This window comes from Metabacillus sp. 22489, from assembly GCF_052044855.1.
Lineage (GTDB): Bacteria > Bacillota > Bacilli > Bacillales > Bacillaceae > Metabacillus > Metabacillus niabensis.
On record NZ_JBQENT010000026.1, the window covers coordinates 1 to 57,671 of the forward strand.

57 protein-coding genes and 1 other annotated feature (1 of these 58 running past the window's edge) are annotated in these 57,671 nt (G+C 35.1%); of the genes, 52 read left to right on the plus strand and 5 right to left on the minus strand.

Translation table 11 applies throughout. The features are described from left to right. Positions 1-190: 190 nt before the first annotated feature. Entirely contained in the window at positions 191-550 is a 360-nt protein-coding gene (locus tag ACTJJ9_RS15275) for a YugN family protein (RefSeq protein ID WP_095298920.1), read from the minus strand. A 583-nt stretch (positions 551-1,133) separates the two neighbouring features. Between ACTJJ9_RS15275 and ACTJJ9_RS15280 the strand changes: the two genes are divergently transcribed. The 6 genes from ACTJJ9_RS15280 (at position 1,134) to ACTJJ9_RS15305 (ending at position 4,541) form a co-directional block, all read left to right on the plus strand. After that, complete coding sequence (locus ACTJJ9_RS15280; protein ID WP_145582232.1) at positions 1,134-2,219, plus strand: CAP domain-containing protein; 1,086 nt, start codon at positions 1,134-1,136, stop codon at positions 2,217-2,219. 194 nt (positions 2,220-2,413) lie between these two features. Further along, positions 2,414-2,812, plus strand: coding sequence for a YlbD family protein (locus ACTJJ9_RS15285; RefSeq protein WP_095298916.1), 399 nt, complete (start codon positions 2,414-2,416; stop codon positions 2,810-2,812). Between the two features lie 30 nt (positions 2,813-2,842). Then, complete coding sequence (locus ACTJJ9_RS15290; protein WP_095298914.1) at positions 2,843-3,082, plus strand: YlbE-like family protein; 240 nt, start codon at positions 2,843-2,845, stop codon at positions 3,080-3,082. A 92-nt stretch (positions 3,083-3,174) separates the two neighbouring features. Then, positions 3,175-3,606 carry a hypothetical protein gene (locus ACTJJ9_RS15295; RefSeq protein WP_145582231.1) on the plus strand — a complete coding sequence of 144 codons (432 nt, stop codon included), beginning with the start codon at positions 3,175-3,177 and terminating at the stop codon, positions 3,604-3,606. A gap of 62 nt (positions 3,607-3,668) precedes the next feature. Further along, complete coding sequence (locus ACTJJ9_RS15300) at positions 3,669-4,118, plus strand: YlbF family regulator (protein ID WP_095298910.1); 450 nt, start codon at positions 3,669-3,671, stop codon at positions 4,116-4,118. Between the two features lie 150 nt (positions 4,119-4,268). Next, positions 4,269-4,541 (plus strand): YlbG family protein, encoded by a 273-nt coding sequence (locus ACTJJ9_RS15305; RefSeq protein ID WP_095298908.1) that lies wholly within the window; start codon positions 4,269-4,271, stop codon positions 4,539-4,541. A gap of 239 nt (positions 4,542-4,780) precedes the next feature. On the opposite strand, the gene ACTJJ9_RS15310 is transcribed toward ACTJJ9_RS15305, so the two are convergent. Continuing rightward, positions 4,781-5,170, minus strand: coding sequence for a DUF7147 family protein (locus ACTJJ9_RS15310; RefSeq protein WP_095298906.1), 390 nt, complete (start codon positions 5,168-5,170; stop codon positions 4,781-4,783). 466 nt (positions 5,171-5,636) lie between these two features. Here ACTJJ9_RS15310 and rsmD point away from each other — a divergent pair, with 466 nt between their 5' ends. After that, a complete protein-coding gene (rsmD, locus tag ACTJJ9_RS15315; protein WP_145582230.1) occupies positions 5,637-6,206 on the plus strand; it encodes a 16S rRNA (guanine(966)-N(2))-methyltransferase RsmD in 570 nt (189 codons plus the stop codon). Between the two features lies 1 nt (position 6,207). Beyond that, a complete protein-coding gene (coaD, locus tag ACTJJ9_RS15320) occupies positions 6,208-6,693 on the plus strand; it encodes a pantetheine-phosphate adenylyltransferase (protein WP_095298902.1) in 486 nt (161 codons plus the stop codon). A 179-nt stretch (positions 6,694-6,872) separates the two neighbouring features. Here coaD and ylbJ read toward each other — a convergent pair whose 3' ends face one another. Further along, positions 6,873-8,093, minus strand: a complete 1,221-nt coding sequence (gene ylbJ, locus ACTJJ9_RS15325; RefSeq protein ID WP_145582229.1) for a sporulation integral membrane protein YlbJ — start codon at positions 8,091-8,093, stop codon at positions 6,873-6,875. Positions 8,094-8,333: 240 nt separating this feature from the next. Here ylbJ and ACTJJ9_RS15330 point away from each other — a divergent pair, with 240 nt between their 5' ends. Together ACTJJ9_RS15330 and ACTJJ9_RS15335 are read left to right on the plus strand one after the other, a co-directional pair. Further along, complete coding sequence (locus ACTJJ9_RS15330) at positions 8,334-9,134, plus strand: patatin-like phospholipase family protein (RefSeq protein ID WP_440768706.1); 801 nt, start codon at positions 8,334-8,336, stop codon at positions 9,132-9,134. Continuing rightward, positions 9,124-10,146, plus strand: coding sequence for a SepM family pheromone-processing serine protease (locus tag ACTJJ9_RS15335; protein ID WP_440768707.1), 1,023 nt, complete (start codon positions 9,124-9,126; stop codon positions 10,144-10,146). The genes ACTJJ9_RS15330 and ACTJJ9_RS15335 overlap by 11 nt, the downstream gene beginning before the upstream one ends. Before the next feature lie 64 nt (positions 10,147-10,210). Here the strand turns inward: ACTJJ9_RS15335 and ACTJJ9_RS15340 are convergent, their stop codons facing one another. Next, on the minus strand, positions 10,211-11,425 hold the full coding sequence (locus tag ACTJJ9_RS15340) for a nucleotidyltransferase (RefSeq protein WP_145582227.1): 1,215 nt from the start codon (positions 11,423-11,425) through the stop codon (positions 10,211-10,213). A gap of 290 nt (positions 11,426-11,715) precedes the next feature. On the opposite strand from ACTJJ9_RS15340, the gene ACTJJ9_RS15345 reads away from it, so the two are divergent. From ACTJJ9_RS15345 to ACTJJ9_RS15355, 3 genes are all read left to right on the plus strand, one after another. Continuing rightward, positions 11,716-12,237, plus strand: a complete 522-nt coding sequence (locus ACTJJ9_RS15345) for a YceD family protein (protein ID WP_145582226.1) — start codon at positions 11,716-11,718, stop codon at positions 12,235-12,237. Between the two features lie 77 nt (positions 12,238-12,314). After that, complete coding sequence (rpmF, locus tag ACTJJ9_RS15350) at positions 12,315-12,488, plus strand: 50S ribosomal protein L32 (RefSeq protein WP_095298890.1); 174 nt, start codon at positions 12,315-12,317, stop codon at positions 12,486-12,488. A 229-nt stretch (positions 12,489-12,717) separates the two neighbouring features. Beyond that, on the plus strand, positions 12,718-13,335 hold the full coding sequence (locus tag ACTJJ9_RS15355) for an RsfA family transcriptional regulator (RefSeq protein WP_095298888.1): 618 nt from the start codon (positions 12,718-12,720) through the stop codon (positions 13,333-13,335). Positions 13,336-13,348: 13 nt separating this feature from the next. Here ACTJJ9_RS15355 and ACTJJ9_RS15360 read toward each other — a convergent pair whose 3' ends face one another. Beyond that, complete coding sequence (locus ACTJJ9_RS15360) at positions 13,349-13,822, minus strand: N-acetyltransferase (RefSeq protein ID WP_145582225.1); 474 nt, start codon at positions 13,820-13,822, stop codon at positions 13,349-13,351. A gap of 223 nt (positions 13,823-14,045) precedes the next feature. On the opposite strand from ACTJJ9_RS15360, the gene ACTJJ9_RS15365 reads away from it, so the two are divergent. From ACTJJ9_RS15365 to carB, 39 genes are all read left to right on the plus strand, one after another. After that, entirely contained in the window at positions 14,046-14,936 is an 891-nt protein-coding gene (locus tag ACTJJ9_RS15365) for a 2-dehydropantoate 2-reductase (protein WP_145582224.1), read from the plus strand. A 313-nt stretch (positions 14,937-15,249) separates the two neighbouring features. Then, positions 15,250-16,878, plus strand: a complete 1,629-nt coding sequence (gene bshC / locus ACTJJ9_RS15370; protein WP_145582223.1) for a bacillithiol biosynthesis cysteine-adding enzyme BshC — start codon at positions 15,250-15,252, stop codon at positions 16,876-16,878. 124 nt (positions 16,879-17,002) lie between these two features. Then, a complete protein-coding gene (gene mraZ / locus ACTJJ9_RS15375) occupies positions 17,003-17,434 on the plus strand; it encodes a division/cell wall cluster transcriptional repressor MraZ (RefSeq protein WP_095298880.1) in 432 nt (143 codons plus the stop codon). Between the two features lie 76 nt (positions 17,435-17,510). Further along, positions 17,511-18,443 (plus strand): 16S rRNA (cytosine(1402)-N(4))-methyltransferase RsmH, encoded by a 933-nt coding sequence (gene rsmH / locus ACTJJ9_RS15380; RefSeq protein WP_145582222.1) that lies wholly within the window; start codon positions 17,511-17,513, stop codon positions 18,441-18,443. Between the two features lie 57 nt (positions 18,444-18,500). Next, the gene (ftsL, locus tag ACTJJ9_RS15385; protein WP_145582221.1) at positions 18,501-18,857 is read left to right on the plus strand and encodes a cell division protein FtsL; all 357 of its coding nucleotides are present in this window, start codon (positions 18,501-18,503) and stop codon (positions 18,855-18,857) included. Positions 18,858-19,083: 226 nt separating this feature from the next. Beyond that, positions 19,084-21,246 (plus strand): penicillin-binding protein, encoded by a 2,163-nt coding sequence (locus ACTJJ9_RS15390; protein ID WP_145582220.1) that lies wholly within the window; start codon positions 19,084-19,086, stop codon positions 21,244-21,246. A 163-nt stretch (positions 21,247-21,409) separates the two neighbouring features. Beyond that, positions 21,410-23,347, plus strand: a complete 1,938-nt coding sequence (locus ACTJJ9_RS15395; protein ID WP_145582219.1) for a stage V sporulation protein D — start codon at positions 21,410-21,412, stop codon at positions 23,345-23,347. A 453-nt stretch (positions 23,348-23,800) separates the two neighbouring features. Then, a complete protein-coding gene (locus ACTJJ9_RS15400) occupies positions 23,801-25,270 on the plus strand; it encodes a UDP-N-acetylmuramoyl-L-alanyl-D-glutamate--2,6-diaminopimelate ligase (RefSeq protein ID WP_145582218.1) in 1,470 nt (489 codons plus the stop codon). Between the two features lie 252 nt (positions 25,271-25,522). Further along, positions 25,523-26,497, plus strand: a complete 975-nt coding sequence (gene mraY / locus ACTJJ9_RS15405; protein ID WP_145582217.1) for a phospho-N-acetylmuramoyl-pentapeptide-transferase — start codon at positions 25,523-25,525, stop codon at positions 26,495-26,497. After that, positions 26,498-27,853 (plus strand): UDP-N-acetylmuramoyl-L-alanine--D-glutamate ligase, encoded by a 1,356-nt coding sequence (murD, locus tag ACTJJ9_RS15410; protein WP_440768708.1) that lies wholly within the window; start codon positions 26,498-26,500, stop codon positions 27,851-27,853. 94 nt (positions 27,854-27,947) lie between these two features. Continuing rightward, positions 27,948-29,048, plus strand: a complete 1,101-nt coding sequence (gene spoVE, locus ACTJJ9_RS15415) for a stage V sporulation protein E (RefSeq protein WP_145582216.1) — start codon at positions 27,948-27,950, stop codon at positions 29,046-29,048. Positions 29,049-29,188: 140 nt separating this feature from the next. Next, a complete protein-coding gene (gene murG / locus ACTJJ9_RS15420) occupies positions 29,189-30,283 on the plus strand; it encodes an undecaprenyldiphospho-muramoylpentapeptide beta-N-acetylglucosaminyltransferase (protein WP_145582215.1) in 1,095 nt (364 codons plus the stop codon). Between the two features lie 21 nt (positions 30,284-30,304). Next, positions 30,305-31,213: a UDP-N-acetylmuramate dehydrogenase gene (gene murB / locus ACTJJ9_RS15425; RefSeq protein ID WP_145582214.1), complete on the plus strand. Its 909-nt coding sequence runs from the start codon at positions 30,305-30,307 to the stop codon at positions 31,211-31,213. A 263-nt stretch (positions 31,214-31,476) separates the two neighbouring features. After that, on the plus strand, positions 31,477-32,265 hold the full coding sequence (locus ACTJJ9_RS15430; RefSeq protein WP_095298860.1) for a cell division protein FtsQ/DivIB: 789 nt from the start codon (positions 31,477-31,479) through the stop codon (positions 32,263-32,265). Continuing rightward, positions 32,255-32,959 (plus strand): DUF881 domain-containing protein, encoded by a 705-nt coding sequence (locus ACTJJ9_RS15435; protein WP_145582233.1) that lies wholly within the window; start codon positions 32,255-32,257, stop codon positions 32,957-32,959. Before ACTJJ9_RS15430 ends, ACTJJ9_RS15435 begins: the two co-directional genes overlap by 11 nt. A gap of 29 nt (positions 32,960-32,988) precedes the next feature. Beyond that, positions 32,989-33,717, plus strand: coding sequence for a DUF881 domain-containing protein (locus ACTJJ9_RS15440; protein WP_145582213.1), 729 nt, complete (start codon positions 32,989-32,991; stop codon positions 33,715-33,717). A gap of 2 nt (positions 33,718-33,719) precedes the next feature. Beyond that, positions 33,720-34,082, plus strand: coding sequence for a small basic family protein (locus tag ACTJJ9_RS15445; protein ID WP_095298856.1), 363 nt, complete (start codon positions 33,720-33,722; stop codon positions 34,080-34,082). Positions 34,083-34,249: 167 nt separating this feature from the next. Continuing rightward, positions 34,250-35,545: a cell division protein FtsA gene (ftsA, locus tag ACTJJ9_RS15450; RefSeq protein ID WP_095298854.1), complete on the plus strand. Its 1,296-nt coding sequence runs from the start codon at positions 34,250-34,252 to the stop codon at positions 35,543-35,545. Positions 35,546-35,589: 44 nt separating this feature from the next. Continuing rightward, entirely contained in the window at positions 35,590-36,738 is a 1,149-nt protein-coding gene (gene ftsZ, locus ACTJJ9_RS15455) for a cell division protein FtsZ (protein ID WP_095298852.1), read from the plus strand. 328 nt (positions 36,739-37,066) lie between these two features. Beyond that, positions 37,067-37,996 (plus strand): sigma-E processing peptidase SpoIIGA, encoded by a 930-nt coding sequence (gene spoIIGA, locus ACTJJ9_RS15460; protein ID WP_174879753.1) that lies wholly within the window; start codon positions 37,067-37,069, stop codon positions 37,994-37,996. 149 nt (positions 37,997-38,145) lie between these two features. Further along, positions 38,146-38,865: an RNA polymerase sporulation sigma factor SigE gene (gene sigE, locus ACTJJ9_RS15465; RefSeq protein ID WP_145582211.1), complete on the plus strand. Its 720-nt coding sequence runs from the start codon at positions 38,146-38,148 to the stop codon at positions 38,863-38,865. A gap of 101 nt (positions 38,866-38,966) precedes the next feature. Further along, a complete protein-coding gene (gene sigG / locus ACTJJ9_RS15470; RefSeq protein ID WP_186324204.1) occupies positions 38,967-39,788 on the plus strand; it encodes an RNA polymerase sporulation sigma factor SigG in 822 nt (273 codons plus the stop codon). Between the two features lie 348 nt (positions 39,789-40,136). Beyond that, positions 40,137-40,391, plus strand: coding sequence for a YlmC/YmxH family sporulation protein (locus ACTJJ9_RS15475; RefSeq protein ID WP_095298843.1), 255 nt, complete (start codon positions 40,137-40,139; stop codon positions 40,389-40,391). A 121-nt stretch (positions 40,392-40,512) separates the two neighbouring features. Continuing rightward, positions 40,513-41,343: a peptidoglycan editing factor PgeF gene (pgeF, locus tag ACTJJ9_RS15480; protein WP_145582209.1), complete on the plus strand. Its 831-nt coding sequence runs from the start codon at positions 40,513-40,515 to the stop codon at positions 41,341-41,343. An 8-nt stretch (positions 41,344-41,351) separates the two neighbouring features. Beyond that, positions 41,352-42,038 (plus strand): YggS family pyridoxal phosphate-dependent enzyme, encoded by a 687-nt coding sequence (locus ACTJJ9_RS15485; protein ID WP_095298841.1) that lies wholly within the window; start codon positions 41,352-41,354, stop codon positions 42,036-42,038. Between the two features lie 2 nt (positions 42,039-42,040). After that, complete coding sequence (locus ACTJJ9_RS15490) at positions 42,041-42,493, plus strand: cell division protein SepF (protein ID WP_095298839.1); 453 nt, start codon at positions 42,041-42,043, stop codon at positions 42,491-42,493. A gap of 7 nt (positions 42,494-42,500) precedes the next feature. Then, positions 42,501-42,767 (plus strand): YggT family protein, encoded by a 267-nt coding sequence (locus tag ACTJJ9_RS15495; RefSeq protein ID WP_095298837.1) that lies wholly within the window; start codon positions 42,501-42,503, stop codon positions 42,765-42,767. A 72-nt stretch (positions 42,768-42,839) separates the two neighbouring features. After that, the gene (locus tag ACTJJ9_RS15500; protein ID WP_145582208.1) at positions 42,840-43,616 is read left to right on the plus strand and encodes an RNA-binding protein; all 777 of its coding nucleotides are present in this window, start codon (positions 42,840-42,842) and stop codon (positions 43,614-43,616) included. 172 nt (positions 43,617-43,788) lie between these two features. Beyond that, positions 43,789-44,295 (plus strand): DivIVA domain-containing protein, encoded by a 507-nt coding sequence (locus ACTJJ9_RS15505; RefSeq protein WP_095298833.1) that lies wholly within the window; start codon positions 43,789-43,791, stop codon positions 44,293-44,295. A 78-nt stretch (positions 44,296-44,373) separates the two neighbouring features. Further along, positions 44,374-44,602, plus strand: a binding site (T-box leader). A 49-nt stretch (positions 44,603-44,651) separates the two neighbouring features. Beyond that, positions 44,652-47,414 carry an isoleucine--tRNA ligase gene (gene ileS, locus ACTJJ9_RS15510; protein ID WP_145582207.1) on the plus strand — a complete coding sequence of 921 codons (2,763 nt, stop codon included), beginning with the start codon at positions 44,652-44,654 and terminating at the stop codon, positions 47,412-47,414. A gap of 335 nt (positions 47,415-47,749) precedes the next feature. Next, on the plus strand, positions 47,750-48,055 hold the full coding sequence (locus tag ACTJJ9_RS15515) for a TraR/DksA family transcriptional regulator (protein ID WP_095299150.1): 306 nt from the start codon (positions 47,750-47,752) through the stop codon (positions 48,053-48,055). A gap of 231 nt (positions 48,056-48,286) precedes the next feature. Further along, positions 48,287-48,757: a signal peptidase II gene (gene lspA, locus ACTJJ9_RS15520; RefSeq protein WP_095298829.1), complete on the plus strand. Its 471-nt coding sequence runs from the start codon at positions 48,287-48,289 to the stop codon at positions 48,755-48,757. Beyond that, positions 48,757-49,677, plus strand: coding sequence for an RluA family pseudouridine synthase (locus tag ACTJJ9_RS15525; protein WP_145582206.1), 921 nt, complete (start codon positions 48,757-48,759; stop codon positions 49,675-49,677). Before lspA ends, ACTJJ9_RS15525 begins: the two co-directional genes overlap by 1 nt. A 277-nt stretch (positions 49,678-49,954) precedes the next feature. Further along, positions 49,955-50,500, plus strand: coding sequence for a bifunctional pyr operon transcriptional regulator/uracil phosphoribosyltransferase PyrR (gene pyrR, locus ACTJJ9_RS15530; RefSeq protein ID WP_095298825.1), 546 nt, complete (start codon positions 49,955-49,957; stop codon positions 50,498-50,500). 175 nt (positions 50,501-50,675) lie between these two features. Next, positions 50,676-51,953: a solute carrier family 23 protein gene (locus ACTJJ9_RS15535; protein WP_145582205.1), complete on the plus strand. Its 1,278-nt coding sequence runs from the start codon at positions 50,676-50,678 to the stop codon at positions 51,951-51,953. Positions 51,954-52,141: 188 nt separating this feature from the next. Then, a complete protein-coding gene (locus tag ACTJJ9_RS15540) occupies positions 52,142-53,059 on the plus strand; it encodes an aspartate carbamoyltransferase catalytic subunit (RefSeq protein WP_145582204.1) in 918 nt (305 codons plus the stop codon). Continuing rightward, positions 53,043-54,329, plus strand: coding sequence for a dihydroorotase (locus ACTJJ9_RS15545; protein ID WP_145582203.1), 1,287 nt, complete (start codon positions 53,043-53,045; stop codon positions 54,327-54,329). The genes ACTJJ9_RS15540 and ACTJJ9_RS15545 overlap by 17 nt, the downstream gene beginning before the upstream one ends. Beyond that, positions 54,326-55,411 carry a carbamoyl phosphate synthase small subunit gene (locus ACTJJ9_RS15550; protein WP_145582202.1) on the plus strand — a complete coding sequence of 362 codons (1,086 nt, stop codon included), beginning with the start codon at positions 54,326-54,328 and terminating at the stop codon, positions 55,409-55,411. Before ACTJJ9_RS15545 ends, ACTJJ9_RS15550 begins: the two co-directional genes overlap by 4 nt. Further along, a protein-coding gene (carB, locus tag ACTJJ9_RS15555; protein ID WP_440768709.1) for a carbamoyl-phosphate synthase large subunit crosses the window boundary here: on the plus strand, positions 55,411-57,671 show its 5' portion. Its footprint extends 952 nt past the window's final position; only the first 2,261 of its 3,213 coding nucleotides appear in the window; its start codon is at positions 55,411-55,413; its stop codon lies off the right edge, out of view. The genes ACTJJ9_RS15550 and carB overlap by 1 nt, the downstream gene beginning before the upstream one ends.

Below are 57,671 nucleotides of genomic sequence, written 5' to 3' on the forward strand. Positions count from 1 at the left end.
GGATGGTGGACGCATCCAGCAATGGGCTATGGTCATGAATCAACTATTAGTTCATGACCACCTAAAGGAACGTGTGAAGAAATATCTAGAATAACTTACACACTTTTCTTGACAAGCCCTTTAAATCTTAGAAGCAGCCTTTTTCTAATACGTTTCTACCAGATCTAATCGCTTACAATTTTACTCTTGTTTAAATACTTACGTTTTTCAATGCCTCTGATAATTGATTCAATAATTTTTTACTTGTATTAATTACTCCGGTAGGAAAATGTTCACCTTCTCCGTATTCAACACCGTGAGGATAGTAATGCTTACCTAGTAATGGAGTTAATAACTTTATTACAGCGTATCTTCCTCCAACATCTCCCTCAACAGCATATCCTTGAACACGTAAATAAAAAACATCGCCTTTTACTTCAATTTTTCTGTCATATGTTACTCGTTCATAGTCCCATTGATCTGCTCTAACGAGTCCGATGTCTTCCATTATTAAATCAAGCCGTGATAATTCGATTGTTAAACCTTCTAAACCAGTATCTTCGATTCTCATAGGTATTTCCCTCCTAAAGCCTTTTCACTCATTATATTATAACTTAAATCATTTCATAAAATAAAGTGAATAAACAATCTGGAATAGACATTTATTTAACAGGACAGATGAAAGCAAATTTTATAAATGATAGACTCCCCAAAATAAATAATAGTATGAAAATTCCTAACTTGCAATGCTATGCAATTTTTTATTTGTTCTCATATTTTTTACTGAGAGAAAAATATGGATAAAATTCTCTTGGTGGTATTAAACCATAGGCTCTATATATTTCGAGACTATATTCAAATGTCAGAGGTAAATAATGAAAGAAACAATAGTAGTATATAGTAGAACAAGCCTACCAAGGTTTTAATTCATGTTTATTTTAAATTTTAAAGATTTACCCTTGACAAAGGAGGACTTCATCCAAACTAAATGATATAATAATATTGAGTTATATTTAATTTTATTAAGCGATAATGTTTAAGTAGATAATTTTTGGGGATAATAGTAATACTACTAAAACTCAGAATAAACTAGAATAACTATGGTTCGTTTTCATATAATAATAGAAACATTCAGGCTGAAGGAGGGGAGTAACATGCGAATCATCTTTCGAACTGTTGTCATTTTTTTAATCATTTTTGTTAGTTATGTATTGTTTATATATTTTGGACAATACACGCCTTCAGAACAACATGAAAATGAAGATGTTCAAATCTCAAATGAAGAATTACCAAATGAAGACAATAAAAAAGAGGGAAGAGATGCTTCACAAAAATTACCTGAAGATGGAATTTTGTCCTTAATGAATAAATCATCAGAGGAAATAACGGCACAACTTGGTGAACCAGATCGAATAGATCCTTCAGCATATGACTATGATTGGTGGATATATCAACAATCTGAAAAACAATATATTCAAATAGGGATTTTGAATCAAAAGGTAGTCACAGTTTATGGGATAGGTGAAGAGGTAAATGTAGAGCCTTTAAAAATAGGACAATCAGTACAAGAAGTTTTCAAGACGGTTCAAATTACTCCAACACTATCTTTAGAACATAATGGGAACACATATCGATTTGAGTTATCTGAGGAAGATATGAATACACGTCCAACAGTTAAAATTGGTGAAGTGTATGTACAACTATATATAGACAAATTTGATGGAATTTTGTCAAGTATAAGAGCGATGGATGCTGAAACCTTTATTAAGCAACGGTCCTACGAGGTTACTTACCGAGGTGAATTGATAGAACCTCAAGATGTAAGTGAGGAAAAATGGGAGAAAATCGAGGAAGGCTCTGAAAAGCAAATTCTTTCTATTACAAATATAATGCGGGTAAGACATCATGTTCCTGCAGTTAAGTGGGACGAAGAGACGTCAAAGGTTGCATTTTTGCATAGTGAGGATATGAAAAAAAATAATTATTTTTCTCACGAAACACCAAGTGGTGAGACACTGGTTGATCGACTTGGTGAGCAAAATATTAAATACGAGATGGCTGGTGAGAATATTGCAGCTCATTACGTAGATGGTATAGCAGCATCTGAAGGCTGGCTTAATAGTAAGGGACATCGTGATACTATGTTAAATGAAGAATTTACACATTTAGGTGTAGGTGTAGATGAATTGTATTATACACAAAACTTTATAAAGACATGGGAACAAGTTAATTTACATTAAGGTTGGTTAAATACCAGCCTTTTTGTTGTTTTATCGATTGTGATGAAGTTATTAAAAGCTAAATGCAATGCATCAAGATCAAAATGTCGTGATGACTAACGTTACGGCTCTTTTTTGTCTTGATAAATGGGCGAACAGAATAAACATCAAATTGATATGATAAAGTAGGCAAATGTATCAATGAGGTGAGGAAAATGTCAACGAAGAAATCACATACTTCAATTCAACAATTTAAGGAATTTGTAAAGAGACACCCGAAGCTTGTTCAAGAGGTAAGGAAAGGACAAAAGGAATGGCAGGAAGTGTTTGAGGATTGGTATTTGTTAGGGGAAAATGATATTATCTGGAATCAATATAAAGAGGAAAAAGCAGAGGAAGCTGGAAATGAAGAGGAAGATAAAGTAGATTTTATGTCACAAATGCTAACTGCAGTAAAAAAAATGGATATGAATCAAGTGAACCACCATATTTCAAATATGAGTAATACAATAACAACGATACAACAATTATTTGACCAATTTGGTCTTACAAAAGGCGGGAACAAACCTTCTTCTGGTGGGAATCAGCATCCTTTTTCCTTCCGAAAAGATTAATGGAATATATAAGATTGGAAGGGGCCTTATATGAGAAAGGAAATTCAAGAATATATCCAGTTAGATAAAGAGCGCCAGAAATTTCTTCGAGAGCAACCATATTGGTATCGAAAACTTGCAAGAAATCCAAATGATCTTGAATCGTTTGAAATTGCAATGATGAATTATTATCAAAAAACGATTCCACATAGAGTTGCGCATTTTTCGAATTCCTTGCAAATGGCGCAAATGATGATCGGGATGTTTCAAGCAATGCGACAATCAGATTGAAGACGACTTAAAAAAGTTTAAGTCGTTTTCTTTTTTTGTATATTATGTTTTTCTATTTGTTTGCAAACAATATCAATAAAGGAGGGAATGTTATGGGACGTACCATCATAATTTTATTGATAATAGGATTACTTGCCACCGGCTGCTCAAAGGACAGGCCAAGAGCCTTAGCGGAATTAGAAATAATTCCTGTATCATACTCAGAAAAGGATTCAAACGTATTAGAGGTTATGAGTCAACAAGAAAGGAAAGCAATTAAAATAAATCATCATATTAAAAACAAGGATATATATGTAGAATGCTACATACCGAATTTTGTATTTAAAGAAAAGGGAGGAAGTAAAAAGAATGGTGAAGGGCATCTTGGAATTTTTGTAGATGGAAAGTTAATTGATGAAATCTACACTGCGGCGTTTATTTTGAAAAATTTCCCCAAAGGAGAACATAGCATAAAGGTGGAAGTATTTCATAATGATTCTTCACGCTATAATTTATCGAAAACTTGGATTGAATCGATTAAATAGTTTTTCACATTTTTCAAATGAGGATAATCGTGGTAAAATATTGTCGGAGGTGCAAATACTCTATGTTTGCTACTATAGAAAGTATAATGTTACTTGATGAAGCGGAAAATTTAGCTAATTTAGTTCTTCAGTCAGAGCCTGCTGAAGAATACCGACTTCGTTATCATATATTAAAGAATGATAAAAATGCGCAAAGGATTATCAGTCAATTTTCTAAAACAAAAGAATTATATGAAGATGTGCAGCGTTTTGGAAAATATCATCCTGATTACAGGAAAATATCTAAAGATATGCGAGAGATAAAAAGAGAACTTGACTTGAATGAGAGTATTGCCAATTTTAAAAAGGCCGAAAATGAACTACAGTCATTACTTGATGAAATTAGTGTTCAAGTTGGTCAAGCAGTATCTGAGCATGTTAAGGTTCCTACAGGTAATCCGTTCTTTGATACAGGATCCAGTTGTGGTGGTGGCTGTGGATCAGGAGGAAGTTGTGGTTGTAAAGTTTCTTAAAAACGAGTCATTTGACTCGTTTTTTTTTAGATAAGTGAAAAGAAGATATATTGTGAGAACAATGAAGATTTGCTAGACTAACAATGTATGGATTTTTTATCGAATATAAATAAATGAAAATAAAAGAGATATATTTAAGGAGAATAAATTATGTTTGAAAAGCGGCAAGGAATCGTTGTTTGGCTTCATTCTTTAAAACATGTAAAAATGTTAAGGAAATTTGGGAATGTACACTATGTATCTAAGCGATTAAAGTATGTCGTGTTATATTGTAATATAGATGTAGTTGAACAAACTTTACAAAAATTATCTACATATTCATTTGTAAAACTCGCTGAACCATCATATAAGCCGTTTCTTAAGCTAGAATTTGAAACAAAAGTAGATAAAGCGAAGGAATATGACTATAAGTTAGGTTTATAAGCAACTGATGTTTTTAAACAACTCTATGTTAAAGATTAATGTAGATTTTAAAGCACTTTGTTAGTTGGAATAAAAACAAGATACTCCTACAAGCTCATTAAGACAGGAGAGCAATTTAAAGTTACAGAAGCAGCAATAAGGAAAACTTTTTGTCATATCATGAGAGAGCCAAACAAAAGTATAAATTCTTATTTTAAAGCGGGTGACTCTGAATCTTTTGAGTCACCCGCTTTCATTTATTATCGTAACGGAGGAATGTAATGATTAAGCCTTAAAATTCCAATTAAGTGTTGATAGTATAAATCAATTTCTGAAAAAATCGTTGAAGGTTTTACATCGAGTTCAATGATGTCCATTTGTAAATAAGTTGCTAGTTCTTTAAAAAGGTCGTATCGTTTATTTTCTTTCACATGAGGATTCGGGATCCCCTCTCGACATATATATAATGCTTGGAAATCACCTGGATTTGTTGGCTGCATTGCAACAACTAAAGATGAAACTTGATTATTATTCACCTCGGTATGTAGTACTAAAAGTCTTGAAACTCTATGTTTATTGGCTTTGGCTGTTTCAAGTAATTCATAAATGTCTGAATACCCTTCACCTATTTCGATAAATCGTTGAATCATCGAAACTCCCCCTTGAAAAAATTTTTTTCTCTCTTAGTTATTTTGTAAATTTGTAAAATATGTCATGTGAATTCGATACTCACTATACCATGTCCAATGGTTGCATGTGAAGATAAGATATCGTAATAGAAAGAAAAAAACCCTACAGATATTTTCTGTAGGGTCCTTCATAACCTTTTATTACGTAAAGGTTGAAGGCAAAGGGAGAGGAGAAACCGGAGGAAGAACTTATGGGGAAACGTAAGTCTTCTCCGCGGTTGGCAACAACATCAACGAATCGATGTTGTTACTATTCATTATCACCAAATGCTCTCACCATATACATGAAAAACAAGAAAATTTTCTCTTACAGTAAAACTGTTTGTCGAAATATTGTATCATCATATTTTGCTATGGTAGGATAGAGTGTATCAATTTTTTTAAGATAACCAATCATAAATTGAAATGATAAAGCTGTGGTGAAAAGATGAGAGTAGTTTCTGGTAATTTTAAAGGAAGACAATTAAAGGCAGTGCCTGGAATGACAACAAGACCAACAACAGATAAGGTCAAGGAAGCAATATTTAATATGGTAGGACCTTATTTTGACGGTGGTCTGGCATTAGACTTATTTGCGGGAAGTGGCGGTTTAGGAATTGAATCGTTAAGCCGTGGGATTGACAAATGTATTTTTGTTGACAGAGAAATAAAAGCAATACAAACAATACATAAAAACCTTGAAGCATGTCGTGCCGAGCAATTAGCCGAGGTGTATCGTAACGATGCAGATAGGGCATTAAAAGCAATTATAAAAAGACAACTTCAATTTAAATTAATCTTTTTAGACCCGCCGTACAAGCTTCAAAAACTGGAAGCGCTTATAAAAACGATGAGTGATCATAATTTAATACTAGATAACGGGTATATTGTGGCAGAGCATGGGAACGAATTTGTATTACCTCATGAAATTGGCGAATATATCCAAGTAAAACACGAAACATACGGAATAAGCTCAATAACAGTTTACGGACTGAATAAACAGGAGACGGGGGAGTAAGATGGGAAATATAGCAGTTTGCCCTGGCAGTTTTGACCCAATTACAAATGGCCATTTAGATATTATTAAGCGTGGTGCAAAAGTATTTGATAAAGTTTATGTTTGTGTTCTAAATAATTCGTCGAAGCAACCTTTATTTAGTGTAGAGGAGCGTTGTGATTTAATTAAGGAAGTAACGAGCCATATTCCAAATGTGGTTGTTGAAAGTTATAAAGGACTGCTTATGGACTATGCAAATGAGAAAAATGCACAGGCGATTCTTAGGGGGTTAAGAGCTGTTTCGGATTTTGAGTATGAAATGCAAATCACCTCAATGAATCGGGTATTAGATGATACTATTGAAACATTTTTCATGATGACAAATAATCAATATTCATTTTTAAGTTCAAGCATTGTTAAGGAAATAGCAAAATACAAGGGCGATATTTCTGAATTAGTTCCAAATGCTGTTGAAAGAGCTTTAAAACATAAATTTATGGTGGAATGAGGTACATATATTTTCGAAATACACGGACGTTATTAGTAAAAAGAGGGTGACTCAAAGGGTTTAGACTCCTCTACAAACACGGGTAAATAGTAAACTTGTGTATGAGGGGTCTGAACCTTTAGTTTTGAGCCACCCTCTATTCATTATTTAGATAAATCTTGATAAAATTTCGTTTATCGTTAAGTTGTTCTTGTGAATACATATCGTTTTCCGTATAAATAAATATAAATTACGATTGATGAAATCGTTATAAGCGGTCCGAAATGTAATAGTGCATTCCAATACTTTTCTGCCCAGTCTGGCGTTTGTATGATGGAAAAGACAGGTAAAACAGCTTGGTTTGACGATTGCAAATCTGTATACAAAGGTTTAAATAAAAGGAAAACAATAATAGATGAATAGATTCCATGTAAAATCCTAGCTAGGAAAAATGGTTGAAATCGAATATCTGTTTCAGCTAGTATGCTTGCAACCTGTGCTTGAACGGATAATCCTCCGAAAGCTAAAATAAAGCTTGCAATCATCATTTTATCTAATAAGCTTGCTGATGTTTCGCTAACGAATTGATTACCTAATGTTATTTCAAAAATACCAGTAATAAGTGGGATACTTAAATCTTTAGTTATTTGCAATAATGCTAACCCACCTGAAATGATTTGAGCGAATAAATCAGTCAAATGAATAATGGATAGTATTTTATTAAATACAGAAAACAGAATAATAAATCCACCGATCATTAATAATGTTTGAATTGAGGTGATAACTGCATCCCCAAGCATTTTACCAATCGGCCTTGATTCTTTAATTCTAGTTTTATGTAACTCACGAAGTGCTTCTTTTAATGGTGGAAATATTTTTCTCTTACCTCTTTGTGATGATGCTTCTCGTCCACCGTAAAATCTCATTGTTAAGCCAACACATAAATTCCCTAAATAATGTGCTGCTGCGAGCAATATGCCTAATGAAGCGTCATGGAAAAATCCAACTGCTACTGCACCAAAAATAAATAACGGATTTGAGGAGCTAGTAAATGATACAAGTCTTTCTGCTTCGATTTTAGAAATTTGTTTTTCTTGTCTTATTCTAGCCGTTAGCTTTGCTCCTGCAGGATTTCCAGAAGCCATCCCCATAGCCCACACGAAACCTCCAACACCAGGTACGCGAAAGATCGGTCTCATAAGAGGCTCTAATAAAACTCCAATAAATTTGACAACTCCAAATCCAATAAGGAGCTCTGAGGCTATAAAAAATGGTAATAATGAAGGAAAAACAACCTCCCACCAGATGGATAGTCCTCTACTGGAAGCTTCAAGGGACTCTTTTGGATTCATGATGATTGCAATTGTTAAGCCACCTATAAATACTGCAATAAGAATGGTTTTGAATTTTGAAAGACTCAAAATGTAATGCCTCCTATATAAACTGTTCAAATGAAATAAAAAATCATAGTTGGACAAATATCATTAATTTAATATACGAGAATAGGTGAACATTTTAGACCATAAGATTGATGTATACTTTGTTATTTTTTAATAGGTCATAAATGTGAACGGTGAAATAATCTTGATAAAGATCACCTTTGTTGAGATGAATGATTTCCTAGTAATAAGAAGAAAATGAAGGTAAAGGAGGGCTACTCCTTGAAGGAAAAGCCTAAAATTGGACTAGCGCTCGGATCTGGAGGAGCTAGAGGTTTTGCGCATTTAGGTGTACTAAAGGTATTGCATGAAGCCGGTATTCAAGTTGACTTAATTGCCGGAAGCAGCATGGGTGCCTTAGTTGGTTGTTTTTATGCATCAGGTTTAAGTATTGAGAGAATGTATCAATTTGCACTTGCATTTAAGAGAAAGTATTATTTAGATTTTACAGTTCCTAAAATGGGATTTATTGCTGGAAACAGATTGAAGGAATTGATCCGCTTATTTACACATCAAAAAACGTTTGAACAATTAAATATACCCGTATCTGTTGTTGCAACTGATTTATATAATGGTAAAAAGGTTGTCTTTAATAAGGGACCAGTAGCTGAAGCGGTTAGAGCAAGTATAGCGATTCCAGGAATTTTTGTGCCAGAAAAAATTAATGGTAGACTGTTAGTAGATGGTGGGGTAATTGACAGAGTTCCAGTATCTGTTGTTAAGGAGATGGGGGCTGATATCGTGATAGCTGTCGATGTATCACATGTAAAGCAAAATGAAAATATAACATCTATATTTGATGTTATTTTACAAAGCATTGACATTATGCAGGATGAGCTTGTACATCATAGAGAAATTGTCTCTGATGTGATGATTAGACCACATGTTGAACAGTTTAGTTCAAGAGCGTTTACGAATATTAAGGAAATTATTGAAATTGGTGAACAGGAGGCATTGCAGCATATAGAAAAAATCCATACATTGATATCGGCGTGGAGGGAGTCAAATAAGCATGAAACGTAATATTGTTTTTCGGTCTATTCTACTATGTTCACTAATCATCATTGCAGTAACATTTATCAAGCTTCCTTACTACGTAACAAAGCCTGGTACGGCTGCTGAATTAGAACCGATTGTTGAAGTTGAAAACGGCTATAAAAATGAATCAGGGAGTTTCTCACTTACGACAGTTCAGTTCGGAAGAGCAAATCCAATTACATATATGTGGGCAAAATTTCACGATTATTATTATCTTATGCCACTTGAAGATTTCAAAAGGAAAGACGAATCTGATGAGGATTATTTTAAACGACAATTGCATTTAATGGAAACATCTCAGGAGTCTGCAATTACTACAGCATATCTAAAAGCAAATAAATCAGTTTCGTATTCATTCCACGGCGTTTATGTTGAGGAAATTGTAAAGGGAATGCCTGCTGAAAATAAATTAAAGGTAGGTGATCGCATTTATAAAGTGGATCAATACTTATTTCAAACTGCAGAAGAATTTATTGAATATGTTGGGAATAAAGAGAATGGCGATAAAATAACGATATCGTTCGAAAGAGACGGAGTAAAAAAACAAGTAGAGGTTCCGGTTGCTCCGTTCGAGGAGGAGCCGAGTAAGATAGGAATAGGGATTTCATTAATAACGGATCGTGAATTAATCGTTGATCCGAAAATTAAGTTAAATACGGAGGAAATCGGCGGTCCGTCTGCAGGGTTAATGATGGCACTGGAGATATACAATCAGTTAAATAAGGAAGATATATCAAAAGGCTATAAAATTGCGGGAACTGGTACGATTAATCCAGAAGGTGAAGTTGGACCGATTGGTGGAATTTCACAAAAAATCGTTGCAGCAGATAAAGCGGGAATGGACATTTTCTTTGCCCCAAACGAAAAAGGGAAAAATACGTCAAACTATCAGGAAGCAATTGAGGTAGGGAAAAAAATTAACACAAAAATGAAAATTGTACCAGTTGATACATTTGATGATGCTTTAGACTATTTACAGAAGCTTAAAGAAAAGTAGATATAATTGAAATAAAGACACTCATGAATGATGAAATCTTTCTTCAATTATGAGTGTCTCTTTATTAGTAGGACATTCGAATAGGCGGTGTTGTATATTCAGTTTTTAGTAGTCTTGAGCGCAGTGGTTCAGGAAAAATCATAAAATAGGTTGCAGCTGCTCGTAAATCTATTTCAAATAGCGGATGGTGAAAGCCTGAAACTTTTGAGATGATTGGTAGCTTAAGATTCTTCTTTATTGAGCGTAAATATTCTTGTCCTCTTTCACTCATACCTAATAAACGAATATATGGAGAAGTCTCGTGTTGATTAATAAGATTCATTTCTTGTTTTGAAGTTCTTGTTAATATATGCATACATAAACGCTGAAGCCTTGTCCAAGTATATCTTTTTGTTTTTAGTTGTTCCATAAAATCTTGAAAGCAATGTGAATCAATAATTAACTTTAATACTCTGTTTTCTAAGCCCTCCTCTACTTCATAGATGGATTTAAGCTCTTCCTCTTTCATTGTCAAAAGGCTGTATTTTAAAAAGCTAAAATAATTTTCCCATTGATGGAAAACCCCATATTGCTCTTTATACTTTTCGAGAATTGTATATGTATCGTTTGGTACATAGCTGCTTATGTCTGCGTTTTGATCGAAAAGAGAGTTTCTAATACTTGTCGCACTTGCAATTGATGTTGACGCAAAATCCTTATCATGATAACCGGCTTTATATCGTTTAATCGTTAATGGTATCATGTTAGAGTTTAGTTTTGAAATAGCTTTAACATAATGAAATCCTAAAATATTGTTAGGCTGTGATAAATCAAGTGTATCCTTTCTATTTGAAATTTTTTGATAAGCGAGACTTAATGCTGTCGGATAATTTACACCAGTTTGCATGAAGTGCTTAATGTATTCCTCATATTGTTCAGATTCTTTTTGGAGAAATTCATTCGTATGTAAAAAAGGCGCAATATCCCCTGTCTCACTACCGAAGCATAAATAGCTACAATGTAATGCATCTAAAATTGAAACAGCACCATTCGCAAAAGTCTCAGCTTTCTGTGTAGCAAACGCATAGGGAAGTTCTACGACAAGATCGACACCGCCTTGAAGGGCCATTTTTGTTCGTTCCCATTTTGGAACTAGTGCAGGCTCTCCTCTTTGAAGAAAATATCCACTCATTACAGCAATAACAATATCTGCATTAGATTTTTTTACAGATTCTCTTAAATGGTATAGATGACCGTTATGGAACGGATTATATTCAACAACAACTCCTATAGCTTTCAATTAAACACACCACACTTCCTATCATGTTTTTATCTATTATAAGCGATTTAAAATGTAGGATAAACTATTCGAGGAAACACTTGAAAATCGAGGCCTATAGCATTAAAATAAAATTTGCTGGTTTTTCATGAATTCGTTTTGTGTTTAGTTATTACATAATAGAAAGTCGTTAATTTTTCATAGTTTTGAAAAAAATAGATAATAATGTATACTAACACTGTAAAGAAAAAATATTGACAAATATAAAAGCGAAGGCTATAATTACCTTTGTTGCCTTGAGGTGATATATATTGAAATGGACAATTAGTCAATTACATCAATTACAAAGCAAGGGATTGCAAATTGACGATGAAATTGATATGAGTGAACTTGTCACAGGTCAATCTGACATTCGTGATATTTCACCAGTTACTGTTAAAGGACGTGCAGATATAAGTTCTACGAGGGTAACTTTCCATTTATCAATTTCAGGTTCGATGATTCTACCGTGTTCTCGAACATTAGTGGATGTACATTATCCATTTTCAATTGATACAACAGAAACATTTTTATTAAAACCAACAGATTATGATACGGATGAGGATTATTATCTTGTTAATGGGGATGTTGTTGATTTAATTCCCATTATTAAAGAAATCATTCTACTAGAAATCCCAATGCAGGTATTTTGTGATGATGTTAAAAATGAAAAAGATGCTGCACCCCAATCCGGAAAGGACTGGGAAGTGATTTCAGAGGAAGAGCTTAATAAAAAGGTTGATCCTCGTCTAGCTGGACTAGCAAAATTTTTTGAAAATGGCGAGAGCAAATAATTTGCTAGCTTCCAATACAAAAGAATTGTATCACCAATGATGTAATCGTTGAAATAGTCTTTAAGGAGGTGGGAATAATGGCTGTACCTTTTAGAAGAACTTCTAAAACAAGAAAAAGACTACGTCGTACTCATTTTAAATTACAAGTGCCTGGTATGGTAGAATGCCCAAACTGCGGTGAAAGCAAACTAGCTCACCGTGTATGTAAAGCATGTGGAACATACAAAGGAAAAGAAGTAATCAGCAAATAATTTTGTTTGTTGAAAAAAGAGTGAAGGTCAAATGACCTTCACTCTTTTTTGTCTCTTTTTAATGAAGTGTCTTGTTTACCTTTATTCGCTGTTTTCAATTAACATGTCTAGCTTTAGTAAATCTTGAATATTTTTGTGGCTTTAAAATGAAGGTAATAGAATAATGTAGTCTATCTTTTCTACTAGTTGCATATGTATAGAAAAAAAGTGACTATTGGAGGGATTTAAGATGACTACAACACGTCAAGATGCTTGGACACAGGATGAGGATTTATTATTAGCAGAAATCGTACTTAGACATATTCGTGAAGGAGCCACACAGCTTGCTGCATTCGAGGAAGTTGGTAGAAGATTATCAAGAACAGCTGCTGCATGTGGATTTAGATGGAATTCACATGTTCGAAAACAATATAAAACTGGCATCGAGCTTGCAAAAAAACAACGTAAAGAATTAAGGACATTACCGCAGGAGCAAGAAACTGAAAATCAAATAGTAAACGAAGCGAAAGAGGAACAAGAAAAACCTAGTGCAAGCTCAAAAAATACAATTAAGGAGCTCATTTCTTTTTTACAACAATATGAAGAAGCACCATCAATTCAAGAGTTACAAAAAGAAAATAAGCGGTTGAAAGATAAGGTTCAACAATTAGAAGCCTCAGTCAATAGCCTCGAACAAGAGAAAGAGGGATTGATAAAAAATTTACAAGTGATGGAAGAGGATTATCACGCATTAATTGAAATTATGGATCGTGCACGAAAAATGGTCATATTACAGGAAGATGAAAGAAATCGAAAAGTAAAGTTTCAAATGGACAAAAACGGTAATTTAGAGAGAGTTGAAAAGTAAAAACGGGCTATTATTAGCCCGTTTTTACTTCGCTAACGCCATCTGGAAACCAGACATAAGGATTTTCTCCTTTATCTCTTTCCATATCATATTTCACTTGTTTAAAATCCATTTTCGTCCAAAATTCCGCTGATTTAATCCGAGGGTTTGTTTTAATCGGTAGTTGAAATGATTTTGCGAATTGGACAAGTGCTTTTCCATAACCTTTCCCTTGATATTGTGGTAAAACTTCTAGTTTCCACAATTCTAAATAATCTTGCTTAGGTTCGAAGTATTGATCAAACTTTTTGTCTACTCGGTATAAACTCATTCGAGCAACAAGCTTATCGCCGTAATAAATACCATAAAATGGTGAGTCGCTATCATTTTCAATAATATTCGCTTGGAGATCTTCAAGCATTGAAAGCTCCTGAATCCCATATTCTTTAAATTTTTTAAATTCTTCTAGCGTTTTATAATTGACTAATAATTTTTCAACTTTAATCAAGCTATAATCCCCCCTCGCCAAAAACTAACAGAACTGTTCATTAAAACAATATTTCGATTATAATGAAAATAACCCTATAAAATATTATAGCATGATATACATATAGTGGATATGAAAATGATAAAACGCTTACAGATAAGTTAGAAAGGAGTATCGCTTATTTTATAAGTAACAGAGTAAAATGTAAATTCGATATTTAACTAGACGCATAGCAGGTGGTAAAATGAAAATTGGAATCATTGGAGCAGGGTCACTTGGGTTACTATATGCTTTTTATCTTACAAAATTACAAAATCAGATAACTCTTTATACAAATAGAGAAGAACAGGCAGAGGAAATTCGGAGAAATGGATTAACTTTGATAAAGAATGATATCTCATTCAATATTAGTATTAATGCTGATTCTTCCTCTGAGTATAAGGAGGATTTTCTTATCGTTACTGTTAAGCAATATCATCTTGATAAGATTGCTGCAACATTAAAAAAACACTCTCCAAAAATGCTTTTGTTTTTACAAAATGGAATGGGGCATTTGGATATATTATCCACATTATCAAAGGAACATCAAATTATTATAGGTGTATCTGAACATGGTGCATTAAAGGTAAATAATCATACAGTAATCCATTCTGGTATTGGAAAAACTAAAATAGCTTTTTATCAAATGAGAGAAAAGGGCATTAATAAACTTAATACATTAACAAGCATAAATGAGGGTGACTTTTCTTTTGAAACAGTAGATAGTTGGAAGGAAATGCTAATCGAAAAGCTGATGGTCAATGCAGCTATAAATCCATTAACTGCTCTTCTACGGGTAAGAAATGGTGCATTAATAGAGAATCACTACTATAAAGAGATGTTGATGTCGTTATTTAATGAAATAATACAAGTTTTAGACGTTCATAATGGAGAGCAGATGTTGCAGCATGTTTTACATATTTGTGAAAAAACATCTGAAAATGAGTCTTCGATGTACAAGGATATTCAAATGGGCTCAAAAACAGAAATAGATGCTATTTTAGGCTTTGTAGTAAAAAGAGCAAAACAAAAGAATGTGAATATTCCACTTACTTTATTTTTATACAATGCCATAAAGGGAATTGAAGCAAAATGAACCATCAATATTCATAAAAAAAGAGATTTTTTTCATTTTAAAATGAAAATTAACAATAATACTAAATCCTAAGCAAAGTATTTTTTGTTTTTATGATTAAAATGCTATACTCATCCATGGTACCACTTTCATTACAGGTGGTAAATCTGGATGTTTGTAGATAAAGTTAAAAAATTGTTCTCTATAGTTTTTTGTCTTACAAATGATAATGTATGTAAAGGATGTCCATGTATAGAAGCAATCACATCCATGATTTACAAAGGATAAGAACTGTATAAGAACTATACATATTTTTAGAAAGGAAGTTACATATATGGAGATTCTTGAACTCTCCCTGCACTCTTCAAATCAATTTTTGGATCACTTCACAAAACAAACCTTAGATGTCTCATCCTATTTTGATTACAATACTCATTCAAAAGCGGTTTTTAAAGAAAGAGCTGCGGATTTAAAAAATCGTTCCTTTCAACGTGAAGAGCTAGTTTCATATTTGAAGCAGTACGCAAGGCGTTTCGCAAAAGAACAAGATAAAACATTTGAAAACATTGAAAAATTAAAAGATCCGAACAGTGTCGTTGTAATTGGTGGTCAGCAAGCTGGTTTATTAACAGGACCGCTATATACGATCAATAAAATCATTTCGATTATTGTGCTTGCGAGGCAACAGGAAGAGGAGTTAGGGATCCCTGTTGTACCTGTTTTTTGGATTGCTGGTGAGGACCATGATTTTGCAGAAATAAATCATATTTTTGCTGCAAAGGAGAAAATTCCGAAGAAAATATCAGTAAAAGACTCGCCACTTAAAAAACAGTCAGTTTCGGAATTACCAATTAATAAGCAAAAGACAATTGAATGGCTAGAAGAAGTCTTTGAAGTATTTGGGGAAACTGATTATTCAAAGCAATTAATCAATAATTTAAAACAGTATGTTCAAAAGTCGTCATCATATGTAGAGTTTTTTGAACTTGTTGTAATGGAAATTTTCCAAGATCAAGGATTAGTTTTAGTGAACTCAGGAGATTCTGGTCTTCGTCAACTCGAAAAACCCTGTTTTCATGCAATTGTTGAGCGAAATTCCAACATAGCCGATGCCGCATTAAAACAACAGCAATTTATGCGAGAACAGGGCTATCAGCCGATAATAGAGATTGGAAAAGATAGCGCAAATTTCTTCTATCACCATGAAGGTGAACGGTTTCTTGTGGAAAGAAAAAGTGAGGAAGAATTTTTTATCCCAGAGATAAATCTAGTCTTATCAAAAGCAGAATTACACGATTTAATCGAGGCGTATCCTGAAAAGTTTAGCAATAATGTTGTAACTAGACCTGTAATGCAGGAATTCTTATTTCCTACTCTGGCATTTTTTGCAGGACCTGGTGAGTTTACGTACTGGGCTGAATTAAAACAAGTGTTTTCTGAAATGGAAATGAAAATGCCACCTGTATTACCGAGATTAATGATCACTTTACTAGAAAGATCTATTGAGAGAAATATCCTTGAAGCAAGCTTGTCGCTTGATGATGTTCTACAAAATGGAGTCGAAGATGCAATAACAGCTTATTTAAAAGATGCTACCCCAGTAGAAATGGAACCATTGATTCATCAAGCAAAAGAGCAAATATCCGCTATTCATCATAATCTTATACGAGAAGCGTTAAAAATTGATCAAAGCTTAGAGCCGATGCTAATGAAAAATGGTGTATTTATTCAGGAGCAGCTAGAATTTTTTAATCGCAGTGTTGAAAAACGAATACAAGAGAAACATAATGTACAGCTTTCGAAATACCGCGAAATTGAATTATCTTTATTCCCAAATTTACATCCTCAGGAAAGAATGTGGAATATTTATTACTATATAAATAAATATGGCCCGCAATTTGTAGGAGATTTGCTAAACTTGTCATATTCTTTTAATGGAAAACATAAAATTGTCAAAATTTAAATTAAAGTTTTTTTAAAATCCTGTTTTTACAGGGTTTTTTTTTTGTGAAAAGAAATGTAGAATAGGAAGTGGAGATATGTGGGGGAAAGTGGTGACTTGAGGGTAGAAAGTGGGGGCAACGAGCATGTTTATGGGAGAGTACCATCACACCATAGATTTAAAGGGCAGAATGATTGTCCCATCAAAGTTTAGAGATGGACTAGGTGAGACTTTCGTCTTAACTAGAGGCCTAGACCAATGCTTGTTTGGTTATCCAATGAGTGAATGGAAAGTAATAGAAGAAAAACTAAAAGCCCTCCCTTTAACAAAAAAGGATGCTCGTGCATTTACCCGTTTTTTCTTCTCAGGAGCAATTGAATGTGAACTAGATAAACAAGGTCGTATCAATATTGCTTCACCACTTTTGCAGTATGCCAAGCTAGAAAAAGAATGTGTTGTTATCGGAGTTTCAAATCGGATTGAATTATGGAGCAAGTCCATTTGGGAGAATTATGTTTCAGAACAAGAAGATTCCTTTGAAGAAATTGCTGAAAACATGATTGACTTTGATATATAATGCTCCCTTAGGTAACAATGTATGATAGTGGACAAGCTATAAATGGATTTGAAATTTGAAAAGGTGGTACACAACAATGTTTGAACATACAACAGTACTTTTAAAGGAAACAGTTGATGGTTTAGAAGTAAAAGCAGATGGAGTTTATGTTGATTGCACATTAGGTGGAGCAGGACATAGCAGCTATTTACTTTCACAATTGTCCGAAAAGGGACATTTATATGCCTTTGATCAAGATGATATTGCTTTAGCAAATGCAAAAAAGAAATTAGCGAATTACGATGGACAAGTAACGTTCATAAAAAGTAACTTCAGGTACTTAAAAGAGAAGTTGACAGAGCAAGGTGTAGAGAAAGTGGATGGGATTATTTTTGATTTAGGAGTTTCTTCTCCACAGTTAGATACACCGGAGAGAGGCTTTAGCTATCACCATGATGCACCGCTTGATATGAGAATGGATCAGCAATCAGAGATATCAGCATACAATGTCGTTAATGAATGGTCCTATGAAGCTTTAGTCAAAATATTTTTTAAGTATGGTGAAGAAAAATTTTCAAAACAAATTGCTAGGAAAATTGAAACGTATCGTGAAAAGGAAGCAATAAAGACAACAGGTCAACTCGTTGAAATTATTAAAGAGGCGATACCTGCACCAGCGCGTCGTAAAGGTGGACATCCAGCAAAGCGAATTTTTCAAGCAATTCGGATTGCGGTGAATGATGAATTAAAGGTTTTTGAAGAAGCGATTGAACAATCAATTGATTTGTTAAAGCAAGGTGGCAGAGTGAGTGTAATAACGTTCCATTCCTTGGAGGATCGAATTTGTAAATCGGCATTTAAAGAAGCAGCAACTCCTCCAGAAATACCTCGAAATATGCCGTATATCCCAGAAGGATATGAACCAAAAATTAAAATTATAACTAGAAAACCAATTATTCCTTCAGAAAAAGAGCTTGAAGAGAATAATCGAGCAAGATCAGCTAAATTAAGAATCGCTGAAAAGATGTAGTGAAAACTTAAGAGTTAACAACTATCTTACTAATCGACTTAAAAGGAGGTATCATCAATGAGCAATTTAGCTACACAGCAAAAGATAGAGCTACAAAGACAACAAGTACCGGTACAAGAACCATTAGTAATAAGAAGAAGGGCAACGATTACCCTTGGTGAAAAACTATTAATTTTGATGTTTGTAGCCCTTTTCGTAATCGGTGCAGTAAACATTATTACGAAAAGCTATGCCGTTTATCAAGCGAATATTGAAATCCAAAAAACTGAAGCGAAAATTGATGAGCAAACTAAGCTAATTAGTGACCTCCATGTACAAGTTGAAGAATTGAGTACATATGATCGAATTTGGGAAAAAGCAAAAGAGTTAGGATTAACTTTAGACCAAAATAACGTAAAAAGTGTACAAGAATAGGAGCATTTTAGTAAAAAAGTAAATAAATAAAGGATAGAGAGAGCTGTGCCACATAAGACATATGTAGCCGGCTCTTTTTCATCACGTTTATAAATTACGTGATATAATAATACCCGATATGAAAGTTTTGTAGGTATGTTGATGACTAGTATGTAGCTAGAAAGCTTATTCATGATAATCTAATTCTTAGTGTAGTTTGCCAATATTATGTTTAAAGGAGTTACGTATGAAATTAACGCAAAAAAATACAAATATGAATAGAGGCGCAGCATTTTTATCATTGATTTTTGCCCTTCTTTTTCTATCTATATTTATACGTTTCTTTTATATTCAAGCAACTGGTACTGTCCATGGCGAAGTGCTTGCCGCTCGAGCGGAAATGCTTTATGAAAGTAAACGACCAATTGAAGCGAAGCGAGGTACTATTTATGATGCAAATGGCGAAGTGATTGCTGAAGACAAAGCATCATATAAGTTAGTCGCGATTCTTGATGATGAATTAACAACAGATCCAGATAACCCTCAGCATGTTGTTGATATTCAAGAAACAGCACAAAAACTGGCTCCTTTAATTGGAATGGAAGAAAGTGAAGTTGTTAAAATTCTTTCGAAAAAGGGAATGTATCAAGTTGAATTTGGTTCAGCAGGACGTGATATAAGTCAAACGTTAAAAGAAAAAATTGAGGCATTGAAGCTCCCAGGTATTACGTTTATTCGTGATACGACAAGGTTTTATCCGAACGGGTTATTTGCATCTCATTTAATAGGATATGCTCAAAAAGAAGAAGAGAGTTCCAAAGCTGTGGGAATGATGGGACTTGAAAAATCATTAGAAAAGTATCTTCAAGAAGAGGATGGATATGTAAAATTTCAAAAGGATCATTATAATTGGAAGCTTCCTAATAGTAATGATGAGATTGTTGCACCTAAAAATGGAAATGATGTGTATTTAACCATTGACCAAAAAATCCAAACATTTTTAGAAGACGCGATGAATCAAGTTGTCAATCAATATTCTCCGGAAAATATCATTGCTGTAGTAGCGGATCCAAAAACAGGGAAAATTCTTGCAATGGGTCAAAGACCAAGCTTTGATCCGAATAAGAGGGATATTACATCCTATGCAAATTCTGTTATTTCCTATCCGTTCGAACCAGGCTCAACGATGAAAATCTTTACATTAGCTGCTGCGATAAACGAAGGTGTCTATAATGGGAATGCTTATTTTCAATCAGGTTCATATGATATAGAGGGACCTCCAATAAAGGATCATAATGGTGGACGTGGCTGGGGTCCGATAACATATAATGAAGGTGTTCAACGATCTTCAAATGTTGGATTTTCGATTATAGCAGATCAATTACTCGGTACTGATCGACTCTATCAATATTTAAATAAATTTGGTTTTACGAAAAAAACAGGAATCGATTTACCTGATGAAGCGTCTAGTAAAATTAATTTTGATAAGCATCGTGACCAAGTTTCTACCGCGTTTGGACAAGCATCTGCAGTTACAGCTATTCAGCAAGTTCAGGCTGCAACAGCAATCGCTAATAATGGAAAAATGATGAAGCCATATGTGATTGATAAAATTGTTGATATTGATAACGGTAAAACAGTTAAAGAAACAAAGCCATCTGTTGTCGGTCATCCAATTACTGAAAAAACTGCGGATGAAGTATTATCAATTCTTGAAACGGTTGTAAGCTCTGAAAAAGGAACGGGAAAGTCATTTCGAATCGAAGGATATGATATAGCAGGTAAGACCGGAACAGCGCAAATTTCAACTTCAAATGGGTATTTATCAGGTAATGACAATCATATTTTCTCATTTTTGGGCATGGCGCCAAAGGATGATCCTGAATTAATCGTATATGTAGCAGTACAACAGCCGAAATTAGAGGGGAAAGCTGGAAGTGTGCCAGTGTCGATGATTTTTAATACAGTGATGGAAAATAGCTTAAAGTATATGCAAATTGCTCCTTCTAAAGAGAGTGATTCTAAAGAAGCTACAAATGATGCTGAAAAAGAGGAGTTAGTTCTACCATCACTTGAAGGCGCTACTTCGGCAAATGCAAATAAGAACCTAAAGGATCTTGGATTAACACCAATTTTACTTGGGAATGGAAACTATGTTATTTCGCAATATCCTGAAGCTGAAACACCGATTATAAGTAAGGAAAAAATTATGTTAAAGACATCTGAAGAAGTAAAAATGCCAAATATGATTGGTTGGTCAAAGCGAGATGTCATGAAGCTAGGTAATATTCTAGGGGTAACAGTGAAAACTGAGGGTTCTGGATATGTTGCAAAGCAGAGTATTAAAAAAGATAGTATTGTTAAAAAAGGTGATGTCTTAACTGTAACGTTGAAAGATGAAGAAGCATAATGACAAATGAATAGAGAAGGAACTAAGGGCTGATCTCGTCTAGAGATCGCTCTTTTTTTGTGAGTATATAAAACTTTGTTAATGATCGTGCGATTATATAGATGTTCTATCTTTTTAAGTACAAGCATATATTTGAACGAGCCTAGACAAGGGGGAGAAATATATGCGGGTATCAAATGTAACTGTTAGAAAACGGCTAGTGTTAACGTTGCTATTTGGTTTTCTCATCTTTTTAATTATCGACATACGTCTAGGATATGTTCAATTTTTTCTTGGCTCCTCTCTTACCTCTGGTGCGAAAGACCTATGGAGCAGAAATATTCCATTTGAACCAGAAAGAGGAGAAATTTTAGACAGAAATGGCGTAAAGCTTGCAACAAATATGAGTGCGCCAACGATTTATGTTGTTCCAAGACAGATTGAGAATCCTGCTGAGACTGCAAAAAAACTAGCAGACGTCTTAGATATGTCGCAAGAAAAAGCATATCAACATATCACGAAAAAGGTTTCGATTCAGCAAATTAATCCAGAAGGTAGAAAGATTTCTCATGAAAAGGCGAATGAAGTAAGAGAGTTAAATTTAAAAGGGGTTTATATTGCAGAAGATTCAATTCGTTATTACCCTTTTGGTAGTTATTTATCACATGTGTTAGGTTTTGCTGGTATCGATAATCAAGGTTTACTAGGTTTGGAATCTTATTATGATGAGCAATTAAAGGGAAAAGACGGTTATGTGAAATTTTTCTCTGATGCAAAAGGACAACGGATGCCTGATGAAGCTGATGATTATACACCACCGATTGATGGGAATAACTTAAAATTAACGATTGATTCCCGTGTGCAAACAATCATTGAACGAGAATTAGATAATGTACAAGCAACCTACAATCCGGATGGAATCATTGCGATCGCAATGAACCCTAATAACGGTGAAATATTGGCAATGTCGAGTCGTCCGGACTTTGACCCAGCAGATTTCCGAAAAGTAGATCCTACCGTGTACAATAGAAACCTGCCTGTTTGGAGTACGTACGAACCAGGGTCAACTTTTAAAATTATTACACTAGCTGCAGCTCTCGAGGAAGAAAAGGTCAATTTAGAAAAAGATACGTTCGATGATGATGGTGCTGTGGAAGTTGATGGAGCTAGGTTAAGGTGCTGGAAAAGAGGAGGACATGGTCATCAAACGTTTCTTGAGGTTGTTCAAAATTCGTGTAACCCTGGATTTGTAGAGCTTGGTCAAAGACTAGGAGAAGAGAAACTATTTAAATATATAAAGGACTTCGGTTTCGGACAAAAAACGGGTATTGATTTGCAGGGTGAAGGAAAAGGGATTTTGTTTAATCCGGAAAGAGTTGGACCTGTTGAGTTAGCGACAACCGCATTTGGTCAAGGTGTTTCCGTAACACCGATTCAACAAGTTGCCGCCGTATCCGCTGCAGTCAATGGCGGGATATTATATACCCCATACATTGCCAAAGAATGGGTCGATCCCGTAACAAACCAAGTTATTAGTCGAACGACTCCTGAAGCAAAACGAAGAGTAATTTCTGAGGAAACTTCAAAAGAAATCCGCTATGCTTTAGAAAGTGTTGTTGCATTAGGAACTGGTCGAAATGCATATGTTGATGGATATCGTGTAGGCGGGAAGACGGGAACTGCACAAAAAGTCAAAGATGGAAAGTATATGGAGAATAACCATATTGTTTCCTTTATAGGATTTGCTCCAGCAGACGATCCGCAAATTGTTGTTTATGTTGCTGTAGATAATCCGAAAGGTACGATCCAATTTGGTGGAACGGTTGCAGCGCCGATAGTTGGAAATATTATGAGGGATGCATTACCTGAATTAGGTGTAAGTCCTAGAAAAGAGCAAATTGAAAAAGAATACAAATGGCTAGACACAAAATTAGTAGAGGTTCCGAATATTATAGGGCTAACGAAGCAAGAACTTGCAGAACAGTTCGTAAATCTAAAATTGGACGTGTCTGGTGAAGGAGATGTTGTTGTGCAACAGTCCCCAAGCGAAGGTGTAAAAGTGAAAGAAGGCTCCACTGTTAGAGTTTATTTAGGTGAGGAAAAAAATAAATCAAATAATTAAAAGATAGAAAGAAAGCATGGCCATCTTATAGGATGTCACGCTTTCTTTCTGTTTCTAAAATATTAATCAAATAGTAGAAAAAAACAATGAAAAACATTAAAAGTTATTTTACATAATTAATGATTGCAACCTTTTTTAAAAGAAATTACAATGAATGATGGCTCTTTTTAGTTAAGTAAGATAAAATAGGTACGGAAACCTTTCTTATGAATAGAATGATTGTTTCGCAACCTTTATTGAATAAGCCTTACTTACTTATTTCTTTGAAATTATAAGGAAAAGCAGAAGTGTCTTACAGGAAGGTTGAAAAACTGTGACCATTTTTATGTCTTTAAATGGAAAGGTATTTGTCACTTAGGGCTTTTTTTAAAATAAAGCCCACTTAATAAGTACGATGAAAAAAGAAATAATGTATATTATCCTTGGGTAAAGAAATGAAGGTAGGAATTTGCGATGAAATTAAATGATTTACTTACATACTTATATGGAAATCAAACTTTTCCTGAAGAAAATCCATCTATTACTTCTATTGAGATGGATTCCAGAGAGGTTAAAGAGGGAAGTTTGTTTATATGTATTGAAGGTTATACCGTTGATGGTCATCAATTTGCCGAAAAGGCACAAGAAAGCGGTGCAGCTGCCATTTTAGCTGAGAAGCATGTTGATGTTGATATTCCGGTCATTATTGTTCGAGATACAAAAAGGGCAATGGCTGTACTTGCAGACGCATTTTACGGCCAACCAACACATCAATTACATCTAATTGGTGTCACTGGAACAAATGGAAAAACAACAACAACACATATTATTGAGAAAATATTAAATACTGCTAAGAAGAAGACTGGGTTAATTGGCACGATGTACATCAAAATTGGTGAAGAATTACACGATGTAAAAAATACAACACCTGAGAGCTTAACGTTACAAAAAACATTTCGAGAAATGCTTGATAAAGATGTATCACATGCTGTCATGGAGGTATCCTCACATGCTCTTCATCTCGGAAGAATTCATGGCTGTGACTTTAATGTAGCGGTGTTTACAAACCTAACTCAAGACCATTTAGATTACCATAAAACAATGGAAGCTTATAAATATGCAAAAGGTTTACTCTTTGCACAATTAGGTAATCGTTTTGATTATAATCAACCTAAAATTGCTGTACTAAATGAAGATGAAGAGGCTTCTGAAGAATTTAAGAAAATGACATCTGCTTCGCTTTTAACATATGGAATTGACAATGATGCTGATGTTATGGCGAAAAATATTAAAATGACTTCTAAAGGTACTGAATTTACGCTTTTAACTCCAAATGGAACGAAAAACGTGACAATAAATATGGTTGGGAAATTTAGCGTTTATAATGTGTTAGCGGCTGTTTCCGCCTGTCTTGCTTCAAATATTGATTTAGAAACGATTGTTTCAGCTGTCGAAACAATGGAAGGTGTTAGAGGCAGATTTGAACTTGTTGATGACGGACAGGATTTTACGGTTATTGTAGATTATGCTCATACTCCGGATAGTTTAGAAAACGTGCTGCAAACGATAAAACAATTTGCAGAAGGCAAGATTTTTTGTATAGTTGGCTGTGGAGGAGATCGAGATAAGTCAAAGCGACCAATTATGGCAAAAATAGCAGCTGCTAACAGCGATGTGACGATTTTCACCTCTGATAATCCAAGAAGTGAAGATCCAGTCGAAATCCTTCGTGATATGGAGGAAGGTGTACCAAATGAGCACTTCCATTCCATTATTAATCGAGAGGATGCTATTCATTTTGCGGTAGAAAAGGCGCAAAAAGGTGATGTTCTTCTTATTGCAGGTAAGGGACATGAAACATATCAGCAAATTGGTGACACAAAGTTTGATTTTGATGACAAGGAAATAGCGAAAAAAGCGATTCGTCAAACGTTAGCACGATAGATGCTACAACAAAGAAATTAATGATATTAATAATTAACAAATCTATTTTTGATAAAGCGGGACAATGCTAATTTACTGTCGTTTTGTCCCCATCTTCATCATAGAATAGGTAACAAAGGATAGAAAGAGAAGTTGATATTATGAAGGAATTATTGGTAGGAAATCATATTTATGTTTGTAGTACATATGATATTCACGTAAATTACAAACAAGCGATGTCAAAACAAATGAATTGTGGGGGAGGGAGTATACATGCTTGAGCAGGTAATTTTAATCACACTTGTAATGGGATTTTTAATTAGTGTATTACTATCTCCCATCACTATTCCTTTTTTGAGGAGATTAAAGTTTGGTCAAAGTATAAGAGAAGAGGGACCTAAATCACATCAGAAAAAATCTGGTACTCCAACAATGGGCGGAGTCATGATCATTATCTCAATTATTATCACAACGATTGCAATGACAGGTAAGTTTTCACAGTTAGGCGTAGAAATGTATTTGTTGCTCTTTGTAACTGTAGGATATGGCCTATTAGGATTTCTAGATGACTTTATTAAGGTTGTCATGAAACGTAATTTAGGTTTAACATCAAGACAAAAATTACTTGGTCAAGTTATTATCGCTGTCATTTTTTATCTTGTTTTCACACAATACGGATTCCAAAAAACGATTTCCATCCCAGGGACAGAGTTATCAATAGATCTTGGCTGGGGTTATGTTGTACTCGTCATTTTTATGTTAGTTGGTGGTTCAAACGCCGTCAATTTAACAGATGGTTTAGACGGATTACTTTCAGGTACAGCAGCAATTGCCTTTGGAGCATTTGCCGTTCTAGCTTGGAGTCAATCCCAGTATGATGTCGCGATCTTTTCAGTTGCCGTAGTAGGAGCTGTTCTAGGATTTTTAGTATTTAATGCACACCCAGCAAAGGTTTTTATGGGAGATACAGGTTCACTTGCTCTAGGTGGAGCAATTGTAACAGTCGCAATTTTAACGAAGCTTGAAATTCTCCTTGTATTAATTGGCGGTGTGTTTGTAATTGAAACATTATCAGTAATTATTCAAGTGATTTCGTATAAAACAACAGGAAAAAGAGTATTCAAGATGAGTCCCTTACACCATCACTATGAATTAGTTGGCTGGTCCGAGTGGCGAGTTGTTGTAACATTTTGGACGATCGGACTTGTATTTGCAGTGCTCGGAATCTATATTGAGGTGTGGTTGTAAGTGAAAATGATTAGTGAATATTTACATAAAGAAGTTTTAGTTATCGGATTAGCTAAGAGTGGCTTAGCTGCTGCTAAATTACTTTATGATCTCGGCGCAAAAGTGACAGTGAATGACTTAAAAGCAACTGAGGAAGATGTTGCTGTGCAAGAGCTAAAAGGTTTAGGGGTGGAAGTGATTTGTGGTGACCATCCTCTCTCTTTATTAAGTGAAAAACATTTTGATTTAATCGTAAAAAATCCTGGTATTCCTTATAAAAATCCGTTAATAAAAATAGCAGTAGAAAAAGAGATCCCGATTATTACTGAAGTTGAATTAGCTTATAAAATCTCTGAAGCTGATATTATCGGGATAACAGGATCAAATGGGAAGACAACGACAACTACTCTTATATATGAAATGCTAAAAGCTGATGCTAAGAATCCGTTAATTGCAGGTAATATTGGAACTGTTGCATGTGATGTAGCACGTCAAGCAACTAAGGAAAATGTTATCGTGATGGAATTATCATCCTTTCAACTGCTAGGAACGATTGAGTTTAAGCCAAAGATTGCAATCATTTTAAATATTTTTGATGCTCATTTAGATTACCATGGGACAAAGGAAGAATATGTTTTTGCCAAAGGGAAGATTTATGAAAATCAAACAAAATCTGATTATGCAATTATTAACTATGATGACCAACTTGTATGTCAAACATCGGAAAAATCACAAGCGAATAAAATCTATTTCTCTACATCAAAAGAGCTTGATGGTGGGGCTTATATTAAGGACGAATTTATTTGCTTTAAAGGTGAGCCGATCATTAACCTGAAAGATATTGTATTACCAGGAAAGCATAATCATGAAAATATTTTAGCAGCAATAACAGCTGTAAAATTAAGAGATGTCACAAACGCTGCAATTATAAAGGTACTAACAAGCTTTACCGGTGTTAAGCACCGACTGCAATATGTTGGTACGATTGAGAACCGTCGTTTTTATAACGACTCTAAAGCAACGAACATTTTAGCAACGAGTAAAGCATTACAAGCTTTTACAGAGCCAACGATTTTATTAGCTGGTGGACTAGACCGAGGAAATGAATTTGACGAATTACTACCTTATCTAGAACATGTAAAGGCAATGATCCTTTTTGGTGAAACAGCAGTAAAATTAGAAAGAATCGCAATTGATAAAGGAATAGAAGTGATTAAACGTGTCGATAATGTGGAACAAGCAGTGTATACGGCGTTTGATATTTCCGAGCAAGGCGATGTAATTTTATTGTCACCAGCATGTGCTAGCTGGGATCAATATAAAACATTCGAGGAAAGAGGAGACATTTTTATTCAAGCCGTGCATAAGCTTAAGTAAGGGCTTGTACAAACTTTTCTTCACGATTGTAACTATTCTATCATGTTCTTTCGTTTAATAGCCCTTAAATATACGGTACAGGGGTGTTTAAGCGTTGACAGCGAAAAGGTCTACACCAGACTTTATATTAGTTTTTCTTACATTACTTCTCTTAACAATAGGTCTTATTATGGTATACAGCGCCAGTGCGGTGTGGGCGACGTATAAATTTGATGATTCATTTTTCTTTGCAAAACGCCAGCTTTTATTTGCTGGAGTTGGTGTCATCGCAATGTTTTTTTTAATGAATGTAGATTATTGGACTTGGAGAACATGGGCAAAGATGTTAATTATTGTTTGCTTCTTTCTCTTGATTGCTGTTTTAATACCAGGCGTTGGGATGGAACGTAATGGTTCAAGAAGTTGGATTGGTGTTGGGGCATTTTCGATTCAGCCTTCAGAATTTATGAAGCTTGCAATGATAGCTTTTTTAGCTAAATTTTTATCGGAAAACCAGAAGAAGATCACTTCCTTTAAAAAAGGTTTAGTTCCCTCACTAGGGCTTGTTTTTACGGCATTCGGCATTATCATGCTACAGCCTGACTTAGGGACTGGAACTGTAATGGTTGGTACTTGTATTGTGATGATTTTTGTATCTGGTGCTAGAGTTAGTCATTTTGCTTGGCTTGGATTAATAGGAGTGGCTGGTTTTATTGCTTTAGTATTATCAGCACCATATCGTATTAAGCGAATCACTTCGTTTTTAGACCCTTGGGAGGATCCACTAGGAAGTGGTTTTCAAATCATTCAATCACTTTATGCGATTGGACCGGGTGGCCTTTTTGGTCTAGGATTGGGGCAGAGCAGACAAAAATTCTTTTATTTACCAGAGCCTCAAACTGACTTTATCTTTGCAATTTTAGCAGAAGAACTTGGATTTATTGGAGGCTCATTTGTACTCCTTCTCTTTGGTCTTTTATTATGGAGGGGAGTAAGAATTGCATTAGGAGCACCTGATTTATACGGTAGCTTTTTAGCAATTGGTATTATTACAATGGTAGCTATTCAGGTAATGATTAATGTAGGTGTTGTAACAGGTTTAATGCCTGTAACAGGAATCACCCTTCCGTTTTTAAGCTATGGAGGGTCATCGCTTACGTTAATGTTAATGGCAATCGGTGTTTTGTTAAATGTCAGTAGGTACTCAAAATATTAATTAAATAGAATGAATATAAATTATTTAGAATGTAGCAAACCTGAGGCTGACGATCGTATTGTGACAGATTAGGATGATAATGTAATCCTCGTATTTGTCCTAATTGTCAGCCTTATCTTTGTGTTAAGAGGAGGAGCAAAATGAAAGTTATTGTTAGTGGTGGTGGTACAGGAGGACATATTTATCCTGCACTTGCTTTAATTAATGAGATCAAAAAAAATTCTTCTGATGTTGAATTTTTATATATAGGTACTGAGAATGGTTTAGAAAAGGATATCGTGAAACGTGCTGGCATCCCATTTAAGTCAATTGAAATTTCAGGATTTAAACGAAAACTCTCGACAGACAACCTAAAAACGATAGCACGCTTTTTTAAGGGAGTTTCATTAAGCAAAAAATACATGAAGGAATTTAAACCTGATGTTGTAATTGGTACAGGTGGCTATGTTTGTGGTCCAGTAGTTTACGCAGCAACAAAACTAAATATACCAACGATGATTCATGAGCAAAATAGTCTTCCAGGTATTACGAATAAGTTTTTAGCTAAATACGTGGATAAAGTCGCTATTTGCTTTGAGGAAGCGAGAAAGTATTTTCCTAGCCAAAAGGTAGTTTTGACAGGGAATCCACGTGCATCAGAGGTGTTAGGACAGGATGCTGAAAAAGGGAGACAATCATTAGGATTAAAGGCAAATCAAAAAACCGTATTAATCTTTGGTGGTAGCAGAGGGGCAAAGGCAATAAATGAAGCAGTTTTGCAAATGATCCCTTTATTAAAAAATAAACCGTATCAGATTGTGTATGTGACTGGTGAAGTGCATTATGACAAGGTTATGAAGGAAGTAGAATTATTAGAAGACTCATCACATGTTATGATTAAGCCTTTTATTCATAATATGCCTGAGGTTTTAGTGAGTGTTGATTTAATTGTCTCAAGAGCAGGTGCTACCTCCTTGGCAGAAATTACTGCTTTAGGGTTACCGAGCATATTAATTCCAAGTCCGTATGTAACTGCAAATCATCAAGAAAAGAATGCTCAAGCAATAAGTGAAAATCATGCTGCAATGATGATTCGCGAACAGGAATTAAATGGGGAATTATTATTAACTCATATTGACGAAATTTTACTAGATGATAAGAAGTTAGCAGAAATGAGTAAGGCTTCAGCGGAATTAGGGATACCGGATGCTGCGACACGTTTATATCGTGAGTTGTTAGAGATCGCAAACAAATAACAACGGGATGAGGAGGTCTTTATGGCTACTTTATATCATGATTTGGTAAATGCGAATATTGGTAAAGTCCTTGAAAACGAACCATTGAAAAAACATACGACGATAAAAATAGGCGGGCCAGCTGAGATATTTGTTGAGCCTAATAGCATAGACAATTTGATTACTGTTTTAAAAATTATCAAAGAACATGGTGTGAATTGGCGAGTCATTGGTCGGGGTTCTAATTTACTTGTACCTGATAATGGGATAAAAGGAGTCGTCATAAAGCTAGGTTCTGGAATTGATACAATCGAATTAAATGATGAACTATTGATTGTTGGTGGCGGGTATTCAATCATTAAATTAGCTACGATCATTAGTAAACAGGGGCTATCAGGTTTGGAATTTTCGAGTGGTATACCCGGTTCTATTGGAGGTGCTATTTATATGAATGCAGGTGCACATGGCTCAGATATGTCCAAAATTTTAGTGAAGGCACAAGTCTTATTTGAGGATGGAACGATTGAATGGTTAACAAATGAGGAAATGGAATTTTCGTATAGAACCTCTATTCTTCAAAAAAAGAAGCCTGGGATTTGTATCGGTGCAATACTCCAATTAAAAAAAGGTAAAAAGGAAGATATTGTTGCCGCGATGCAGAGAAATAAAGACTATCGTAGAGATACACAGCCTTGGAATTACCCATGTGCCGGTAGTATTTTTCGTAATCCACTCCCTCATTATGCAGGACAGCTTGTTGAAGCTGCTGGGTTAAAGGGTTATCAAATAGGTGGAGCAAAAATTTCTGAAATGCATGGTAATTTTATTGTAAATGCTGGTGGAGCAACCGCAAAAGATGTACTTGACTTAATTGCACATGTTAAAGAAGTCATTTTAGAAAAGAATAACATTAAATTGGATACAGAAGTTGAAATAATTGGGACAAATTAAAGATAACATCCCCAAAGTTTGGATTACCTATGGTATAATGACAATGAAAAAACGCTTGAGATTAGACTATATTCTGTCTGAAATAATAAACGGCATCCAGTATGCCGTTTATTTTGTCAAAAGTAGTATTTGTATGATTCCGAAAAAAAGTAACATAAAATATGTTGGGTTTTTTCGCAATCAATACGTTTGATACTTTCTATACATATTAAGAATAATGAAAGATTTCCTAGAGCATAAATGCTAGGGATGAGGTGAATTGTTTGGAGAAGAAGGTTGTTTCGTTAGAGGATCGTATACCTAAATTACAGCAACAGCGGAAGCAAAAATCTAATCGCAGATTGATAATGTTTCTTTCTGTTTTTTTCTTATTAATTTTACTAGTTATCTACTTTCAATCTCCTTTGAGTAAGGTCGGAAGTATTACAGTTAAAGGAAATGAAATTGTTGATTCAAAGAAAATTATTGAATTAAGCGGGATCACAGCCTCAACAGGATTTTGGAATATTAATGAACAACAAGTGATTAGAACAGTAAATAGTATTTTACAAATAAAAGATGTAAAAGTAGAAAAAAAATTACCTAATCATATTATTTTGAATATTACCGAACATAAAAGTGTTGCATATCTTGAAAAAGATGGTGTCTATTTGCCAATACTAGACAATGGAGAAGTTTTAAAAGAATTTGAAGAGCGTTTGCCTGCAGATGCCCCTGTTTTAAAAAATTGGGACGATGAAGAGGATATTAAGGAAATGATTAAAGAATTGACAAAAATACCTCCTTCGATTTTTAATTCAATATCTGAAATACATCATACACCAGGTAAGACTGATCCATGGCTAGTACGTCTTTATATGAATGATGGATATGAAGTTATTGCTTCGGTTCGTACTTTTGCTAAGAAAATGGAACTATACCCGTCTATTGTAAGTGAACTTGATGAAAATAGTGAAGGGGTTATTCACTTAGAGGTAGGATCTTACTTTGAATCGTACAAACCATTACAAGAGGAGGAGAAGAATGAAAGCAATCTTGAAACTGAGGGGTAGATACGTAATATTATCCCTCATTTTCCTTGTTTTAGGATTTTTGATTTCCTACTCTTATCAGCTAACGAAAGAAAAAAATAGTAATCAAACACTGTCCACTGAACAATGGGATGAAGAATATGAAACTAGATCGTTATTGATTGAAGAGGAAAAGACAAATAAAACCTTACAAGAGGAGCTATATAAAAAACAAGAGGAAGTTAAAAAGATTGAGGAATCGTTAAAGAGCGAAAAGCAAGTATATTATAATTTAGTTGAAGATGTTGAAAAATATCGGATGTATGTTGGTGATTTACCAGTTAAAGGGAAAGGTGTAGAGATATCCCTTGAGGATGCTTCATACGTACCTGATAGTGAAAATGTTAACAATTATATTGTTCATGAGAGCCATATTTTTAAAGTTATTAACGAACTATATATATCAGGAGCAGATGCCATCTCAATTAATGGTCAAAGATTAAGTAGTAACTCTTACATATTTTGCAATGGTCCTGTCATTACAGTTGACGGAAACCAATTTCCAGCGCCTTTTGTCATTTCAGCAATTGGCGACCCGTCTGTTTTAATTCCTGCCTTAAATATTGCTGGAGGGGTCATAGATCAACTCACATATGACAATATTGTTGTTTCCGTGCAAGAAAAAGATGAGATTAAGATGGATCCTTTACTTCAAGAGCAAAAGACTTCTTCTTAAATAAAAAATGGGACTGTAAGGTGGTTGATATGAAGAAATCGAATTGGAAAAAAGGATTAAGTTTCACTCTATTAACAACGATATTTGGATTAATGCTCGCGATTCAATTTCAGACGATTAAAGAACCAATTGTAAGAGATACAAGGGATATGTGGGAACTTCGTGACGATTTAAAAGAGGAGCAACAGCTACAAGTAAAATTATTATCCGAGATACGGAAATATGACGAAATTATTGAAACGTATAAACTAGAAGAAAATGAAAATCCAGAGGCTGCTTTAAAAGAAACACTTAATGTATTAAAAGAAGAAGCTGGTTTAACAGAAGTAGAAGGTCCTGGCGTTATTATTACAATTGACCGACTATTTTCTGAGGACATTTTAGGAATGGAGCTTGATAATATTTCGCCAGATTTGTTGAAGCGACTTATAAATGAACTAAATTCCTATGATGCGGAGGAAATTTCCATTCAAGGTAGGCGGTTGATTAATTCTACGGTCATTCGCGATATTAATGGGCAAACAAAAATGGATAATTATAGTTTAAATACATATCCAATCGAAATAAAGGTAATATCCGAAAATGCAGAAAAGCTATATAATCGAATGAATGCTTCAACAACTGATGAAGATTTTGCTATTGATAATCTAAAGTTAACTATTTCTGAGCCAATCGATACGATTACGATTCCAGCATATGATGATACGATACGTGTGAAAAATATGAAGCCTGTTGAAAAAGAAGAAGGGGGAAAATAGCTATGTGGCTACCAATATTAGGTCTTATACTAGGTGTATTTTTAGGACTAGTATCTGAGCTACGCATCCCCCCTGAATATTCAAATTATTTATCTATTGCGATTTTAGCAGCGCTTGATACGTTAATAGGGGGCATTAGAGCACATTTACAAGATATTTATGATGAACTAGTGTTCGTTTCAGGTTTTTTCTTTAACATCATTTTAGCCGCAAGTTTAGCTTTTCTAGGTGTTCATCTTGGTGTAGACTTATATTTAGTAGCTGTTTTTGCATTTGGGGTAAGGTTATTCCAAAACATAGCAGTTATTAGAAGAATATTACTTTCAAAATGGTCGTTATCTAGAGAAAAAGTGAAAAAAAGTTGAATATTTAAAAGGGAATATTAAGTATTTGACGAATAATCACTAGTAAGACATATTTCAAGACTAAATATTTACTTTTTTTGTTACAAGCTTGTAAAGTAATTTTCATTGTCATGTCGTTCTCAAGCGAATAAAATAGAAAGTATTGATAGATAAGGAGGTGCCTTAGAATGAACAACAATGAACTATTTGTAAGTCTTGACATCGGTACATCCAGTGTTAAAGTAATTATTGGTGAAATGGCAAATGATACTTTAAACATTATTGGTGTAGGTAACGTAAAATCAGAAGGATTAAGAAAAGGATCTATAGTTGATATAGATGAAACCGTTCATTCTATAAAGAAAGCGGTAGAGCAAGCGGAGAGAATGGTTGGAATCTCGTTAAAAAGAGTCGTAGTAGGGGTTACTGGTAATCATGTCCATTTACAAGATTGCCATGGAGTAGTGGCAGTTTCAAGCGAAAACCGTGAAATATCTAATGAAGATGTAAGAAGAGTAATTGAGGCAGCTCAAGTTATTTCAATTCCACCAGAACGAGAAATAATAGATGTAATCCCTAGACAATTTATTGTTGATGGATTAGATGAAATTAATGATCCTCGTGGAATGCTAGGTGTTCGCTTAGAAATGGAAGGAACAATTATTACCGGTTCAAAGACCGTATTACATAATTTATTACGTTGTGTAGAACGTGCTGGCCTTGAAATAACCGACATTTGCTTGCAACCTTTAGCAGCTGGTTCAGTTGCCTTATCAAAGGATGAAAAGAACCTAGGTGTTGCACTAGTTGAAATTGGTGGAGGATCTACTACAATCGCAGTATTTGAACAAAATCATCTTGTTGCAACAAGTGTTTTACCAATCGGTGGGGAGCACATTACAAAGGATTTATCTATTGGGCTTCGAACATCTACTGATGAAGCTGAAAGAATAAAAATAAAGTATGGTCATGGCTATTACGATCATGCGTCAGAGGATGAAGTGTTTGAAGCAACAATAATCGGTTCTGATCAAAAGAGATCCTTTAATCAATTAGAAATAGCTGATATTATTGAAGCAAGACTTGAAGAAATATATGAGCTTATTCTTTATGAATTAAAAAGACTAGGAATCGGTGAATTACCTGGTGGTTTTGTCTTAACTGGTGGAACGGTGAAAATGCCTGGTGTCCTTGAATTAGGACAAGTTGTTTTGCAAAATAGTGTGAGAATTGCGAGTCCAGACTATATTGGTGTTAGAGAGCCTCAATATATGACAGGTGTAGGTCTAATCCAATTCGCTCATAAAAATGCTAAAATACAAGGTAGAAAGATTGGTTCAAATGTTACTGTTGATGCAGTAGAAGTAGCAGCTACAAAAGAACCGCCACAACAACGTTCAAAGCCACAACAACAGCAACAGCAACATAAAGAGGAAAAAAAGGTTAATAAAGTGAAGAAGTTTTTTGGCTACTTCTTTGAATAGTTCACATCAATTAGAAGTCATTTGATGGATTAGGAGGATTTCGCATGTTAGAGTTTGATACAAATATTGACGGCTTAGCTACCATCAAAGTAATCGGGGTAGGTGGCGGTGGTAATAACGCTGTCAATCGAATGATAGAGCACGGAGTACAAGGTGTTGAATTTATCGCTGTAAATACAGATGCACAGGCTTTAAATTTATCAAAAGCAGAAATTAAAATGCAAATTGGTTCTAAACTAACAAGAGGTTTAGGTGCAGGTGCTAACCCCGAAGTTGGTAAAAAAGCTGCTGAGGAAAGTAGAGAACAAATAGAGGAAGCGTTAAGAGGCGCTGATATGGTATTTGTTACAGCAGGAATGGGTGGAGGTACGGGAACGGGTGCAGCACCCGTTATCGCTCAAATCTCAAAGGATTTAGGGGCTCTAACAGTAGGTGTTGTAACAAGACCTTTTACATTTGAAGGACGTAAACGTGCAATGCAAGCGGCTGGTGGAATCTCTTCAATGAAGGAATCAGTCGATACATTAATCGTTATTCCTAATGATAGACTTCTTGAAATTGTTGATAAAAATACACCTATGCTTGAAGCGTTTAGAGAAGCAGATAATGTATTGCGTCAAGGGGTATCAGGTATTTCTGATTTAATCGCAACACCTGGATTAATCAACTTAGACTTTGCCGATGTTAAAACAATTATGTCTAACAAAGGCTCAGCTCTTATGGGTATTGGTGTTGCAACAGGTGAAAACCGCGCGGCAGAAGCAGCTAAAAAAGCTATTTCAAGTCCACTTCTTGAAAAATCGATTGACGGTGCTCAAGGTGTGTTAATGAACATTACAGGTGGAACAAACTTAAGTTTATATGAAGTTCAGGAAGCGGCAGACATCGTTGCAACTGCATCTGATCAAGATGTAAATATGATTTTCGGTTCAGTTATTAACGAAAATCTAAAAGATGAAATCGTTGTAACAGTTATTGCAACTGGTTTTACTGAGCAAGAAGTGAATCCGCTCAAACAGCCTACTCGTCAATTTGGTACAGGTGGACAAACTATTGCAAAGCCTGTTCCTAAGCGTGAGCCGAAACGTGAAGAAGCACCAGTGCAAGAGACACCTTCACGTAGTAGCATGCAGCAAGCCGATGATACATTAGATATACCTACGTTTCTTAGAAACCGTAATAAGCGTCGCTAATTTTCAAATACGTAATAAAAGAGTGCCATTAATCATTATGGCACTCTTTTATTATGGGGAAATTATAAAGTTGCTCCATCTATTTAATCCACTACAAGAAAAGGTACCATTCAATTAAATTTCCTCATATTTTGTTGAAAGTTTCATAGATTATTATAACTCGACAAAATTTCTAAAATTCTTTCAAAAATACTTCCATTCTCTCGGCACTAAGTGACAGACTTCCTAGTTCAGACAATTTATACTAAATGACAATAGGTGATCATAGTTTCGTTACTGTTATTCCTAGTAACCTGAACACGTATTCCTCTAGCGAAAGGAGAAATAGATGTCCATCTATTTAGACATTATTTGGTTTTTAAACTTCTCCTTTGATCTATTGCTTCTATTATTAACAGCTATAGCATTAAAAAGGAAAATAAAAAAATACCGTATTGTGCTTGCTGCCCTTTTAGGTTCAAGTATTGTCATTATGTTGTTTACACCATTATCGTTATTTGCAAGCCATCCATTTGGAAAGATGTTTGTCTCAGTATTAATGGTTTGGATTGCATTTGGTTTTAAACGATTCCGATTTTTTGTTCAAAGCTTATTAACCTTTTATTTTGTTACCTTTCTTGTTGGTGGCGGAATGATAGGGGTACATTATTTTTTACAATCTGAAATGAGCTATTTAAATGGGGTCTTAATGACAAATTCAACGGGATTTGGACATCCTATTAGTTGGATATTCGTAATCGTAGGATTCCCGATGCTATGGATTTTTTCTAGAAATAGAATTGAAGGATTAGAAACGAAGAAAATCCATTTTGAACAATTGGTTAATGTAACGATAAAGGTAGATGAATGCGAATTGACATTAAGGGGTCTAGTAGATAGCGGGAATCAGCTTTATGATCCTATAACAAGAAGTCCGGTTATGATTATCGACACATTAAAAGCAAGTCACTTTATTCCGGAGCCATTAGTAAATCAAGCAATTCAAGAAGATGTAATGGAGTCATTAAGTAATAATGAGCAATCACATCCTTGGGAACATCGTATACGTATTATTCCTTATCGAGTTGTAGGAAGCGAAAATAAATTTTTATTAGGATTTAAACCAGATGAAGTAGTAATTGAAACGAAGGATGAGAAAATTAAAGTGCAAAAAACGATTGTTGGATTAAATCGTACAAAGTTATCTTCAGAGGATGAGTATGAATGCATCATTCACCCTAAAATGCTACAAGGACATGTAATGGAACAAGTATCTTAATATGAGGAATCCTTTAATCTTATCATACTCTAAATCATTGTTTTTATACATTAAACAAATGGAACAGTGTCAAATATATAGTATTAGCTATCTTGATATTGATGATAAGAATAAGCTGACTATTATTAAAAATGCGAAGGGGGAGGAAAATGAAAAAGTTTAAGTTACGTCTTACATATTTATGGTACAAATTACTAATTAAATTAGGCATCAAAACAGACGAGGTTTATTACATCGGAGGAAGTGAAGCGCTACCTCCTCCTCTCTCAAAAGAAGAAGAGGAAATATTATTACAAAAATTACCTAGTGGTGATCAAGCTGCGAGATCGATATTAATTGAGCGTAATTTACGATTAGTGGTATATATTGCACGGAAATTTGAAAATACGGGAATCAATATCGAGGATTTAATAAGTATTGGAACAATAGGATTAATTAAGGCAGTAAATACGTTTAATCCAGAGAAGAAAATTAAGCTTGCTACATATGCATCCCGTTGTATTGAAAATGAAATATTAATGTATTTACGTCGAAATAATAAGCTACGCTCAGAGGTTTCCTTTGACGAGCCATTGAATATTGATTGGGATGGAAATGAACTTTTATTGTCTGATGTATTAGGAACAGAGGATGATATCATTACTAAGGATTTAGAAGCAAATGTTGATCGGAAATTACTTATGAAGGCGTTGCAACAGCTGAATGATCGAGAAAAGCAAATTATGGAGTTACGCTTTGGTCTACAAGGTGGAGAAGAAAAAACACAAAAAGATGTAGCAGATATGCTAGGTATATCCCAATCTTATATTTCAAGGCTTGAAAAGCGGATTATCAAGCGGCTACAAAAAGAATTTAATAAAATGGTGTAAAAAAAATTTATTCCTGATTTTTCCCTTGTTTTATCTATAACTAGGTCTATTTTTGTCCCTCTTACTGAGAATGCTTGTGCATATTTTTTCCTACCGAGGAGATACTTAACACTGTACAGCAACTCCTGTTAGGAGGGAAAGATGTGACAAGAAATAAAGTCGAAATTTGTGGAGTAGACACCTCAAAGCTTCCAGTTCTTAAAAACGAGAAAATGAGAGAGCTATTTAAGCAAATGCAAAACGGAGACTTATCAGCACGAGAAGAGCTGGTGAATGGCAACTTAAGATTGGTACTTAGTGTAATCCAGCGATTTAACAACAGAGGAGAATTTGTTGATGATTTGTTTCAAGTTGGCTGCATTGGATTAATGAAATCAATTGATAATTTTGATTTAGGCCAAAACGTCAAATTTTCAACATATGCTGTACCAATGATAATAGGTGAAATTCGCCGTTATTTAAGGGATAATAATCCAATTCGTGTGTCCCGATCACTGAGAGACATTGCTTATAAAGCACTTCAAGTACGTGAACGTTTAATGAGTGAAACATCTAGAGAGCCAACAGCAGAAGAAATTTCAAAGGTTCTGGATGTTCCACATGAAGAAATTGTTTTTGCGTTAGATGCCATTCAGGATCCAGTATCTCTATTTGAACCTATTTATAATGATGGTGGGGATCCAATCTTCGTTATGGATCAATTGAGCGACGAAAAAAATCGTGATATTCAATGGATTGAAGAATTAGCATTAAAGGAAGGTATAAGACAACTTAATAGTCGTGAGAAGCTCATTCTGAGAAAACGTTTCTTTCAAGGTAAAACACAAATGGAAGTGGCTGAAGAAATTGGCATTTCTCAAGCTCAAGTTTCAAGATTGGAAAAGGCAGCAATTAAACAAATGAATAAAAATATTCAAAACTAAGACTGCTCATGTTTGAGTAGTCTTTTTATTTAACATTTACCACAGTTACACGATGTTGTTAATTTCCACTGCAGGTATTCGCTTTCCGCGGGAGGTCAGGGTTGCTTGGGCATCAAATGTCTATGGAGCCTTACTTTGACAAGTTATTCTTTAGCCAGAGTCTTAAACCTTCCGCTCCAAAAGACAAAGTATTTAAAATCAACAATAATCTTTCACATACGCTAATATTTAAATCTTGTTTATAGCTATTGGAAAAATATTTAAAACATTGAATAGTTTATCCCACCTTAATCATAGATATGTAATAGAGAAACATTCGTCTATTATGAATATAAAGGTGGCGTTTTTATGTATATATCTGAATTTCAAACGAAGGATGTTGTAAATGTATCTGATGGCAAAAAGCTTGGAAATATTGGAGATTTTGATATTAATGTGACAACCGGTAAAATACAAGCGATTATTATAAATGGGCAAGGGAAAATGTTAGGTTTTTTTGGAAAGGACGAAGAGCTTGTCATTCCATGGAGGAATATTGTAAAAATTGGTGAAGACGTCATTTTAATAAGAATGAATCGACAAATTGAGAGTGAAAGTGAATAATTTTTTAATCAATCTAAACGAAGTGTGTAAGATGTGGTAAAATAAATGATGATAGACTATAATTAGCTTTTAAAGCTAAAAAACATTAAGAATATGTCGAAAAAAAGGGTTGAATTGATAAATGATTTCAGAACCTTTTCAACAAAATGACAAGTCGTTTCTAACAATTGAGAAATGGATATCTAAAATTAAGGGACTTGAGGTTGGATTTACGACAAAGCTAGGTGGAGTAAGTAAGAATCATTACTCTTCCTTAAATCTAGGTTTACATGTTCAAGATGATCAAAATGATTGTATAACCAATAGAAAAATAATCTCATCGAAAACATCAATCCCTTATGAAAATTGGGTATTTGCCGAACAAGTCCATGGAAATCGGATTGAAGCAATTACGGATCGTGACCGTGGCAGAGGACTATTGTCGTACGAACAAGGAATACCAAAATGTGATGGATTTTATACGCACAACCCGAATATCATGCTATCATTATGTTTCGCTGATTGTGTACCACTATATTTTTTGGAACCGAATCGAGAGTTAATAGGGCTTGCCCATGCTGGATGGAAAGGTACTGTTAAAAATATTGGTGGAGAAATGGTGAAAACATGGATTGATAGAGAAGGAGTAAATCCAAGTGAAATAATGGCTGTAATAGGACCTTCAATTGGAGGGTGTTGTTATATTGTTGATGATAAGGTTATCACCGCCATTCAAGAATTAAAACTCCAAGAATATCCTAGTCCATATGTGCAGATCTCATCTAATCAATATAAATTAAATCTAAAGCAGCTTAACAAGAATTTACTGTTGGAATCAGGAATAAAGGAAGAAAATATTATGGTTTCTCGTCTTTGTACCAGTTGTGAAAAGGAGTTATTTTTCTCACATCGCCGCGACGATGGGAAAACCGGTCGAATGTTAAGCTTTATTGGGATAAATAGGGAGGCTTAACTTTAAAAATGAATGTGCAAGAAAATTATCAAACAATACGGAGTAATATTCAAAAAATATGTGAGAGAATTGGGCGTAATCCCGATGAAATTAAAGTAATTGCTGTTACAAAATATGTTAGTATTGACCGTGCTAAAGCAGCAATTGATGCCGGTGTCATTCATTTAGGTGAAAATCGGGATGAAGGATTAAACGATAAGTATGCTGAGCTTGGAGATGATGCAGTTTGGCATTTCATTGGCTCATTACAAACACGTAAAGTGAAAAATATCATTGATAAGGTTGAATACATACATTCTTTAGATCGCTTTTCACTTGCAAAGGAAATTGATAAAAGAGCGGAAAAATTAGTAAAGTGCTTTGTCCAAGTTAATGTTTCCGGAGAGGCTTCAAAGCATGGGATATCGCCAGATGAAGTGATCGATTTTATTAAGGAACTTGAAACATTATCTTCGGTTCAAATAGTTGGGTTAATGACGATGGCTCCTTTTACTGATGATGTGGATACAATTAGGACATGCTTTAGACAGTTAAAGAAGCTGCAAAAAGATGTTCAAGCATTAAATTTGGAAAATGCCCCATGTCTTGAGTTATCAATGGGGATGTCAAATGATTATGAAATTGCTGTTGAAGAAGGGGCTACTTTTATTCGAATCGGCACTTCACTTGTTGGAAAAGAAACTGGAGGTGTATAACAATGTCAATTAAAAATAGATTTAAAAGTTTTTTTGCATTAGAGGATGAAGAATATGAATATATGGAAAATGAAGAGGAACAATCAGAAATAGAATATGAGCAACAACAGCCTATGCCGCAAAAAACACAGCCGCAAACGTCTAAACAAAATGTTGTAAGTTTGCAAAGTATTCAAAAATCATCTAAAGTTATCTTAAGTGAACCGAGGGTATATGCCGAAGCACAAGAAATTGCTGATCAACTAAAAAATCGTCGAGCAGTTGTTGTTAACCTTCAAAGTATTCAAAAAGATCAGGCGAAACGAATTGTAGATTTCTTAAGTGGGACAGTATATGCAATTGGCGGAGATATACAGCGTATTGGCACGAACATTTTTCTTTGCACTCCAGATAATGTAGATGTATCTGGCTCGATTTCTGAGTTTGTCTCAGACGAAGATCATCAAAGGTGGTAGGCTAACGATGGATTTAATCTTTATTATCATTAATCAAGCAATTACAATTTATTCCTATGTGATTGTCGTGTACATTTTGCTTTCGTGGTTTCCAGGTGCAAGAGAGTCTGGCTTTGGCGAAATATTAGCGAAGCTTTGTGAACCATATTTAGAGCCTTTTAGAAAAATCATTCCTCCGATCGGCGGTATGATTGATATTTCGCCAATCGTAGCACTTTTTGCTTTAAAATTGGCGCAAGCCGGTCTTGTTTCATTATTTTCAATGATAGCTTAAGGACTATTTAGGTCCTTTTTTTTCTGCATCAATATAAATACATGTAACTAAAAATGGAGTTGTCTTAAATACATGGAGAATATATATCAGCACTTCCGTAAAGATGAACGACATTTTATAGATCAAGTTCTTGAATGGAAGGAAACTGTAGAACACCATTATTCCCCGAAACTAACGGATTTTTTAGACCCTAGAGAACAAGAAATCGTATCATCGGTGATTGGCGAACATTTGGACGTAAAGGTTGCTTTTTTTGGTGGGGCAGAGGATACCGAGAGAAAAAGAGCTTTTTTATACCCAGATTATTATCAGGTTGAACAAGAGGATTTTAAGCTTACTCTATTTGAAATCCAGTATGCTAGTAAATTTATTCAATTACAGCATCGACATGTTCTTGGTTCAATGATGGGTTTAGGTTTAAAGAGAGCCAAATTTGGAGATATTCGCTTTCATGATGATGTCGTTCAATTTATTTGTGCCGCTGAAATTTCAGATTATTTAAAAGTGAATTTTCATGAAATCGGAAAAGCGAAGATAAATTTGAAGGAACGGAGTCTTACAGAGTTTATCGTTAGTAACGAAGAAAAACAAGAGCTTGTTACAACAGTTGCTTCTATGCGTCTTGATGTAATTGGCTCTGCGATATACAATATTTCTCGACAAAAACTCCAACCGCTTATTGAAAATGGTCTCGTAAAAGTGAATTGGAAGCCAGTTGAAGAGACATCCTTTGAATGTCGAGAAGGAGATACCCTTTCTATTCGCGGCTTTGGCAGAAGTAAAATTACTTCAGTTGAAGGGAAAACGAAAAAGGATCGCTATAAAATCATCATTTCAAAATATAAATAATTGTATAATTGAATGGTCATGATAAAGTATACTTGATTTTGTTTTTAAAATTACCAAGTGGGAAAGATAAAATAATTTAATAAAAAAAGCAGGAAATATAACAATCTTGTCGAATTATGATTTATAATGTGACAAGGATTAACTATTTCACTACATATTGGAGGTGGCATCCATGCCTTTAACACCATTAGATATCCATAACAAGGAATTTAGTAAAGGATTTCGTGGATATGATGAAGATGAAGTAAATGAGTTTTTAGATCAAGTAATTAAAGATTATGAAATGGTCATCCGCGAGAAGAAAGATCTAGAAATAAAGGTTACGGAACTTACAGAGAAGCTAGGTCACTTTACGAATATTGAAGAGACATTGAATAAATCAATAATCATCGCTCAAGAGGCCGGAGAAGATGTAAAGCGTAATGCTCAAAAGGAATCAAAGCTAATTATTAAAGAAGCGGAAAAGAACGCAGACCGTATTATAAATGAGGCATTGGCAAAGTCGCGTAAAATTGCAATGGAAATTGAAGAGCTTAAGAAACAATCAAAAGTTTTTAGAACTCGTTTCCAAATGTTAATTGAGGCGCAGCTTGACCTATTAAAAAATGATGATTGGGATCACTTGTTAGAATACGAGGTTGAGCCTATTTTTGGCGAAGAAGAAGAAACAAAAAGCTAAGCCTTGACTTTATTTTATTTTTTCGCATATAATACTTTAACGTAGACGTGTGAAAAGCTTTTAATACGTGAATATCGAAAGAAAACGGTGAAAGGGATAGTAATCCTTTAAGCTCCCTTATTTAAGCGAATCGAGGACGGTGCAAGCTCGATATAAGGTTAAAGGATGAAGATCACCCTAGAGTTCCTTGCTGAACATACATAAGTAAGCAATGGCGTATCATTCTCGTTACGAATGCTTGAGTGGATTAATGATTAAAATTAATCTAATAGGGTGGTACCGCGAGATAAACCTTCTCGTCCCTTGTGGGATGTGAAGGTTTTTTTGTGTTTATTAAAGAAATGGAGGAAAAGTTAATGGAGTATAAAGATACCCTTCTTATGCCAAAAACAGATTTTCCGATGCGTGGAAATCTTCCAAACAGAGAACCTGTTATGCAGGAAAAATGGGAAAAGATGAACATTTACAAAAAAGTACAGGAACGTACGAAAGACCGTCCATTATTTATTTTGCATGATGGACCACCATATGCGAATGGTGATATTCATATGGGGCATGCTTTAAATAAAATCTTAAAGGACTTTATTATCCGCTATAAATCAATGAGCGGTTACTCAGCACCATATGTTCCAGGTTGGGATACTCACGGTTTACCAATTGAAACTGCATTGACAAAGAATAAGAAGGTTAAACGAAAAGAGATGTCTGTTGCGGAGTTTCGTAAACTATGTGAAGAATACGCTTGGCAGCAAATTAATGGGCAACGTGAACAGTTTAAACGTTTAGGTGTTCGTGGTGATTGGGATAATCCATATGTTACATTAACACCTGCTTATGAGGCGCAGCAAATTAAAGTTTTCGGGGAAATGGCAAAAAAAGGTTATATTTATAAAGGCTTAAAACCTGTTTATTGGTCTCCGTCAAGTGAATCTGCGCTTGCTGAAGCAGAAATTGAATATGCGGACAAACGCTCACCATCTATTTATGTTGCTTTCCCTGTTAAAGATGGAAAAGGAGTCCTTTCTACAGATGAGAAGATTATTATTTGGACAACAACTCCATGGACAATACCAGCTAACTTAGGTATTTCAGTTCATCCAGAACTTGAATATAGCGTTGTAGCTGTAAATAATGAAAAATATGTTGTTGCTTCAGCATTAGTTGAATCTGTTGCACAAACGATTGGTTGGGAAGATTTCACGGTTGATCGTACATTAAAGGGCAGTCAACTTGATCGCATCGTTGCGAAGCATCCTATTTATGATCGTGATTCATTAGTTATGCTAGGTGAACATGTTACAAGTGATGGTGGAACAGGATGTGTTCATACTGCTCCAGGTCATGGGGAAGATGACTTTATCATTGGTCAACAATATGGATTAGATGTTTTATGTCCAGTTGATGAAAAAGGATACATGACAGAGGATGCTGAAGGCTTCGCTGGTTTATTCTATGATGATGCCAATAAAGCCATTACTGAAAAATTACAGGAAGTTGGAGCTTTATTAAAACTTCAATTTATTACTCACTCATATCCACATGACTGGAGAACGAAAAAACCAACGATTTTCCGGGCAACAGCACAATGGTTCGCATCAATTAAAGATTTCCGTGAGGACTTATTAGCTGCAATTAACGAAACAAAATGGGTTCCAGCATGGGGAGAAACTAGACTCTATAATATGGTGCGTGACCGTGGTGACTGGTGTATTTCAAGACAACGTGCATGGGGTGTACCAATTCCAGTTTTCTATGCAGAAAACGGTGAGCCAATTATTACAGACGAAACGATTGAACATGTATCAAACCTATTTAGAGAGCATGGTTCAAATGTTTGGTTTGAGCGTGAAGCAAAGGACTTACTCCCAGAAGGATTCACACACCCTGGAAGTCCAAATGGTATCTTTACGAAAGAAAATGATATTATGGATGTTTGGTTTGATTCAGGTTCTTCACATCAAGCAGTTCTATTAGAAAGAGAAGAACTACAACGACCTGCTGACTTATATCTAGAAGGCTCAGACCAATATCGTGGATGGTTTAACTCCTCACTTTCGACTGCTGTTGCTGTAACAGGTAAAGCACCATACAAAGGTGTATTAAGTCATGGGTTTGCTTTAGATGGCGAAGGGCGTAAAATGAGTAAATCATTAGGAAACACCGTTGTACCTGAAAAAGTTATGAAACAATTAGGTGGAGACATTTTACGATTATGGGTAGCGTCAGTTGATTATCAAGCTGATGTTAGAGTATCTGATGCAATCTTAAAACAAGTTGCCGAAGTTTATCGAAAAATTAGAAATACTTTCCGATTCTTACTTGGTAATTTATCTGATTTTAATCCAAATACAGATTCTGTTAAGCTTGAAAACCTTAGAGAAGTTGACAGATATATGCTTGTGAAATTGAACAAGCTCGTTAGTCGTGTTAAGGAAGCGTATGAACAATATGAATTTGCAGCAATTTATCATGCAGTTCACAATTTCTGTACGATTGAATTAAGTTCATTCTATCTTGATTTTGCAAAAGACGTCTTATATATCGAGTCAAAAGAGAATGAAGAGCGTAGAGCAATCCAAACGGTACTTTATGAAACATTGCTGTCTCTAGTTAAACTTGTGACACCTATTCTTCCACATACGGCTGATGAAGTTTGGGAGCATATTGAATTTGTTGCGGAAGAAAGTGTTCAACTTGTTGATATGCCTGAAGAGAAACAATATCCTAACGCAGATGAATTAGAGAAGAAATGGGATATGTTTATGTCGTTACGCGATGATGTTTTGAAGGCATTAGAAGTTGCGCGAAATGAAAAAGTCATTGGAAAATCATTAACAGCAAGTATCTCGCTATACCCTAATGCGGAAGCGAAGGAATTGCTTTTATCTGTTAAAGAAGATTTAAAACAGCTTTTCATTGTTTCAGGATTTGAAATTGCTGGAGATTACAATACAGCTCCAGACAATGCACAAAGTTTTGATACTGTTAAAATTGTTATTAACCAAGCTGAAGGTGAAACATGTGAGCGTTGTTGGATTGTGACACCTGAAGTTGGTCAAGACGCAGAGCATCCAACACTATGTCCACGCTGTGCGACAATTGTAAAAGAACATTATTAAGACATAATTGATAGGGATAGTTCTCAGAAATATAATCCTTTTAACAGGATGAGAATTTTTGGGGACTGTCCCTTTTTTTGCTTGAAGCCTGATCATGATTAAGTCCGTTTTAAAAAGCCCATTTTTCATTCTTCATGTTTCACATATGAAAATGAGGGGTAAAAAATAGTCATTCACTATACAAACGAATTAGATAGCATGGATTTCTTTCACAGGAAAATTCTTAACAGGGTGAGGTTGGTTTTTGAAGGATACACTAATGTTACATCATGAGAAGGATTAAGGAGTTGTCCATCTTGAATAAATATTATGGAATCCGGTATGAATTGCAAGTGATGAGAGAAGAATTACGTGCAAGATTATTTGATCACAGTATGTTTGAAATGACAAATGATGATCAAGCGAAAAACAATACTCTAATCCATCATATAAAAGAAGAACTTCAAGATGTAGAACGAGCCTTACTTAAAATGGATAAAGGGATATACGGATATTGTGAAGAAACTGGTGAAGAAATTCCTTTTGAAAAGTTAAGAATACTTCCTACTGCAAGAACAAAATATGATTTTTACTTCCAAGAACTATACGAGCGAAAATCATTACCACAATATGACTACACTTATGATGAATCATATTTTTAACTTCATTTGGGGGACAGTCCCCAAATGAAGTGCTTTTGCAGGACATTTTTCAATTTTATTACCCTTTCGTTTTTCCAAATACCTTTAAAATAAAGGTTTCCAAAACTTTTTTTAGTTTTGGGGACTGTCCCCATTGTGATTCTATTTTCAATGAGTTGTTGCATATGGTACAATTCAAGTTGGGTAATACTTGTTGCTTTATCAATAGAATAAAGGAAAGTTGGGGAAACATTGTATTTTTATTACATAATTGCAGCTATTATTATTGGGATTGACCAATTAACGAAATGGTTAGTTGTAAAGAATATGGAGCTAGGTGAGAATATACCGATTATAGAAAATTTCCTTTATATAACCTCACATCGAAATAGAGGTGCTGCTTGGGGAATATTACAAGGGCAAATGTGGTTTTTCTACTTGATTACAACGGTTGTTATTATCGGTATTATTTACTACATCCAAAAACATACTAATGGTAGTAAGCTAATGGGAATTGCGCTAGGTCTAATGCTTGGTGGGGCAATTGGTAACTTTATTGACCGCTTGTTTAGAAAAGAAGTTGTTGATTTTATTAATACATATATTTTTACATATGATTTCCCAATATTTAATGTGGCAGATTCTGCTCTATGTGTCGGAGTAGTTCTATTATTTATTTATATGCTGTTTATTGAAGGGAAAAAAGAGAAGGAGAAAGCTTAATGGACATCGTAGATTTACGTGTAACTGAAGAACATAAAAATGAACGGATTGATAAATTTCTGTCTACTTATAATGAAGAATGGTCAAGAACTCAGGTTCAGCAGTGGATTAAAGAAGGAATTGTAAAAGTAAATGAAGCTGTAGTGAAAACGAATTATAAATGTCAAATCGATGATCATATTGTCATTCATATTCCTGAACCAGAGCCGTTAGATGTAGTCGCAGAGGAAATGGATTTAGATATTTATTATGAGGATGAAGATGTTCTTGTTGTCAATAAACCAAAAGGAATGGTTGTGCATCCAGCACCTGGACATATGTCTGGTACATTGGTAAATGGGTTAATGGCACATTGTAAAGATTTATCTGGAATTAATGGAGTATTACGCCCAGGAATTGTTCATCGAATTGATAAAGATACATCAGGCCTTCTCATGGTTGCCAAAAATGATCTGGCACACGAATCATTAGTAGACCAACTAGTAAATAAAACGGTAACGCGAAGATATAAAGCAATTGTCCATGGGAGTATCCCACATGATAACGGGACGATCAATGCCCCGATTGGCCGTGACAAAACAGATCGTCAAAGCATGACTGTTACAAATGTAAGCAGTAAAGAAGCAGTTACACATTTTCGAGTTTTAGAACGTTTTCATGACTATACATTTGTTGAATGTCAATTGGAAACTGGAAGAACTCATCAAATTCGTGTACATATGAAATACATTGGCTTTCCTTTAGTTGGAGATCCAAAATATGGTCCGAAAAAAACGTTACAAATAAATGGACAAGCACTCCATGCAGGTATTTTAGGCTTTATTCATCCAAGAACAAAGGAATACTTAGAGTTTGAAGCTCCTTTACCGAATGATTTTGAAGAAGTATTAAAGGAAATTCGATTAAAGAGCCAACTTTAAAAATGCTAGAACAAACGTCGGAATTATTATCTTAAAAAAATTGTTGACACGATTCTACAATTTTGTGATAATAGGTTTAACTTAATAAGAACCTTTAACACAGTCCCGAGAGGCTGAGAAGGAAAGCGGAAATTAGGCTATAGTACTTAAAAAAGTACTATGCTCTAAACAAAAGTTCGTAATCCCTCTCACTGTACGGTGAGAGGGGTTTTCTTTTTATAGCTTACTTTTTCATCCAGCTACAAGGATAAATTAAGTAACGAGAGGAGATGAAGAAATGTCTCAAAAAGCAGTTGTTTTAGATGAGCAAGCAATTAGAAGAGCATTAACAAGAATTGCACATGAAATTATTGAAAGAAATAAAGGCATTGAAGATAGTGTTTTAGTAGGGATAAAAACTCGCGGAATTCACTTAGCAAAAAGACTTGCAGAGCGAATTGAGCAAATTGAGGGAAATAAAATCGCGATCGGGGAACTTGACATAACACTATATCGTGATGATTTAACGAAAAAAACGAAGAATCAAGAGCCACTTGTTAAAGGTTCAGATATTCCAGTTGATGTTACAAATCAAAAAGTAATCTTAGTTGATGATGTTTTATATACAGGTCGAACGGTTCGAGCTGCAATGGACGCATTAGTTGATATTGGTAGACCAGCAAATATTCAACTAGCAGTGTTAGTTGACCGCGGTCATCGGGAACTACCAATTCGTGCAGATTATGTAGGGAAAAATATACCTACTTCAAGCTCTGAGAAAATTGTTGTCGAGCTTCAAGAACAAGATAATAAAGACCAAGTTACAATACATGATAATAATTAACCCTTTTAATAATCGTCCAGTGAGGCGACAAAGGGGAACAAAAGGATCAATCGGTCGAAACACGATTGGCTTACCTTTTTGTACCTCTTTGCATGCTTCGCAAAGAGGTTTTTTGTTTATCCATTTCACACATACTAACTAACATGAATATTTCTCAAAAGTGGAGGTCCTAAACGTGAAAGAACAACAAATCGTATTAGATATAAAAGATAAACCAAATTTATTAACATGGCTTACATTGAGCTTCCAGCATTTGTTTGCAATGTTTGGCTCAACAATTCTAGTCCCATATCTTGTTGATTTAGACCCAGCAGTAGCACTCATATCTAGTGGATTAGGAACGTTAGCATTCATGCTCATAACAAAAGGTCAAGTACCAGCATATTTAGGGTCATCTTTTGCGTTTATCACTCCGATAATCGTAGCAAAGGCATCAAGTGGAGTTGGTGCAGCGCTTGTAGGGAGCTTCCTAAGTGGTTTAGTTTACGGCATTATCGCTTTAATTATTAAAGGTACTGGTCATAAATGGATTATGAAAATCTTACCACCAGTTGTTGTCGGGCCAGTCATTATCGTCATTGGATTAGGTTTAGCGGGAACAGCAGTAGATATGGCGACCTTAAACGGTGAGGAATATAGTCTTCAATATTTCTCGGTAGCAATTATTACATTGCTTATTACAATTATTGCATCAATCTTTTTTAAAGGATTTTTCAATCTCATCCCTGTTCTTATCGGTATCGCAGGGGGATACTTATATTCACTAGCAATTGGTATCATTGATTTTTCAACAGTAATTGAAGCGAAATGGCTACAAGCACCTAATTTTATCTTGCCATTCGTTGATTATACACCATCGATAAATATGGATATTATCTTACTAATGGTACCTGTATGTGTTGTAACGATTTCTGAGCATATCGGTCACCAATTAGTATTAGGAAATGTAGTAAAAAGAGATTTTATTAAAGAACCAGGGCTTCACCGCTCAATCATGGGAGATGGAGTCGCAACAATGATTGCAGCTCTAATCGGCGGACCGCCAAATACTACGTATGGTGAAAATATCGGTGTCCTTGCGATTACAAGAGTTTATAGCGTATTTATCTTAGCTGGTGCCGCGGTATTAGCAATCGTCTTTGGCTTCATCGGGAAAATATCTGCCTTCATAAGCACGATTCCAACACCTGTTATGGGTGGAGTATCAATCCTATTATTCGGTATTATCGCATCTTCTGGATTAAGAATAATGATTGAAAACAAGCTTGATTTAGGCAGTAAACGAAACTTGATTATCTCTTCAGTTATTCTAGTTATTGGAATAGGTGAAGCAACGATTAAGTATGGTGGCTTTGATTTACACGGAATGGCGTTAGCCGCAATTATCGGGATTGTATTAAACTTAGTCCTTCCACAAAAGGATGATGAAACAATTAAAAATGAACATGCATAATGAAAGTTGCTTAAATCTTTTAAGAAAAGTCCAGAGAGGCTTTGAAGGGTGTAAGGCAAGGAAAAGGTATAGGGATACCTAGATTTGCTCTACCTTTTTACACCCTGTTTATTCAAAACAGGGTGTTTTTTTATACAATAAATGCCATTTGAAAGTAAAATTGCTTTCAAATAAAGGAGAGAATGGGTATGACAAACCTACTGACAATGAATCAGCTATCAAATGAAGAGATATTTTCAATTCTTGAGGATGCAGAAAGATATAAAACAGGAAAGGGCTGGAGACCATCTGATTTAGTATTTGTTTCAAACCTGTTTTTTGAGCCGAGTACTAGAACACGATTTAGTTTTGAAGTGGCTGAAAAAAGATTAGGTCTAGAAGTCTTAAATTTTGCTGCGGAGCATTCAAGTGTTCAAAAAGGTGAAACGCTATACGACACTGTCAAAACGTTAGAATCTATCGGGGCAAATGCTGTAGTCATTCGACATCAGGAAGATCATTTTTTTGAGGAGTTGATTGGAAAGGTTTCAATACCAATTATCAATGCAGGTGATGGATGTGGTCATCATCCCTCTCAATCTTTATTAGATTTATTAACGATAAAACAGGAGTTTGGAAGATTTAAAGATTTAACGGTATCCATACATGGAGATATTCGCCATAGCCGTGTTGCTCGTTCGAATGCTGAAGTTTTAACAAGATTAGGTGCTCGAGTACTTTTTTCCGGTCCTTCGGAATGGCAAGACGCATTTAATCTATACGGGGAATACGTCGAGGTTGATGAGGCGATTAAGCAATCAGATGTTGTCATGCTCCTACGTATTCAACATGAACGACATAATGAAAAAACAAATCCAGCTAATTATTTAGAAGAATTCGGTTTAACGAAGGAAAGAGAAAATCAAATGAAGCCAAATGCAATTATTATGCACCCAGCTCCAGTGAATCGAAACGTTGAGATTGATAGTGATTTAATAGAATGTGAACGTTCGAGAATCTTTAAGCAAATGGAAAATGGAGTTTATGTAAGAATGGCGATTTTGAAAAGGGCTTTACAACAAGTTCAAAATAATCAGGAGGTAGATGGACATGTCATTTATTCTTAAAAACGGCTTAGTGGTAGATAATCAAGGTGAGTTCAATAAAGTAGACATTAAGGTTGAAAACGGAAAAATTACAGAAATAGGCGAAAATTTACCAGTAGACGGTTATCGAGTTGTTCCTGTAGACGGTCAACTAATTTCTACAGGATTTATCGATTTACATGTACATTTACGAGAGCCAGGTGGAGAGCATAAGGAAACAATTGAAACTGGAACGAAAAGTGCTGCAAAAGGTGGATTTACGACGATTGCTCCAATGCCAAATACTCGCCCAGTACCTGATACAAAAGAACAGATGGAATGGCTACAAAATCGTATTAAAGAAACTGCTGTCGTAAAGGTACTTCCATATGCCTCAATTACGACTAGACAGCTTGGTGAAGAACTAACAGATTTTGCGGCGCTTAAAGAAGCAGGAGCATTTGCCTTTACAGATGATGGTGTTGGTGTTCAATCTGCTGGAAAAATGTTAGAAGCAATGAAAAAGGCTGCTTCAATTGGTGCTTCAATCGTTGCCCACTGTGAGGAGAATACATTAATAAATAAAGGTTCAGTCCATGAAGGTAAGTTCTCAGCAAAGCATGGAATAAATGGAATTCCATCAGTATGTGAGTCTGTACATATTGCAAGAGATATTTTACTTGCAGAAGCTGCAGACTGTCACTACCATGTTTGTCACATTAGTACTAAGGAGTCTGTACGTGTAGTAAGGGATGCAAAGCGTGCAGGAATTCGCGTAACAGCAGAAGTAACACCACATCATCTTTTACTATGTGAAGACGATATACCAGGGTTAGACCCGAATTTTAAAATGAATCCTCCGTTACGAGGGAAGGAAGACCAAGAAGCTTTAATTGAAGGTCTTTTAGATGGGACGATTGACTTTATCGCAACAGACCATGCACCACATGCTTTAGAGGAAAAGGCTGAGGGAATGCAGTTGGCCCCATTTGGGATTGTCGGCCTAGAGACAGCATTTCCATTGCTTTATACACACTTTGTTTTAACAAAAAAATTTACGTTAAAGCAGCTAATTAACTTTTTAACAGTTAAACCTGCAGAAGCATTTGGATTAACTGTTGGAACTTTACAAGTTGGCGATGTTGCTGATTTAACAGTCATTGACTTAGATACTGAGGCAAAAATCGACCCAGACAACTTCCTCTCAAAAGGGAAAAACACACCATTTAAGGACTGGGCATGTAAGGGCTGGCCAACATTAACTATTGTTGATGGAAACATCGTTTGGGAAAAGGGAGGCATCACTGTATGAAAAGACAGTTAATTTTAGAGGATGGAACAGTATTTTTAGGAGAAGCTTTTGGAAGTGATAAAGAAAATTTTGGTGAAGTTGTATTTAATACAGGGATGACTGGTTACCAAGAAATCCTATCAGATCCTTCTTACTGTGGACAAATTGTAACATTAACATACCCTTTAATTGGTAATTACGGAATAAACCGTGATGACTTTGAAACGATATCCCCTTTCATTAATGGGTTTGTCGTCAAGGAATTTTGTGATTATCCATCAAACTGGAGAAATGAATACACAATAGATGAATATTTTAAAATGAAAAACATTCCTGGGATAAGCGGGATCGACACTCGAAAATTAACAAGAATTATTAGAATGTACGGTACGTTAAAAGGTGCGATTTGTTCGGCTGATGCAAATCCAGATGAAGTAATTAGCAAACTTAAGGGAACAGAACTACCTACTAATCAAGTACAAACTGTCTCTACAAAAACAGCTTATCCAAGCCCTGGCAGAGGACCTCGTGTCGTCCTAGTTGATTATGGAATGAAGCACGGTATTTTAAGAGAGTTAAATAATCGCAATTGTGACATCGTTGTCGTACCACATTCGATAACTGCTGAAGAAGTAATGCAATTAAAACCTGATGGAATCATGCTTTCAAACGGACCAGGGGATCCAAAGGATGTACCTGAGGCGATTGAAATGATAAAAGGAATATTAGGGAAAATTCCGTTGTTTGGGATTTGCTTAGGACATCAATTATTTGCCCTCGCATGTGGCGCTGACACGGAAAAAATGAAGTTTGGACATCGTGGTTCAAACCATCCAGTAAAAGAGCTAAGTACTGGAAAAGTTGATATTACTTCTCAAAACCACGGATATACAGTAACTGAAGCATCAATTGAAAATACAGATTTGGAAATTACACATATTGCTTTAAATGACGGAACGGTGGAAGGCTTAAAACATAAGCATGCAAAAGCATTTACCGTACAATATCACCCTGAAGCATCACCAGGTCCAGAGGATGCTAACGGATTATTTGACCAATTTTTAGAAATGATTGAAGCGAATAAGAAAGAGGGGGTTCTATAATGCCAAAACGTACAGACATCAATAAAATTCTTGTTATCGGTTCAGGTCCAATTGTTATCGGTCAAGCAGCAGAATTTGATTACGCAGGTACACAAGCTTGTATCGCTTTAAAAGAAGAAGGATATGAAGTTGTGCTAGTGAACTCAAATCCGGCAACAATTATGACAGATACAGAAATAGCAGATAAGGTGTATATTGAGCCTCTTACATTAGAATTTTTAAGCAATATCATTCGTAAGGAGCGTCCAGATGCATTAGTTCCAACTCTAGGTGGGCAAACAGGACTAAATCTTGCAGTTGAATTAGCGGAATCTGGCGTTTTAGAAGAATGCGGTGTCGAAATTTTAGGAACTAAGCTTTCTGCGATTAAACAAGCAGAGGACCGTGATCTTTTTAGAACATTAATGAATGAGTTAAATGAGCCAGTTCCTGAAAGTGAAATTATTCATAATTTAGATGAGGCATTCGCGTTTGTTGAGCAAATTGGCTATCCAGTTATTGTTCGTCCAGCATATACATTAGGTGGTACTGGTGGCGGAATTTGTGAAAATGAAGAGGAATTAATTGAAATCGTAACAAGTGGTTTGAAAAACAGCCTAGTTACACAATGCCTCTTGGAAAAAAGTATTGCAGGCTTCAAGGAAATTGAATATGAAGTTATGAGAGATTCAAATGACCATGCAATCGTTGTTTGTAATATGGAAAACTTTGACCCAGTAGGAGTACATACTGGTGATTCAATTGTATTTGCACCAAGTCAAACGTTAAGTGACCGGGAATATCAAATGCTTCGGAATGTTTCATTAAAAATCATTCGCGCCTTAAAAATTGAAGGGGGATGTAATGTACAGCTAGCGCTTGACCCTAATAGCTTTAAATATTACATCATTGAAGTAAATCCGCGCGTTAGCCGTTCATCAGCACTTGCGTCAAAAGCAACAGGCTACCCTATAGCTAAGCTTGCTGCGAAAATTGCAGTTGGCTTAACACTTGATGAAATGGAAAACCCAGTTACGGGTAAGACATATGCATGCTTTGAACCTGCTCTTGATTACATTGTATCGAAAATTCCGCGCTGGCCTTTCGATAAGTTCGAATCAGCTAACCGTCGTTTAGGTACACAAATGAAGGCAACAGGTGAGGTAATGGCGATTGGACGGACGTTAGAGGAATCGCTATTAAAAGCAGTGCGGTCTTTAGAATCAGATGTTTCATATTTACGATTAAACGATGCAGATTCCATTACAAATGAATTGATTGAAAAGCGGATTCGTAAAGCTGGTGATGAACGTCTGTTCTATATTGCAGAAGCATTTAGAAGAGGAGTTACAAAGGAACAAATTCATGATTGGAGTAAAATCGATTTATTCTTCTTAATGAAGATTGAAAAAATTATTAAGTTTGAAGATAAAATTAAGGGGAATCCATTTGAACTTACTACCCTTCAAAAGGCGAAGGAAATGGGCTTTTCTGATGCAGAAATCGCAAAGCTTTGGGGTACAAGTGAGTTGGAAGTATATGAACTCCGTAAGCAAGCGGAAATTATCCCAGTATATAAAATGGTTGATACGTGTGCAGCAGAATTCGAATCTGCAACACCGTATTTCTACGGCACATATGAAGATGAAAATGAATCAATTGTTTCAGATAGAGAGAGTGTCGTTGTTCTAGGTTCAGGTCCAATCCGTATTGGTCAAGGGGTAGAATTTGATTATGCAACAGTACATTCTGTTTGGGCAATTAAAGAAGCTGGATATGAGGCGATTATCGTAAATAATAACCCTGAAACAGTTTCAACAGATTTTAGCATATCTGACATGCTTTACTTTGAACCACTTACGATTGAAGATGTTATGCATATTATCGATTTAGAAAAGCCAAAAGGGGTAGTCGTCCAATTCGGTGGACAAACAGCTATTAATCTTGCAAGTGAACTAGAAGCAAGAGGGGTCAAAATTTTAGGTACATCACTTGAGGATTTAGACCGTGCGGAAGACAGAGATAAATTTGAGCAAACACTCGTTTCCTTAGGAGTACCACAGCCTCTTGGAAAAACGGCAACATCTGTAGAGCAAGCTGTGAAAATAGCAGGTAAGATTGGCTATCCAGTACTTGTTCGTCCTTCATATGTTTTAGGTGGACGTGCAATGGAAATTGTTTACCAAGAGTCTGAATTATTGCATTATATGGAAAATGCCGTGAAAATCAATCCACAACATCCAGTCTTAATTGATAAATATTTAACAGGTAAAGAAATTGA

Bases quoted from the DNA above. Each gene is read 5' to 3' on its own strand.
- coaD (WP_095298902.1), top strand. From the start codon at position 6,208: ATGGGAAATATAGCAGTTTGCCCTGGCAGTTTTGACCCAATTACAAAT.
- murG (WP_145582215.1), top strand. From the start codon at position 29,189: ATGAAAGTTATTGTTAGTGGTGGTGGTACAGGAGGACATATTTATCCT.
- ftsA (WP_095298854.1), top strand. From the start codon at position 34,250: ATGAACAACAATGAACTATTTGTAAGTCTTGACATCGGTACATCCAGT.
- ACTJJ9_RS15300 (WP_095298910.1), top strand. From the start codon at position 3,669: ATGTTTGCTACTATAGAAAGTATAATGTTACTTGATGAAGCGGAAAAT.
- ACTJJ9_RS15395 (WP_145582219.1), top strand. From the start codon at position 21,410: ATGCGGGTATCAAATGTAACTGTTAGAAAACGGCTAGTGTTAACGTTG.
- ACTJJ9_RS15305 (WP_095298908.1), top strand. From the start codon at position 4,269: ATGTTTGAAAAGCGGCAAGGAATCGTTGTTTGGCTTCATTCTTTAAAA.
- spoIIGA (WP_174879753.1), top strand. From the start codon at position 37,067: ATGTCCATCTATTTAGACATTATTTGGTTTTTAAACTTCTCCTTTGAT.
- ACTJJ9_RS15295 (WP_145582231.1), top strand. From the start codon at position 3,175: ATGGGACGTACCATCATAATTTTATTGATAATAGGATTACTTGCCACC.
- ACTJJ9_RS15500 (WP_145582208.1), top strand. From the start codon at position 42,840: ATGGAGAATATATATCAGCACTTCCGTAAAGATGAACGACATTTTATA.
- ACTJJ9_RS15355 (WP_095298888.1), top strand. From the start codon at position 12,718: ATGACTACAACACGTCAAGATGCTTGGACACAGGATGAGGATTTATTA.
- ACTJJ9_RS15275 (WP_095298920.1), bottom strand. From the start codon at position 550: ATGAGAATCGAAGATACTGGTTTAGAAGGTTTAACAATCGAATTATCA.
- ftsL (WP_145582221.1), top strand. From the start codon at position 18,501: ATGAGCAATTTAGCTACACAGCAAAAGATAGAGCTACAAAGACAACAA.
- rpmF (WP_095298890.1), top strand. From the start codon at position 12,315: ATGGCTGTACCTTTTAGAAGAACTTCTAAAACAAGAAAAAGACTACGT.
- ACTJJ9_RS15285 (WP_095298916.1), top strand. From the start codon at position 2,414: ATGTCAACGAAGAAATCACATACTTCAATTCAACAATTTAAGGAATTT.
- mraZ (WP_095298880.1), top strand. From the start codon at position 17,003: ATGTTTATGGGAGAGTACCATCACACCATAGATTTAAAGGGCAGAATG.
- rsmD (WP_145582230.1), top strand. From the start codon at position 5,637: ATGAGAGTAGTTTCTGGTAATTTTAAAGGAAGACAATTAAAGGCAGTG.
- ACTJJ9_RS15495 (WP_095298837.1), top strand. From the start codon at position 42,501: ATGGATTTAATCTTTATTATCATTAATCAAGCAATTACAATTTATTCC.
- pgeF (WP_145582209.1), top strand. From the start codon at position 40,513: ATGATTTCAGAACCTTTTCAACAAAATGACAAGTCGTTTCTAACAATT.
- bshC (WP_145582223.1), top strand. From the start codon at position 15,250: ATGGAGATTCTTGAACTCTCCCTGCACTCTTCAAATCAATTTTTGGAT.
- ACTJJ9_RS15390 (WP_145582220.1), top strand. From the start codon at position 19,084: ATGAAATTAACGCAAAAAAATACAAATATGAATAGAGGCGCAGCATTT.
- ACTJJ9_RS15400 (WP_145582218.1), top strand. From the start codon at position 23,801: ATGAAATTAAATGATTTACTTACATACTTATATGGAAATCAAACTTTT.
- ACTJJ9_RS15445 (WP_095298856.1), top strand. From the start codon at position 33,720: ATGTGGCTACCAATATTAGGTCTTATACTAGGTGTATTTTTAGGACTA.
- rsmH (WP_145582222.1), top strand. From the start codon at position 17,511: ATGTTTGAACATACAACAGTACTTTTAAAGGAAACAGTTGATGGTTTA.
- ACTJJ9_RS15335 (WP_440768707.1), top strand. From the start codon at position 9,124: ATGAAACGTAATATTGTTTTTCGGTCTATTCTACTATGTTCACTAATC.
- ACTJJ9_RS15525 (WP_145582206.1), top strand. From the start codon at position 48,757: ATGGACATCGTAGATTTACGTGTAACTGAAGAACATAAAAATGAACGG.
- ACTJJ9_RS15475 (WP_095298843.1), top strand. From the start codon at position 40,137: ATGTATATATCTGAATTTCAAACGAAGGATGTTGTAAATGTATCTGAT.
- ACTJJ9_RS15290 (WP_095298914.1), top strand. From the start codon at position 2,843: ATGAGAAAGGAAATTCAAGAATATATCCAGTTAGATAAAGAGCGCCAG.
- ileS (WP_145582207.1), top strand. From the start codon at position 44,652: ATGGAGTATAAAGATACCCTTCTTATGCCAAAAACAGATTTTCCGATG.
- ACTJJ9_RS15550 (WP_145582202.1), top strand. From the start codon at position 54,326: ATGAAAAGACAGTTAATTTTAGAGGATGGAACAGTATTTTTAGGAGAA.
- ACTJJ9_RS15505 (WP_095298833.1), top strand. From the start codon at position 43,789: ATGCCTTTAACACCATTAGATATCCATAACAAGGAATTTAGTAAAGGA.
- ACTJJ9_RS15545 (WP_145582203.1), top strand. From the start codon at position 53,043: ATGTCATTTATTCTTAAAAACGGCTTAGTGGTAGATAATCAAGGTGAG.
- ACTJJ9_RS15490 (WP_095298839.1), top strand. From the start codon at position 42,041: ATGTCAATTAAAAATAGATTTAAAAGTTTTTTTGCATTAGAGGATGAA.
- ACTJJ9_RS15365 (WP_145582224.1), top strand. From the start codon at position 14,046: ATGAAAATTGGAATCATTGGAGCAGGGTCACTTGGGTTACTATATGCT.
- ACTJJ9_RS15440 (WP_145582213.1), top strand. From the start codon at position 32,989: ATGAAGAAATCGAATTGGAAAAAAGGATTAAGTTTCACTCTATTAACA.
- ftsZ (WP_095298852.1), top strand. From the start codon at position 35,590: ATGTTAGAGTTTGATACAAATATTGACGGCTTAGCTACCATCAAAGTA.
- ACTJJ9_RS15515 (WP_095299150.1), top strand. From the start codon at position 47,750: ATGAGAGAAGAATTACGTGCAAGATTATTTGATCACAGTATGTTTGAA.
- ACTJJ9_RS15280 (WP_145582232.1), top strand. From the start codon at position 1,134: ATGCGAATCATCTTTCGAACTGTTGTCATTTTTTTAATCATTTTTGTT.
- ACTJJ9_RS15540 (WP_145582204.1), top strand. From the start codon at position 52,142: ATGACAAACCTACTGACAATGAATCAGCTATCAAATGAAGAGATATTT.
- pyrR (WP_095298825.1), top strand. From the start codon at position 49,955: ATGTCTCAAAAAGCAGTTGTTTTAGATGAGCAAGCAATTAGAAGAGCA.
- sigE (WP_145582211.1), top strand. From the start codon at position 38,146: ATGAAAAAGTTTAAGTTACGTCTTACATATTTATGGTACAAATTACTA.
- ACTJJ9_RS15310 (WP_095298906.1), bottom strand. From the start codon at position 5,170: ATGATTCAACGATTTATCGAAATAGGTGAAGGGTATTCAGACATTTAT.
- ACTJJ9_RS15485 (WP_095298841.1), top strand. From the start codon at position 41,352: ATGAATGTGCAAGAAAATTATCAAACAATACGGAGTAATATTCAAAAA.
- mraY (WP_145582217.1), top strand. From the start codon at position 25,523: ATGCTTGAGCAGGTAATTTTAATCACACTTGTAATGGGATTTTTAATT.
- murB (WP_145582214.1), top strand. From the start codon at position 30,305: ATGGCTACTTTATATCATGATTTGGTAAATGCGAATATTGGTAAAGTC.